General features: G+C 57.3%; 53 protein-coding genes and 1 other RNA gene (1 of these 54 cut by a window edge). 20 read left to right on the top strand and 34 right to left on the bottom strand.

Going from position 1 to position 57,472, the window contains the following annotated elements; genetic code table 11:
• On the bottom strand, positions 1 to 232 hold the beginning of the coding sequence (locus ASE07_RS04700) for a YaeQ family protein (protein WP_057289656.1). It extends 314 nt beyond the left edge of the window; only the first 232 of its 546 coding nucleotides appear in the window; its start codon is at positions 230 to 232; its stop codon lies off the left edge, out of view.
• Between the two features lie 146 nt (positions 233 to 378).
• On the opposite strand from ASE07_RS04700, the gene ASE07_RS04695 reads away from it, so the two are divergent.
• Positions 379 to 978: a DUF1415 domain-containing protein gene (locus ASE07_RS04695; protein ID WP_057289655.1), complete on the top strand. Its 600-nt coding sequence runs from the start codon at positions 379 to 381 to the stop codon at positions 976 to 978.
• 465 nt (positions 979 to 1,443) lie between these two features.
• On the top strand, positions 1,444 to 1,776 hold the full coding sequence (locus ASE07_RS04690; protein WP_057289654.1) for a hypothetical protein: 333 nt from the start codon (positions 1,444 to 1,446) through the stop codon (positions 1,774 to 1,776).
• 30 nt (positions 1,777 to 1,806) lie between these two features.
• Here the strand turns inward: ASE07_RS04690 and cysM are convergent, their stop codons facing one another.
• From cysM to gyrA, 15 genes are all read right to left on the bottom strand, one after another.
• Positions 1,807 to 2,709, bottom strand: coding sequence for a cysteine synthase CysM (gene cysM / locus ASE07_RS04685; RefSeq protein ID WP_057289653.1), 903 nt, complete (start codon positions 2,707 to 2,709; stop codon positions 1,807 to 1,809).
• A gap of 159 nt (positions 2,710 to 2,868) precedes the next feature.
• Positions 2,869 to 3,228: a ComEA family DNA-binding protein gene (locus ASE07_RS04680; RefSeq protein WP_057289652.1), complete on the bottom strand. Its 360-nt coding sequence runs from the start codon at positions 3,226 to 3,228 to the stop codon at positions 2,869 to 2,871.
• 147 nt (positions 3,229 to 3,375) lie between these two features.
• The gene (rfaE1, locus tag ASE07_RS04675) at positions 3,376 to 4,308 is read right to left on the bottom strand and encodes a D-glycero-beta-D-manno-heptose-7-phosphate kinase (protein WP_057289651.1); all 933 of its coding nucleotides are present in this window, start codon (positions 4,306 to 4,308) and stop codon (positions 3,376 to 3,378) included.
• Positions 4,305 to 5,732, bottom strand: coding sequence for a UDP-glucose dehydrogenase family protein (locus ASE07_RS04670; RefSeq protein WP_082583958.1), 1,428 nt, complete (start codon positions 5,730 to 5,732; stop codon positions 4,305 to 4,307). Before ASE07_RS04670 ends, rfaE1 begins: the two co-directional genes overlap by 4 nt.
• Positions 5,733 to 5,768: 36 nt before the next feature.
• The gene (gene lapB, locus ASE07_RS04665; protein WP_057289650.1) at positions 5,769 to 6,944 is read right to left on the bottom strand and encodes a lipopolysaccharide assembly protein LapB; all 1,176 of its coding nucleotides are present in this window, start codon (positions 6,942 to 6,944) and stop codon (positions 5,769 to 5,771) included.
• Positions 6,934 to 7,281: a LapA family protein gene (locus ASE07_RS04660; RefSeq protein ID WP_057289649.1), complete on the bottom strand. Its 348-nt coding sequence runs from the start codon at positions 7,279 to 7,281 to the stop codon at positions 6,934 to 6,936. The genes lapB and ASE07_RS04660 overlap by 11 nt, the downstream gene beginning before the upstream one ends.
• A 317-nt stretch (positions 7,282 to 7,598) precedes the next feature.
• Positions 7,599 to 7,904, bottom strand: coding sequence for an integration host factor subunit beta (locus tag ASE07_RS04655; RefSeq protein WP_057289648.1), 306 nt, complete (start codon positions 7,902 to 7,904; stop codon positions 7,599 to 7,601).
• A gap of 16 nt (positions 7,905 to 7,920) precedes the next feature.
• Positions 7,921 to 9,627: a 30S ribosomal protein S1 gene (gene rpsA, locus ASE07_RS04650; RefSeq protein WP_268793404.1), complete on the bottom strand. Its 1,707-nt coding sequence runs from the start codon at positions 9,625 to 9,627 to the stop codon at positions 7,921 to 7,923.
• Positions 9,628 to 9,756: 129 nt separating this feature from the next.
• Positions 9,757 to 10,431, bottom strand: a complete 675-nt coding sequence (gene cmk / locus ASE07_RS04645) for a (d)CMP kinase (protein WP_057289646.1) — start codon at positions 10,429 to 10,431, stop codon at positions 9,757 to 9,759.
• A gap of 46 nt (positions 10,432 to 10,477) precedes the next feature.
• Positions 10,478 to 11,803 (bottom strand): 3-phosphoshikimate 1-carboxyvinyltransferase, encoded by a 1,326-nt coding sequence (gene aroA, locus ASE07_RS04640; protein WP_057289645.1) that lies wholly within the window; start codon positions 11,801 to 11,803, stop codon positions 10,478 to 10,480.
• A complete protein-coding gene (locus ASE07_RS04635) occupies positions 11,803 to 12,702 on the bottom strand; it encodes a prephenate dehydrogenase (RefSeq protein WP_057289644.1) in 900 nt (299 codons plus the stop codon). Before ASE07_RS04635 ends, aroA begins: the two co-directional genes overlap by 1 nt.
• A gap of 27 nt (positions 12,703 to 12,729) precedes the next feature.
• Complete coding sequence (gene hisC, locus ASE07_RS04630; RefSeq protein ID WP_057289643.1) at positions 12,730 to 13,836, bottom strand: histidinol-phosphate transaminase; 1,107 nt, start codon at positions 13,834 to 13,836, stop codon at positions 12,730 to 12,732.
• A gap of 69 nt (positions 13,837 to 13,905) precedes the next feature.
• Positions 13,906 to 14,982 (bottom strand): prephenate dehydratase, encoded by a 1,077-nt coding sequence (pheA, locus tag ASE07_RS04625; protein ID WP_057289642.1) that lies wholly within the window; start codon positions 14,980 to 14,982, stop codon positions 13,906 to 13,908.
• A 111-nt stretch (positions 14,983 to 15,093) separates the two neighbouring features.
• On the bottom strand, positions 15,094 to 16,197 hold the full coding sequence (gene serC, locus ASE07_RS04620; RefSeq protein ID WP_057289641.1) for a 3-phosphoserine/phosphohydroxythreonine transaminase: 1,104 nt from the start codon (positions 16,195 to 16,197) through the stop codon (positions 15,094 to 15,096).
• Entirely contained in the window at positions 16,194 to 18,809 is a 2,616-nt protein-coding gene (gene gyrA, locus ASE07_RS04615) for a DNA gyrase subunit A (RefSeq protein ID WP_057289640.1), read from the bottom strand. The genes serC and gyrA overlap by 4 nt, the downstream gene beginning before the upstream one ends.
• Positions 18,810 to 19,037: 228 nt before the next feature.
• On the opposite strand from gyrA, the gene ASE07_RS04610 reads away from it, so the two are divergent.
• The 5 genes from ASE07_RS04610 (at position 19,038) to ssrA (ending at position 22,648) form a co-directional block, all read left to right on the top strand.
• Positions 19,038 to 19,712 (top strand): OmpA family protein, encoded by a 675-nt coding sequence (locus tag ASE07_RS04610; protein WP_057289714.1) that lies wholly within the window; start codon positions 19,038 to 19,040, stop codon positions 19,710 to 19,712.
• 301 nt (positions 19,713 to 20,013) lie between these two features.
• Positions 20,014 to 20,652 (top strand): outer membrane protein OmpA, encoded by a 639-nt coding sequence (gene ompA, locus ASE07_RS04605; RefSeq protein ID WP_057289639.1) that lies wholly within the window; start codon positions 20,014 to 20,016, stop codon positions 20,650 to 20,652.
• A 122-nt stretch (positions 20,653 to 20,774) separates the two neighbouring features.
• Positions 20,775 to 21,470, top strand: a complete 696-nt coding sequence (gene ubiG / locus ASE07_RS04600; RefSeq protein WP_057289638.1) for a bifunctional 2-polyprenyl-6-hydroxyphenol methylase/3-demethylubiquinol 3-O-methyltransferase UbiG — start codon at positions 20,775 to 20,777, stop codon at positions 21,468 to 21,470.
• Positions 21,471 to 21,555: 85 nt separating this feature from the next.
• Positions 21,556 to 22,221, top strand: a complete 666-nt coding sequence (locus ASE07_RS04595; protein WP_057289637.1) for an HAD family hydrolase — start codon at positions 21,556 to 21,558, stop codon at positions 22,219 to 22,221.
• 50 nt (positions 22,222 to 22,271) lie between these two features.
• Positions 22,272 to 22,648: a transfer-messenger RNA gene (ssrA, locus tag ASE07_RS27930) on the top strand.
• A gap of 555 nt (positions 22,649 to 23,203) precedes the next feature.
• Here the strand turns inward: ssrA and ASE07_RS04590 are convergent.
• Both ASE07_RS04590 and ASE07_RS04585 read right to left on the bottom strand, forming a co-directional pair.
• Positions 23,204 to 23,446 (bottom strand): hypothetical protein, encoded by a 243-nt coding sequence (locus ASE07_RS04590; RefSeq protein WP_156396389.1) that lies wholly within the window; start codon positions 23,444 to 23,446, stop codon positions 23,204 to 23,206.
• A 132-nt stretch (positions 23,447 to 23,578) separates the two neighbouring features.
• Positions 23,579 to 23,905, bottom strand: a complete 327-nt coding sequence (locus ASE07_RS04585) for a GGDEF domain-containing protein (RefSeq protein WP_057289635.1) — start codon at positions 23,903 to 23,905, stop codon at positions 23,579 to 23,581.
• 121 nt (positions 23,906 to 24,026) lie between these two features.
• Between ASE07_RS04585 and ASE07_RS04580 the strand changes: the two genes are divergently transcribed.
• Positions 24,027 to 24,476 (top strand): hypothetical protein, encoded by a 450-nt coding sequence (locus ASE07_RS04580; protein ID WP_156396387.1) that lies wholly within the window; start codon positions 24,027 to 24,029, stop codon positions 24,474 to 24,476.
• Between the two features lie 64 nt (positions 24,477 to 24,540).
• Here the strand turns inward: ASE07_RS04580 and ASE07_RS04575 are convergent, their stop codons facing one another.
• Positions 24,541 to 25,293, bottom strand: coding sequence for a metallophosphoesterase family protein (locus ASE07_RS04575; RefSeq protein WP_057289633.1), 753 nt, complete (start codon positions 25,291 to 25,293; stop codon positions 24,541 to 24,543).
• A 260-nt stretch (positions 25,294 to 25,553) separates the two neighbouring features.
• Between ASE07_RS04575 and ASE07_RS04570 the strand changes: the two genes are divergently transcribed.
• Positions 25,554 to 26,372 (top strand): nucleotidyltransferase, encoded by an 819-nt coding sequence (locus ASE07_RS04570; RefSeq protein ID WP_057289632.1) that lies wholly within the window; start codon positions 25,554 to 25,556, stop codon positions 26,370 to 26,372.
• Positions 26,373 to 26,473: 101 nt separating this feature from the next.
• Here the strand turns inward: ASE07_RS04570 and ASE07_RS04565 are convergent, their stop codons facing one another.
• Positions 26,474 to 26,920, bottom strand: coding sequence for a hypothetical protein (locus ASE07_RS04565; RefSeq protein WP_057289631.1), 447 nt, complete (start codon positions 26,918 to 26,920; stop codon positions 26,474 to 26,476).
• Positions 26,921 to 27,034: 114 nt separating this feature from the next.
• On the opposite strand from ASE07_RS04565, the gene ASE07_RS04560 reads away from it, so the two are divergent.
• Positions 27,035 to 27,307 carry a hypothetical protein gene (locus tag ASE07_RS04560; protein WP_057289630.1) on the top strand — a complete coding sequence of 91 codons (273 nt, stop codon included), beginning with the start codon at positions 27,035 to 27,037 and terminating at the stop codon, positions 27,305 to 27,307.
• A 668-nt stretch (positions 27,308 to 27,975) separates the two neighbouring features.
• On the opposite strand, the gene ASE07_RS04555 is transcribed toward ASE07_RS04560, so the two are convergent.
• On the bottom strand, positions 27,976 to 28,224 hold the full coding sequence (locus ASE07_RS04555) for a hypothetical protein (protein WP_057289629.1): 249 nt from the start codon (positions 28,222 to 28,224) through the stop codon (positions 27,976 to 27,978).
• 367 nt (positions 28,225 to 28,591) lie between these two features.
• On the opposite strand from ASE07_RS04555, the gene ASE07_RS04550 reads away from it, so the two are divergent.
• The 3 genes from ASE07_RS04550 to thpR all read left to right on the top strand — a co-directional run bounded on the left by ASE07_RS04550 (position 28,592) and on the right by thpR (position 32,861).
• Positions 28,592 to 28,927 (top strand): hypothetical protein, encoded by a 336-nt coding sequence (locus tag ASE07_RS04550; protein WP_235548350.1) that lies wholly within the window; start codon positions 28,592 to 28,594, stop codon positions 28,925 to 28,927.
• A gap of 253 nt (positions 28,928 to 29,180) precedes the next feature.
• Positions 29,181 to 31,943, top strand: a complete 2,763-nt coding sequence (locus ASE07_RS04545; RefSeq protein ID WP_082583957.1) for a bifunctional diguanylate cyclase/phosphodiesterase — start codon at positions 29,181 to 29,183, stop codon at positions 31,941 to 31,943.
• 333 nt (positions 31,944 to 32,276) lie between these two features.
• A complete protein-coding gene (gene thpR, locus ASE07_RS04535) occupies positions 32,277 to 32,861 on the top strand; it encodes an RNA 2',3'-cyclic phosphodiesterase (RefSeq protein ID WP_057289626.1) in 585 nt (194 codons plus the stop codon).
• A 7-nt stretch (positions 32,862 to 32,868) separates the two neighbouring features.
• Here thpR and tcdA read toward each other — a convergent pair whose 3' ends face one another.
• Positions 32,869 to 33,738, bottom strand: coding sequence for a tRNA cyclic N6-threonylcarbamoyladenosine(37) synthase TcdA (tcdA, locus tag ASE07_RS04530; protein WP_057289625.1), 870 nt, complete (start codon positions 33,736 to 33,738; stop codon positions 32,869 to 32,871).
• A gap of 157 nt (positions 33,739 to 33,895) precedes the next feature.
• Between tcdA and ASE07_RS04525 the strand changes: the two genes are divergently transcribed.
• The 3 genes from ASE07_RS04525 to ASE07_RS04515 all read left to right on the top strand — a co-directional run bounded on the left by ASE07_RS04525 (position 33,896) and on the right by ASE07_RS04515 (position 37,121).
• Positions 33,896 to 35,017 (top strand): MFS transporter, encoded by a 1,122-nt coding sequence (locus ASE07_RS04525; protein WP_162256861.1) that lies wholly within the window; start codon positions 33,896 to 33,898, stop codon positions 35,015 to 35,017.
• Positions 35,018 to 35,209: 192 nt separating this feature from the next.
• Entirely contained in the window at positions 35,210 to 35,845 is a 636-nt protein-coding gene (pdxH, locus tag ASE07_RS04520; protein ID WP_057289623.1) for a pyridoxamine 5'-phosphate oxidase, read from the top strand.
• Between the two features lie 70 nt (positions 35,846 to 35,915).
• Positions 35,916 to 37,121: an SAM-dependent methyltransferase gene (locus tag ASE07_RS04515; RefSeq protein WP_057289622.1), complete on the top strand. Its 1,206-nt coding sequence runs from the start codon at positions 35,916 to 35,918 to the stop codon at positions 37,119 to 37,121.
• Positions 37,122 to 37,207: 86 nt separating this feature from the next.
• Here ASE07_RS04515 and msrA read toward each other — a convergent pair whose 3' ends face one another.
• Entirely contained in the window at positions 37,208 to 37,744 is a 537-nt protein-coding gene (gene msrA, locus ASE07_RS04510) for a peptide-methionine (S)-S-oxide reductase MsrA (RefSeq protein WP_057289621.1), read from the bottom strand.
• A gap of 175 nt (positions 37,745 to 37,919) precedes the next feature.
• Here msrA and ASE07_RS04505 point away from each other — a divergent pair, with 175 nt between their 5' ends.
• Together ASE07_RS04505 and ASE07_RS04500 are read left to right on the top strand one after the other, a co-directional pair.
• Complete coding sequence (locus tag ASE07_RS04505; RefSeq protein WP_057289712.1) at positions 37,920 to 38,696, top strand: helix-turn-helix domain-containing protein; 777 nt, start codon at positions 37,920 to 37,922, stop codon at positions 38,694 to 38,696.
• Between the two features lie 61 nt (positions 38,697 to 38,757).
• Positions 38,758 to 39,267, top strand: a complete 510-nt coding sequence (locus ASE07_RS04500; RefSeq protein ID WP_057289620.1) for a flavin reductase family protein — start codon at positions 38,758 to 38,760, stop codon at positions 39,265 to 39,267.
• A 201-nt stretch (positions 39,268 to 39,468) separates the two neighbouring features.
• Here the strand turns inward: ASE07_RS04500 and pbpC are convergent, their stop codons facing one another.
• The 11 genes from pbpC to ASE07_RS04445 form a co-directional block, all read right to left on the bottom strand.
• On the bottom strand, positions 39,469 to 41,826 hold the full coding sequence (gene pbpC / locus ASE07_RS04495) for a penicillin-binding protein 1C (protein ID WP_057289619.1): 2,358 nt from the start codon (positions 41,824 to 41,826) through the stop codon (positions 39,469 to 39,471).
• Positions 41,827 to 41,838: 12 nt separating this feature from the next.
• The gene (locus ASE07_RS04490) at positions 41,839 to 46,953 is read right to left on the bottom strand and encodes an alpha-2-macroglobulin family protein (RefSeq protein ID WP_057289711.1); all 5,115 of its coding nucleotides are present in this window, start codon (positions 46,951 to 46,953) and stop codon (positions 41,839 to 41,841) included.
• Positions 46,954 to 47,100: 147 nt separating this feature from the next.
• Positions 47,101 to 48,162, bottom strand: a complete 1,062-nt coding sequence (locus ASE07_RS04485) for an L-threonylcarbamoyladenylate synthase (RefSeq protein ID WP_057289710.1) — start codon at positions 48,160 to 48,162, stop codon at positions 47,101 to 47,103.
• A gap of 16 nt (positions 48,163 to 48,178) precedes the next feature.
• Positions 48,179 to 49,390, bottom strand: coding sequence for a 5-(carboxyamino)imidazole ribonucleotide synthase (locus ASE07_RS04480; RefSeq protein WP_057289618.1), 1,212 nt, complete (start codon positions 49,388 to 49,390; stop codon positions 48,179 to 48,181).
• Positions 49,387 to 49,887: a 5-(carboxyamino)imidazole ribonucleotide mutase gene (gene purE, locus ASE07_RS04475; RefSeq protein WP_057289617.1), complete on the bottom strand. Its 501-nt coding sequence runs from the start codon at positions 49,885 to 49,887 to the stop codon at positions 49,387 to 49,389. The genes ASE07_RS04480 and purE overlap by 4 nt, the downstream gene beginning before the upstream one ends.
• A gap of 1 nt (position 49,888) precedes the next feature.
• Complete coding sequence (locus ASE07_RS04470) at positions 49,889 to 50,785, bottom strand: phosphoribosylaminoimidazolesuccinocarboxamide synthase (RefSeq protein WP_057289616.1); 897 nt, start codon at positions 50,783 to 50,785, stop codon at positions 49,889 to 49,891.
• 238 nt (positions 50,786 to 51,023) lie between these two features.
• The gene (gene fba / locus ASE07_RS04465) at positions 51,024 to 52,088 is read right to left on the bottom strand and encodes a class II fructose-bisphosphate aldolase (RefSeq protein ID WP_057289615.1); all 1,065 of its coding nucleotides are present in this window, start codon (positions 52,086 to 52,088) and stop codon (positions 51,024 to 51,026) included.
• A 53-nt stretch (positions 52,089 to 52,141) separates the two neighbouring features.
• Positions 52,142 to 53,575, bottom strand: coding sequence for a pyruvate kinase (pyk, locus tag ASE07_RS04460; RefSeq protein WP_057289614.1), 1,434 nt, complete (start codon positions 53,573 to 53,575; stop codon positions 52,142 to 52,144).
• Positions 53,576 to 53,684: 109 nt separating this feature from the next.
• Complete coding sequence (locus ASE07_RS04455) at positions 53,685 to 54,875, bottom strand: phosphoglycerate kinase (protein WP_057289613.1); 1,191 nt, start codon at positions 54,873 to 54,875, stop codon at positions 53,685 to 53,687.
• Positions 54,876 to 54,953: 78 nt separating this feature from the next.
• Entirely contained in the window at positions 54,954 to 55,277 is a 324-nt protein-coding gene (locus ASE07_RS04450) for an AzlD domain-containing protein (protein WP_057289612.1), read from the bottom strand.
• A complete protein-coding gene (locus ASE07_RS04445) occupies positions 55,270 to 56,025 on the bottom strand; it encodes an AzlC family ABC transporter permease (RefSeq protein WP_057289611.1) in 756 nt (251 codons plus the stop codon). The genes ASE07_RS04450 and ASE07_RS04445 overlap by 8 nt, the downstream gene beginning before the upstream one ends.
• Positions 56,026 to 56,222: 197 nt before the next feature.
• Here ASE07_RS04445 and ASE07_RS04440 point away from each other — a divergent pair, with 197 nt between their 5' ends.
• Both ASE07_RS04440 and ASE07_RS04435 read left to right on the top strand, forming a co-directional pair.
• On the top strand, positions 56,223 to 57,143 hold the full coding sequence (locus tag ASE07_RS04440) for a branched-chain amino acid transaminase (protein ID WP_057289610.1): 921 nt from the start codon (positions 56,223 to 56,225) through the stop codon (positions 57,141 to 57,143).
• A gap of 22 nt (positions 57,144 to 57,165) precedes the next feature.
• Positions 57,166 to 57,372: a zinc-finger domain-containing protein gene (locus tag ASE07_RS04435; RefSeq protein WP_057289609.1), complete on the top strand. Its 207-nt coding sequence runs from the start codon at positions 57,166 to 57,168 to the stop codon at positions 57,370 to 57,372.
• Positions 57,373 to 57,472: the final 100 nt, after the last annotated feature.

Genomic DNA, 57,472 nt, shown 5'->3' with positions numbered 1-57,472 from the left:
TGGCGCCGGTCAGGTCCTTTTGCCACAAGTCCGGCTCATCATCCGTGCTCAAGCCCTTGCCAAATGCGAGTAATTCATGCGCATGCAAGGCAAACGCGAGAATACGCACCATCATGCGCTCATCGGTTTCGGATGGGTGACGGGCGATCGTTAACGCATGCGTACCGTAATAATTGCGGTCCATGTCCGAGATCTGAAGATCTGCTTTGAAGATGGTTGCTTTCAGGGCCATGTTGTTACGCTGTAGTGCGCTGTTCTAGGTTGTGGAGGGGCAAATGTACAGTAAAGCGCCTGCCTGCGCCACGCGGATACGCGATAATGCTTTTCTGCGCACTTCGCCTGATCCTTTACTCCCGTTGTATTCATCCTGCAGCCACCATGACGATCCTGATTCCCAACGACGATAGGCATTCCGCCGAAGCGCCCTCAACAAAAGAAGTGATCGCCGCGACACGGGATTGGCTGGAAAAAGCCGTCATCGGCCTCAACCTGTGTCCATTTGCCAAGTCGGTACACGTAAAGAAACAGATTCGCTACGCGGTGAGCGATGCGAGCGACCGGGAAGAGTTGTTAAACGATCTCATCTCCGAACTTGAGCATTTGCGCGACACCTCGCCCGAGAAAATTGACACGACGATGCTGGTGCATCCTTGGATACTCAGGGATTTTTTGGATTACAACGACTTTCTGAACGTCGCGGACTCTGCCCTGGAAGCGCTAGGACTGGTCGGACACATTCAGATCGCCAGTTTTCATCCTGACTACCAGTTTGCCGATGCCGAACCCGATTCAATCGACAACTTCACCAACCGTTCTCCTTATCCAATACTCCATTTGTTGCGGGAAGAGAGCATCGACCGCGCTGTGAAAGCATTCCCCGATGCCAGCGATATCTTTGAACGAAATATCGAGACGATGCAGCGCTTGGGACATGATGGCTGGCTGGCATTAGGTATTGGCAAGACCTTACCAGAATAGAAATTCGGCAAACTGTCTACTATGGTAGACAAATTTACATGTAAGCATCTTATAATCCTGTCTATTGTGAAATACGGCAACGACCCTATGTGCAAAGGGACGGTATGCCAAGGCGAAATTGCGCAGTATCAAAGTGACAAAAAGTCGCTTCGATAGAATGCAGTTGAATTAGTGCAATACCGATTGAAAACACTTGATAGAAGATAGAGTGAAGTAAAGTAAAAGCACAATGTCTTAAAAATCTTCAATTAAGCTTAAAACAAAATTGCCGTTTTGGAATTTTGTTACTATATTGCATAAATGCAATTAGTATCTTTCGAGCTTGGGTTTCCCCGATCCGATATTGCGGTTTGGACAAGAAATATGTTTCAAAACTGAAACATGTCTAAACATGAAATGTTTTATTGTGTACAATAAACTTGCGATACGGGAATTATTGATTTGACTACTTAGTTAGGCAAGATTATGGACGATAACGAGAACGGTAAGCGTGGTACACGACTGGCGGATCAGGTAGCGTATGACCCCAACAATTTGTTGGATGCGCTGATCGAGAAGCTGAATTTGAAGAATGACGCTGCACTGTCGCGCGCCCTCGAAGTGGCGCCGCCTGTGATCAGCAAGATTCGTCACCGCCGCCTTCCGGTCGGCGCATCGTTGTTGATCCGCATGCATGAAGTGAGCGACCTGAGCATCAAGGACCTGCGTATCCTGATGGGCGACCGTCGCGATAAATTCCGTATCAGCGACAAGCAATTCAAACCGAAGGACGCGCCAGCAGGCGGCGACGCAGAATAAAAAAGCCAGGTCGACCCTGGCCTTTTCCGCTCAGGCGGGGAAGACGCCGGTCGACAGGTAGCGGTCGCCGCGGTCGCAGACAATAAAGACGATCGTCGCGTTTTCGACGGTTTGCGAAATACGTAATGCGACCTCGCAGGCACCGGCGGCAGAGATGCCGCAAAATATTCCTTCCTCTATAGCCATCCGGCGTGCCATCTGTTCCGCGGCCGCCTGGCTGACGTTTTCCACCTGATCCACAGCCGTTTTGTCGAAAATCTTCGGCATGTACGCTTCCGGCCATTTACGGATTCCAGGAATCTGTGAGCCTTCTTCCGGCTGCGCACCGATGATGCGCACTTCAGAATTTTTCTCTTTCAAAAAACGCGATACGCCCATGATCGTGCCAGTCGTACCCATGGCGCTGACAAAGTGGGTTATGCGTCCTTCGGTGTCACGCCAGATCTCGGGACCTGTTCCCTCATAATGCGCAAGTGGATTGTCTGGATTGGCGAACTGGTCGAGAATGGTGCCCTTGCCTTCCTTCTGCATCTGCTCGGCGAGGTCCCGTGCATACTCCATGCCGCCGGTCTTCGGTGTCAGTATGATCTTGGCTCCATAGGCAGCCATGCTCTGGCGACGTTCTTCACTCAGGTTTTCAGGCATCAACAACACCATTTTGTACCCACGCATGGAAGCCGCCATAGCCAGCGCAATGCCGGTATTGCCGCTGGTCGCTTCAATCAGCGTGTCGCCCGGCTTGATGTCGCCGCGCGCTTCGGCATGCTTGATCATGGAGAGCGCAGGACGATCCTTGACCGAGCCAGCCGGATTGTTGCCCTCCAGCTTGCCTAGAATGACATTGTTGCGACGGGCTGCGTCCTCGCCGGGAAGTCGTTTTAACTGCACAAGCGGCGTGTTGCCAATCGTGTCTTCAATGGTCAGGTAGGGCATGGCTAATTTGAATGCTTCAATAAAAATATCATTCTAATCGGAGACGCTATTTGACGTACGAGACAACATCCCCATGGGTCCCAATAAAAAACCCCGAAAGCCGTCGCTTCCAGGGTTTTTGATGTGTTCTGCCTAGGGTTGTTTACTGCTGTTTACTGCTCATTTCTTGGCTTCTTCTTTATTCGGCATGTCGTTCTTCATTTCCTTGCCGCCCTTGCCTGGCTTGTCGGCCTTCGCAGCTGCAGCACCCGGGCGCGCTTGGCCATTCACCGTCAGTCCTGCATTGGACAAGCGCACCGCGCTCTTATCGCCGACTCCCTTGACCCGGGACTCAAGGTCGCTCCAATCCTTGAACTCGCCGGCCTTCTTGCGCTCGTCGAGGATGGCCTTCGAGAGCTTCGGACCGACACCACGAATGCCCTCTAGCGTGGCTTGATCGGCCTTGTTGATTTCCACCTGCGCAAAGGCGCTTGCGAAGCTGACCAACAGTGCAACGCCAAGCAATAATTTTTTAAACATCTTTTCTCCAAACGATAAGTAAAACGCTACAACAACGTAGCAATGAAAACCGGGCAGTAACGCCCGGAAAGTTAGCGATCATACAACGGAATAGTTGATGAAATACTAACTTCTCATAAATTTTTACTTACGCCTCTCTGGATTTCTTCAGATGCCGAACAACTCTTCTTTGGTGACTGTTGCCGTGCCCAGCTTGCCAACGACAATGCCACCTGCCCGGTTGGCAATGGCGACCGCTTCCGACAGCGGCTTTCCTGCACCGAGCATGGTGGCCAAGGCGGCGATCACTGTGTCGCCTGCACCGGACACGTCGTACACCTCACGTGCAACGGTGGGAATGTGTAGCGTCGTTTCGGGGGTAAACAGCGTCATGCCCTCTTCCGAGCGCGTCAGCAGCAACGCTTCCAGCTCGAGCGACTGGCGCAACTGCTGCGCCTTGGCGGTCAGGTCTTCTTCATTTTTCCAGGCACCGACGACCTGTCGCATTTCCGATTTGTTGGGCGTCAGGATGGAGGCGCCTTTGTAACGACTGAAATCATCCCCCTTTGGATCGACCATGATGCATTTACCGAGCCGTCGGCCCGCTGCAATCATGTCGGCAACGTTGACGAGGCTTCCTTTTGCATAATCGGACAGGACGATGACGTCATACTCCGGCAGCAAGGTGTTAAAGCGGGTGAGTTTGTCACGCAAGACCGTCTCGGTCGGCGAATTTTCGAAGTCGATGCGAAGCAGCTGCTGCTGTCGGCCAATCACGCGGAGCTTGATGATGGTAGAAATCGACGTGTCACGGTTCAGGTAACCGTTGATCTCCAGATTCTTCAGCATCTGCTGGATGGCATCGCCGGCCTCGTCCTGTCCGACCACGCCGAGCAACCCAGTATGCGCGCCGAGTGCGACCGCATTACGTGCCACATTGGCCGCACCGCCAAGCCGGTCTTCACGCCGCTCGACACGCACGACAGGAACTGGCGCTTCCGGCGAGATACGACTTACATCGCCGAACCAGTAGCGGTCGAGCATGACGTCGCCGACAACCAGTACGCGCGGCATTTTGATGGATAGAGAAGTATCACTCATGAGTCATTGATGGCATTAGTTGCATTAGTCCCACTATGCGTTGTAGTGGCGTTATCAGTGTTTCTAGCCGAACGGCCGATGCCATGATATTCGATGCCGGCATTAGCCATCGTCCATGGTTCGAATAAGTTACGGCCGTCGAACACGATCGGATTTTTAAGCAGACTCCTGATTTGTCCAAAATCCGGGCTACGGAAGGTTTTCCATTCGGTCACGATAATCAGCGCGTCGGCGCCGGTCAGCGCCTCCACCTGGTTGTCGCAAAACCGAACTTGCCGGTAACCGTCGGGCATATCACTGAGATCCACTTCAAGTACGCGACGCGCCTCCCTGAGCGCCACCGGATCATACACCGCGACGGTAGCACCCCGCCCGACCAGTTCACGGATGAGGACACGGGAAGGCGCCTCGCGCATATCATCGGTGTTGGGTTTGAACGCCAATCCCCACACGGCGAAATGATGCCCCCGCAGATCGTCGCCAAAGCGGCTGACGACCTTGTTGCCAAGGACATGTTTCTGTTGCTCGTTAACTTGTTCCACCGCTTTCAGGATCAGCAGGTCCTGTCCGTATTCATTGGCGGTACGTTCGAGCGCAAGCACATCTTTCGGGAAGCAGGAGCCGCCGTAACCGCAGCCCGCATACAAAAAGCTGTACCCGATGCGCGGGTCCGCACCTATACCGTGCCGGACTGCTTCAATGTCCACGCCGACCTTGTCGGCGAGATTGGCGAGTTCGTTCATGAAAGATATACGTGTCGCCAGCATGGCGTTGGCGGCATATTTCGTAAATTCGGCGGAGTGCACATCCATCCAGAAGGTGCGTTCACGATTGCGGTTGAACGGCATATACAGCTGCTTCATCATCGCCCTTGCCTGCTCGCCCTTGGGCGAGTCGTCGCATCCGATAACGATGCGATCCGGCCGCATGAAATCCTCAATGGCTGCGCCTTCTTTTAAGAACTCCGGATTGGAGACGACGGAGAATGAGGCATCGGTGTCGCGCATCGCAAGTTCCCCGACAAGGACGGCGCGTACACGGTCCGCGGTGCCGACGGGGACCGTCGACTTGTTGACGACTACTTTGAAACCGGTCATGTAGCGGCCGATGTTGCGTGCCGCAGACAACACGAATTGCAGATCGGCGGATCCATCGTCATCAGGAGGAGTGCCGACAGCAATGAATTGAATATCGCCGTGGACGACGCTGGCGACGACGTCGGTAGAAAACCGCAGCCTTCCCGCCGCACAATTGCGTTTCACCAGTTCTTCCAGTCCGGCTTCGTGGATGGGGATGATGCCGCGGTTCAAGAGGTCTACTTTGTGCTGGTCGAGGTCGAGACAAAAGACTTCATTGCCGACCTCGGCCAGGCAGGCGCCGGTAACGAGGCCGACGTAGCCTGTGCCGATGATGGTAATTTTCATGTTGTCCGATCAAAAGGCGTGAAAGGAAACGGTTTTTTAATTCATTACATTCAATTCTTCCGTACGACGTGGCGGATACGATTCCCACTGACTACAACCGGGGCACTGCCAATAAAACTGGCGCGCCTTGAAACCGCAATAATTGCACTGGTAGCGGGCCAGCTTTTGGGTATAGCCATGCACCAGGTTTTTTACCAAAGACAGGTCAGGGCGCACTTCGGGAGGCGCCTCCATCAATCTGGCTTCGAGGAATTTGTCGAGTCCGAGCAGCGTCGGCGTGCGCCGCAACTCGTCGCTCACTAACTGATTGGCAGCATCGACGCCATCAAGTTCCAGCACCGCCTTGAACACGACTTCGAGTAGATCAATGGAAGACGCTTGCGCGAGGTAATTTTTAAGAAGGTTAACCCCTTCCTGAGGCCGGCCAACTGTGCGGTATCCATCCATCAATCGCTGGGCTACCAGGGCGACGTGCGGGACGCTTTGCTGTTCGACACGCCGCCATGCCATCAGCGCGGCCTCAATGTCACCCTTGGCAAGATAGGCATCGCCTATCAGCATTGCTGCACGTACGTTGCTACGGTCATTGGCCAATGCCTTCTCAAGCATGGCGAGTGCTGAATCAGGGTGCGTATGGACTAGTTCGTCTTGCGCCAGTTCGCAATAAAACTGCGCGATCTCTTTCTGTCGGCCACCGGCACCCGATTCCTGTAGCGCGCGTGCGGCGTCTATGGCGCGCATCCATTCCTTTTCACGCTGGTAAATTTCCAGCAAGGCTCGTCGGGCTTGTGCGCTGTACTGCGTATCCACCAAGCTATTGAAGGTTTCCTCTGCACGATCTAACAAGCCGGCTTTCAGGTAATCCTGACCAAGTTCGTAGAGCGAATGTACTTTGGATTCCTGTGGCAGGTCTGGCCGTGCAAGCAAGTTCTGGTGTACGCGGATTGCGCGTTCAATTTCCCCACGGCGTCGAAACAAGTTGCCTAAGGCAAAATGCAGGTCGACCGTTTCGGGGTCCAGCTTGACGATTTCAATGAAGGCATCAATGGCCTTGTCGGGTTGCTCATTCAGAAGGAAATTGAGACCCTTAAAATACCCTCGCGGAAGGCTGCGGGATTCGGAGACAAGTTGATTGATGTCGACACGTGCGGCAATCCATCCTAGTCCAAAAAAGATCGGTATGCCAAGCAGCCACCAGGTTTCAAATTCCATGCGGTTTCTTGTTGTCTGTAATGATTTGTTGACCTACGCTATCCGGTTGCGGAGGTTGCGCTCGTGCATGTTCTTGCGCAACGTTTTCCTGCTCCATGGTCACAATGGTTTTTTTGTGACGATTGAGTTCGCGGCGGTGGCGAAAAACCGTAGGCAGCATGGCGAGAATTCCAAGCGCAGCGCCGCCCGTAAAAAACGCCAGCAGCAGCATGACCAACGGTCCGCGCAATTCGTAATCGAAGAAAAAGCGTAATGCGACTTCCTGCGTATTCTTCAGTGCAAAGCCAAAGAAAACGATAAAGAGGATAACCGCGACAATACGAAAAAGGATTTTCATGCCGCAATGCCCAGTTTGGTTTGGAGAACACGCAATGTAGTCATGGAGGTAAAAACTTGCCGAAACTTGTAGAAGAAATTGAAATTGTACGTGAAAAAAAACGGCACCCTAGGATGCCGTTTTGATTTACTGCGAATTTGCATGACGACCGATGTTTCTCGTTTCGGGCGCGGTCTTGATGCCGACAAATCCTGTTCAAAATACCACTGAAACTTGTGCTTGGCAGAAGTACAGCGCAGACATTTTGGGATATATCGTCACCGGAGGTGCGTCATTGTCGTTGGCAAGTGCAGGCGACAATGACGCAAGATCGCGATTCAGTCTTCCTTGATCGGCTGTCCGACCATGGCGTCGACCCGCTCCCGCAATTCCTTACCCGGCTTGAAGTGCGGAACCCGCTTTTCCGGGACCATCACCTTGTCGCCTGACTTGGGATTACGGCCAATCCGCGGCGGCCTGCTATTTAAGGCAAAGCTGCCAAATCCGCGAATTTCAATGCGCTGGCCGTTCGACAAAGCGTCGGCCATTGCATCTAGTATGGTTTTGACCGCGTAATCCGCATCCTTTGCAACCAGTTGCGGATAACGCTCGGCCAGACGGGCAATCAGCTCCGACTTCGTCATGTATTACTCTCGATGCTTACTGCTTGTTGTCGAGTTTTGCCTTCAGCAGTGCACCCAGGCTGGTTGTGCCGGAAGCCGCGTTGGAGTCAGCAGACATCTTCTGCATGGCTTCTTGCGTTTCGACATTGTCCTTCGCCTTGATGGACAGCTGGATGCTGCGTGCCTTGCGGTCGATGTTGATGACCAGAGCTTCGACCTTGTCGCCGACCTTCAGGTGCGTACCGGCATCTTCCACGCGATCGCGGGAGATTTCGGAAGCGCGCAGATAGCCTTCAACTTCGTCGGACAACTGGATCACAGCGCCCTTCGGCTCAACCGACTTGACGGTACCGGTCACAATCGCGCCCTTGTCGTTCATGGCGGCGTAGTTGTTGAACGGGTCACCTTCGAGTTGCTTGACGCCCAGAGAAACGCGCTCACGCTCGACATCGATTGCCAGCACGACGGCTTCGAGTTCATCACCCTTCTTGAACTTGCGGACGGCTTCTTCGCCGGCTTCAGTCCAGGACAGGTCGGACAGGTGCACCAGACCATCGATGTTGCCCGGCAGGCCGATAAACACGCCAAAGTCGGTGATCGACTTGATCGCGCCGCGAACCTTGTCGCCCTTCTTGTGCGACATCGCGAAATCATCCCAAGGATTCGGCTTGCACTGCTTCATGCCGAGGGAGATACGGCGACGCTCTTCGTCGATTTCCAGAACCATAACTTCGACTTCGTCGCCCAACTGGACAACTTTGTTCGGAGCAACGTTCTTGTTGGTCCAGTCCATTTCGGAGACGTGGACCAGGCCTTCGATACCCTGCTCGACTTCGACGAATGCGCCGTAGTCTGTCAGGTTGGTGACCTTACCGAACAGGCGTGTGCCTTGCGGGTAACGACGGGACAGACCTGTCCACGGATCGTCGCCCAACTGCTTGACGCCCAGCGAAACGCGGTTCTTTTCCTGATCGTACTTGAGAACCTTGGCAGTGATTTCCTGGCCAACGGACAGGACTTCGGACGGGTGACGCACACGACGCCATGCGAGGTCGGTGATGTGCAGCAGGCCGTCGATGCCGCCGAGGTCAACGAACGCACCGTAGTCGGTGATGTTCTTGACGATACCGGTGACGACAGTACCTTCCTTCAGGGTTTCCATCAGCTTGGCGCGCTCTTCGCCCATCGATGCTTCGATGACGGCGCGGCGGGACAGCACAACGTTGTTGCGCTTGCGGTCCAGCTTGATGACCTTGAACTCCATGGTCTTGCCTTCGTACGGCGTCGTGTCCTTGACCGGACGGGTATCGACCAGCGAACCCGGGAGGAAGGCACGGATGCCGTTGGTCAGAACGGTCAGACCGCCCTTGACCTTGCCGTTGACGGTGCCGGTAACGATCTCGCCAGACTCCATCGCTTTTTCGAGCGAGAGCCACGATGCCAGACGTTTGGCTTTGTCACGCGACAGGATAGTGTCGCCAAAACCGTTTTCCAGCGATTCGATCGCAACGGAAATGAAGTCGCCAACCTGGACTTCGAGTTCGCCGTTGTCGTTCTTGAATTCTTCGATGGGGATGAAAGCTTCGGATTTCAGGCCGGCGTTAACGATCACAAAGTTGTGGTCGAGACGAACGACTTCAGCAGAAATCACTTCACCGGAACGCATGTCCTGACGGGAGAGCGACTCCTCGAACAGGGCTGCAAAGCTTTCCATACCGGTTGATTCTTGTTGCGCAGTAGACATAAATTAGAAAAGAGGGGTTAGCCAGTCATAATCGGTTCTAGTCGATTACATACTGGGTTAAGTTCATCAACACTCGCCAAGGCCTTGCGCCAGAACGGGCACCAATCGCACTACAAAAGCAGCGTACGGTTACGCGTGTTTCTTTACCGCTGCGTACCACTGGAGCACTTGATCGACCGCTTGATCTGCAGTCATATCCGACGTATCCAATATGTGCGCCCCTTCCGCCGGTTTCAATGGTGCGATGGCACGACTTGAATCACGCGTGTCCCGCTCCCTCAAATCTTTGAGAAGGTCTTCCATATTAGCAGGAAAACCCTTGTCAATCAATTGCTTATATCGTCGATATGCACGCGCTTCCACACTTGCTGTCAGGAAGATTTTGAGAGTGGCATGGGGAAAGATAACGGTGCCCATATCGCGTCCGTCGGCCACCAGTCCGGGCGGCGCCCGAAAGCCCAGTTGCAGGCCAACCAAGGCATGGCGCACTGTCGGCAAAACTGCAATTTTTGATGCAGTATTACCAACTTCTTCTGCCCGGATAGCGGAAGTGACATTTTCATTGGCGAGCCAGACCTGATCGCCAATGAACTTGCATGGCAGCTTTTCCGCGGTCTTGGCCAGTGCATGCTCGTCGTTCAGGGCAACGTTGTGACGCAGCGCGCTCAACGCGGTGAGGCGGTAGAGCGCCCCTGAATCGAGATAGTGAAAACCGAGCTGCTGCGCGGCGCGATGCGCAACAGTGCCTTTGCCGGACGCGGTTGGCCCGTCAATCGTGATGACGGGAATCGGGTGGGTTTGCATCGTATGTTGTTCCGATGGCGCGGTTGGCGCTCAGCTCAGTTAGAGGTCAGATGAGTTCGCCGCGGGTGATTGCGGCAAACGCATCAAAGTAGTCTGGAAACGTCTTGGCAACACATTTCGGGTCATTGATCCGGATTGCCGCGCCCTTCCGCGCAGCGCCGTCCAGTGAAGCGAGTGAAAAGCACATCGCCATCCGATGGTCGTCGTAGGTATCAATGGCCGCCCCGAGAATCCGGTCCGGCGGCGTAACCCGCAGGTAGTCCGCGCCCTCCTCCACAATGGCCCCGACCTTGCGCAATTCTGTTGCCATTGCGGCAATCCGGTCGGTTTCCTTTACGCGCCAGCTGCCGATATTGCGAAGGATGCTGGGGCCGTCGGCATACAGGGCGGCAACGGCGATCGTCATCGCGGCATCCGGTATGTGGTTGAAGTCGGCATCGATCGCCTTCAGGACACCGTTTGATGCGGCTTCGATCCAGTTGTCGCCCATGGTGATGGTGGCGCCCATCTGCTCCAGCGCTTCGACAAAACGGACATCGCCCTGAATGCTGTCGCGGCCGACGCCTTCCACGCGCACCGGACCACCGGCAATCGCCCCGGCGGCAAGGAAGTATGACGCGGACGATGCATCGCCTTCGACATGGATACTCCCCGGACTGGCGTAGCGCTGGCCGGCGGCAATGGTGAATGACTGCCAGCCATGACGCTGTACCTCGACACCAAATCGGCGCATGAGGTTGAGTGTGATTTCAATGTAGGGTTTGGAGATCAGTTCACCGATGACGTCGATCACGACCGGCTCCTCGCGCGCAATCAACGGCGAGGCCATCAGCAGCGCAGTCAGGAACTGGCTGGAGACATTACCCCTGACCTGCATGCGGCGCGAATGAATCTGGCCGCGGCGGATATGCAGCGGCGGATATCCCGGCTGGCCGGTGTATTCGATGCGCATGCCAACTGCGTTGAGGGCGTCAACCAGATCGCCGATGGGCCGCTCATGCATGCGCGTAACGCCATGCAGGGTATAGTCGCCGCCAATAGCGGCAAGAGCGGCTGTCAGCGGTCGGATGGCGGTACCGGCATTGCCCATGAACAGATCCGCCTGATGCACCGGCAACACGCCGTCAACGCCGTGCACAACATATTCCTGCGACTCGCCAACCTGCTCCCAGCGCACACCAAGTTTTTGCAGCGCCATCAGCATGACATGCGTATCATCCGAGGCCAGCAAGTCATGGATTCGGGTTGTCCCCTGCGCCAGTGCGGCCAGCAGCAAGGTGCGGTTGGAAATGCTTTTCGAGCCTGGCAGACGAACCGTGCCTTGGGCGCGAATTGCTGGTTGCAAGTCTAGATGATGCGGATGATTCTTCATTAGTCGCCGCCCTGTTTGTTCTGTTGTTCGGCTGCCTCGATTGTCTTGATCCAGTTATGGCGTGCACGCTGCGCATTTGCATAGACCGATTCAATCGATTTACCATCACGCTCCGCGAGTAGAGCGCGCAGGCTTGCCAGTTGTTCCATGTAAGCGTCCAGCTCTCCCAGCAAGGCGGCTTGGTTCGCCAGAGAAATATCGCGCCACATTTCGGGTGACGAACCGGCGATCCGGGTGAAGTCACGAAATCCGCTCGCGGCATACTGGAACAGCAAGTCCGCATGCGGTTTGCGCGCGATGTCGTCGACCAGCGCATAGGCCAGCAGGTGGGGCAAGTGACTGACGGCGGCAAAGACGCGGTCGTGTTCTTCGGCGGTCAGCCGATGAATGATGGCACCGCAACGTTTCCAGGCGCCTGCCACACGCTCGACGTCTTCCGCGCTGTTTTCGGGAAGCGGCGCAAGCACCGTCTTTTTGCCGACGTACAAGTCTACAATCGCCGCGTCGGGGCCATTCTGCTCCCTGCCCGCGATGGGATGGCCAGGCACGAACTGGCCGATTTTGTCGCCGAGCATCTTGCGAGCAGCGACCACGACGTCGGACTTGGTACTGCCGGCGTCAGTGACGACCGTTCCAGGCTGCAGGTGCGGCGCAATTGACGCCAGGATCGCTTCCGTTTGCGCCACCGGGGCGGCAATCAGGATCAGGTCGGCCCCGATTACGGCATCCGCGACGACATCGCAGGCGGTGTCAATGATGCCAAGTTCTTTGGCACGCGCCAAGGTTTCCATGCGGCGGCCGACACCGACGACTTCCTGAACGGCCGCAGCCTTTTTCAACGCAAGCGCAAACGAACCGCCGATCAGTCCGACGCCAAAGACAGAAATTTTCTTGAACACAATGATCCGCCGGGCAAAAAAGTCGTGTCAGGACAGAATGCTTTTCAGGGCATCGATGAATCCGGCATTTTCTTCCGGCAAGCCGATCGAAATGCGCAGCCATTGCGGCAGACCGTAGTTGCCTACCGGGCGCACGATGACGCCTTTCTTCAGCAACTCGAGATTAATACGCGCACCTGCGCCATCGTCGTTGCCGACGCGCACCAGCACGAAGTTGCCGTAAGACCGGACGTACTCGAGATTCATTGCATCAAACGCCTCTGTCAGCTGTTTGTATCCTTCCGCATTCAGTCGCGCGCTCTTTTGCAGGAAGGCGCTGTCATTGAGTGCGGCAATTGCTGCGGCCTGGGCTGCGGAATTGACATTGAACGGCTGGCGGATACGGTTCAGCAAGTCAGTGATCGCCGGCTGGGCAATGCCGAAACCGATACGCAGTCCGGCCAGACCGTACGCTTTCGACAGCGTGCGCGATACCAGCAGGTTGGGATACTGGCGCACCCAGGCGATCGATTCGTATTGCAGCTCAGGGGCGAGGTATTCGTTGTAGGCTTCGTCGAGGACGACGACGACGTTCTGCGGCACCTTGGCGAGGAAGGCCGCAATATCGGCCGCCGGAATGAAAGTTCCGGTCGGATTGTTGGGATTGGCAATGAAAACCAGTCGCGTATCGGTCGTGATTGCCTTGGCCATTGCATCCAAGTCATGTCCGTAATCCTTGGCGGCGACCATGATCGCGCGCGCACCTACAGCCTGCGTGGCAAGTGCGTAGACCGCGAAGGAGAATTCCGCATACACCACGGATTGACCGGGCTGGACGAACGCGTGCGCAGCCAGTTCAAGAATGTCATTGCTGCCATTGCCGAGGGTGATCCATTCGGCGGGTACATCGTACTTTCCGGTGATCGCCTGTTTCAGCTCGAATCCGTTGGCGTCCGGATAACGACCGAGGTCGGCCATGGCGCCCAGCATCGCCTGCTTTGCCGACTCCGGCATACCGAGCGGATTTTCATTGGAGGCGAGCTTGATGATCTTTGCTTCGTCCAGGCCGAACTCACGCGCCACTTCCGCGATGGGTTTGCCTCCCTGGTAAGGGGCAATGGCACGAACGTAATCGGGACCGAATTGAATAGACATGATGGCTTCCAAAAAAGGCGCCTCGCCGCTGCTACGGAGAATTGTGTTCCTCGTGCAGCGAGCGGGCAATCAATAAAGACTGAATGGATAGGAGCCGAGCACCTTGAAGAACGCGGCGTTATGCTTGAGTTCGGCGAGCGCGTCAGCGACTTTTTGCTCCTGCGCATGGCCTTCCACGTCAACGTAGAAGTAATATTCCCAGGTGCCGATCCGGGCCGGGCGCGATTCGAAGCGGGTCATCGACACGCCATGCTTTGCCAGCGGCGCCAGCAGGTTGTACACGGCACCCGCCTTGTTCGGTACTGCCAGCACCAGTGAGGTCTGGTCCTTGCCGCTGGGCGCAGGTTGAAGACGGCCGACAACCGCAAAACGCGTACGGTTGTGCGGATCATCCTGGACATGGGCTTTCACCACGCCGAGGTTGTAACGCTGACCGGCAATTTCGCCTGCGATGGCAGCCATCGTTGGATCTTCGCTGGCCAGCCTTGCCGCTTCACCATTCGAGGCGACAGCCTGCCGTTCAATCTGGGGATAGTTCTGGTTAAGCCATGTCTGGCACTGCGCCAGGGCCTGCGAATGCGCACAGATACGGGTAATGCCTGTCATGCTGCCGGTCTTGGTCATCAGGCTGTGATGGACCGGGATTGACAGCTCGCCACTGATCGTCAGTGTGGTTTGCAGCAACAGATCAAGCGTACGATTAATCGCACCTTCCGAGGAATTCTCAACCGGGACAACGCCGAAGTCAGCCGTGCCGGCTTCCGCTGCGCGGAAGACTTCATCAATCGAGGTACACGGCACGCCTTCGACGGCGTGGCCGAACTGCTGATACACGGCTTGTTCGCTGAAGGTGCCTGCCGGCCCGAGGTAGGCAACGTTCACTCGTCGTTCCAGCGCGCGGCAGGAGGACATGATTTCGCGGAAAATGGTTTGCACATCGCCGCTGTCCAGCGGCCCGGGATTGCGGGTCGCCACTTTCTGCAGGACCTGAGCTTCGCGCTCCGGGCGGAATACCGGGGCGTTGGTTTCCGCCTTGACGTGCCCCACCTCTTGCGCAATAAGCGCACGACGATTGAGGAGGTCGAGCAATTGTGCGTCGATCGCATCGATCTGTTCACGCAGGGGTTTGAGTTTGTCGTCCGTCATAGTATCTGTTATCGAGGCGCCGGTCGGTCGCCGGCGGGGTCGCAGGAAGCGTCCGCCTGAGCGCGGACGCCTGGCTACTGCAACGTCATTCCTGGAGTCGCCGCAACGGGTTCAACCGTGCTTCTTCTCGAACTCTTTCAGGTATTCGACCAGTGCCTGCACACCCTCAACTGGCATCGCGTTGTATATCGATGCGCGCATGCCGCCGACAGACTTGTGGCCTTTCAGCTGCAGCAGGTTGCGTTCCTTCGCACCGGCGAGGAATGCGTCGTTCAGGGACTCGTCCCTCAGAAGGAAAGGCACGTTCATGCGTGAACGGCATTCCTTCGCAATCTTGTTGCTGTAAAAATCGGTTGCGTCGAGGTAGTCGTACAGCAATGCCGCCTTTGCAATATTGCGCTGCTCCATGGCCACAACGCCGCCCTGCTTTTTCAGCCACTGGAATACCAGCCCGGCGATGTAAATTGAATAGGTCGGCGGCGTGTTGTACATCGAATTGTTGTCGGCAACCAGTTTCCAGTCGAATGCCGACGGACAGATCGGCAACGCGTGTCCGATGAGGTCTTCGCGCACCACCACCAGAGTCAAGCCTGCCGGGCCGATGTTCTTTTGCGCACCACCAAAAATCACGCCGTACTTCGACACGTCGATAGTTCGCGACAGGATGTGCGAGGACATATCGGCAACCAGCGGTGCATCGTTAGTCTCGGCGCTGACGTCGGGCGTGTACTGAAATTCGACGCCGTCGATGGTTTCATTGGTGCAGATGTGCACGTAGGCCGCGTCCTTCGACAGCTTCCAGCTATCGCGCGGCGGAATCGTCGTGAACTTCTGTGCCTCTGACGACGCCGCCACATTGACGGTGCAGTATTTCTTCGCTTCCTTGATCGACTTGGACGACCACGATCCGGTGTTCACGAAGTCAACTACGGCGGGTTGCGATTTGCGGCCGATGAGGTTCATCGGCACGATCGCGTTTTCGCCTATGCCGCCACCCTGCAGAAACAGGATCTTGTAATTGGCGGGCACGCCGAGCAGTTCGCGGAAATCGCGCTCCGCGGCTTCATAGATGGAAATGAATTCCTTGCCGCGATGGCTCATTTCCATCACGGACATGCCGCTGCCATGCCAGTCGAGCATTTCTTTGGCCGCCTGCTGCAGCACTTCCTGCGGCAGCACCGCAGGACCCGCCGAGAAGTTATAGACCCGCGTCATTCTTCCTCCGTGCCGCCACCGTTTTCTTCTTCCACGTCCGTCTCGAGAATACGCTGCAAGCCGCTCAGCTTGGTACCGTCTTCGACGGCGATCAGTGTAACGCCCTGGGTCGCGCGACCCATTTCGCGTATCTCGGAGACGCGGGTGCGAATCAGCACACCGCCGGTGGTGATGAGCATGATTTCGTCGTTCGGTTCGACCAGGGTCGCGGCAACCACCTTGCCGTTGCGCTCACTGGTCGAGATCGCGATCATGCCCTTGGTGCCGCGGCCATGACGGGTGTACTCGGTGATCGGCGTACGCTTGCCGAAACCGTTTTCCGTCGCGGTGAGCACCGACTGCTGCTCATTCTCCGCCACCAGCAGGGCGATCACCTGCTGCCCTTCTTCCAGGCTCATGCCACGCACGCCGCGGGCATTGCGGCCCATCGGGCGCACATCGTTCTCATCAAAGCGGACTGCCTTGCCTGAATCCGAGAACAGCATCACATCATGCTTGCCGTCGGTCAGCGCTGCGCCGATCAGGAAGTCGCCTTCATCGAGATCAACTGCAATGATGCCGGCCTTGCGCGGATTGCTGAACTCGGTCAGCGGCGTCTTCTTGACTGTGCCGAGGCTGGTCGACATGAACACATAGCGATCTTCCGGGAAGGTCCGGTTTTCGCCCGACAACGGCAGTACCACGGTAATCTTCTCGCCGTCCTGCAGCGGGAACATGTTGACGATCGGCTTGCCGCGCGAATTGCGCGAACCCTGCGGCACTTCCCAGACCTTCAGCCAGTACAGACGGCCACGGTTGGAGAAGCACAGGATGTAATCATGTGTATTCGCAATGAAGAGTTGATCGATCCAATCGTCTTCTTTCGTCGCCATCGCTTGCTTGCCGCGCCCGCCGCGCTTCTGGGCGCGGTATTCGGATACCGGCTGCGATTTCATGTAACCGGTATGCGACAGGGTAACCACCATGTCCTGCGGCGTAATGAGGTCTTCCGTGCCGAGGTCGGTGGCATTGAGTTCGATCTGCGAACGGCGCACATCCTTGCTGCCTGCGCCATATTCGTTCATGGCAGCGTTCAGTTCGTCGGTGATGATGGCCGTGACACGCTCCGGCTTGGACAAAATGTCCAGCAGGTCGGCGATCTGCGCCATGACTTCCTTGTACTCGTTGACGATCTTGTCCTGCTCGAGGCCAGTCAGGCGCTGCAAGCGCATCTGCAGGATTTCCTGCGCCTGTTCATCGGACAGTTTGTACAGCCCGTCCGGCTGGATACCGTAGTGTCTGGGCAGGTTCTCGGGACGGAATGCCTCGATGCCGCCGGCGTTTTCCGCGCCGGTACGCGCCAGCATTTCACGCACTAGAGAAGAATCCCAGGCGCGCGCCATCAATTCGGACTTCGCAATCGGTGGCGTCGGCGCGGCCTTGATGATGGCAATGAAGTCATCGATATTGGCTAGTGCAACCGCCAGACCTTCCAGCACATGGCCGCGCTCGCGTGCCTTGCGCAGTTCGAATACGGTCCGGCGCGTGACAACTTCGCGGCGATGCGACAGGAAGCATTCCAGCATCTGCTTCAGGTTCAGCAGCTTCGGCTGGCCGTCGACCAGCGCGACCATGTTCATGCCAAAGGTATCCTGCAACTGGGTCTGCTTGTACAGATTGTTGAGAACCACTTCCGGCACTTCGCCGCGCTTGAGTTCGATTACAACCCGCATGCCCGACTTGTCGGACTCGTCGCGAATGTCGGAGATACCTTCCAGTTTCTTGTCACGGACCAGTTCGGCAATGCGTTCCAGCAGCGACTTCTTGTTAACCTGGTAGGGCAATTCGTCAACGATGATCGCGGTGCGACTATCCTTGCCGAACTCTTCGAAATGCGTCTTTGCGCGCATGACGACGCGACCACGACCGGTGCGATAGCCATCGCGCACGCCGGACACGCCATAGATGATGCCGGCGGTCGGAAAATCCGGTGCCGGAATAATTTCGATCAGTTCATCTACCGTACACTCGGGAGTGCGCAAGACGTGCAGCGCGCCGTTGATCACTTCGGTGATGTTGTGCGGTGGGATGTTGGTCGCCATGCCGACCGCGATACCGGACGAACCGTTGATCAGCAGGTTGGGAATACGTGTCGGCAGGACCGACGGTTCCTTTTCCTTGCCGTCGTAATTAGGGACGAAATCGACCGTCTCCTTTTCGATGTCGGCCAGCAGTTCACTGGAAATTTTGTCCAGGCGGCACTCGGTATAACGCATCGCCGCGGCATTGTCGCCATCGACCGAACCGAAGTTCCCCTGCCCGTCCACCAGCGTGTAGCGCAGCGAAAAATCCTGTGCCATACGGACCAGCGTGTCGTAAATCGCCTGGTCGCCGTGCGGATGGTATTTACCCATGACTTCGCCGACCACACGGGCGCACTTGACGTACGGGCGGTTCCAGACGTTGTTGGTCTCGTGCATGGCGAACAGCACGCGGCGGTGCACCGGCTTCAAGCCGTCGCGCACATCCGGAAGCGCACGACCCACGATCACGCTCATTGCGTAATCGAGGTAGCTCTTGCGCATCTCTTCTTCAAGGGAAATCGGGATAGTCTCTTTGGCGAATTGATCCATTGGCGAGTTGGCTTTTCTGTGCTGTCGTTGGCTGGGTGTCTCGGAATGGCGTCGCATGAAAACCACGGCGCCAAACATTGGATTTTAGCATGGAGGAGGCCTTCCTCTCGCGCGAGACCAGCTATTTGCAGGCCATTTGCGCTAATACAGGACGTTTTGGCAAAAATGTGTTTAAATTAAATGTTGCAGCAAGTTAATTACATTCGAATACACGGCTTTTTGTACCTCATGCGTAAAAATACGGCTTTTGCCATCCTACTCAGCGTCTGCGCAGGCAGCGTCTTTGCGCAAACCTTCTCGGATATCCAGGCAAAGCAGGAGAACAACGCTTATCTGCAGGACAGCCGTGGCGTGATCGCCCGCAGCCCGTTTGGTTTGTGCTGGCGCACGGGCACCTGGACTCCCGCCGACGCGGTACCCGGTTGCGATGGCGACCTGGTTCCGCCGCTCGCCAACCCTATTGCACCGCCAATTGCCAGCACAGCGCCTGCTGCACCTACCCCCATACCGACACCAAAGCCATGCGATTTTTCTGTCACGCTTGGTAGTGATGAGAGCTTTGCGTTTAACAAATCCGTATTGAGCAGCGCTGCCAAAAAACGCATTGATGGCGAAGTGATGAGCAAACTGGCCAATTGCGCCAAGGTCGACATGATTGTCGTGACCGGGCATGCTGACCGCCTCGGTTCGCAGCAGTACAACCAGAAGTTGTCGGAAAAGCGTGCGGATGCGGTAGCCGCTTATCTAAAGAGCAAAGGAATCCGCGCCGAAGTGAATACGTCTGGCGTCGGTAAGACGCAGCCTCTTAAGGCCTGCGATGAAAAATTGACACGCAAGCAACTGATTGACTGCCTTGCACCCAACCGCCGCGTGGCCATCGAGGCCCGAGGTGTCGCCCAATAACTAAAATAACAGGACCTAATCCTGAGCAAAGGCATCAAATTCACACAAAAATGCTACGAATTTTTGATCATCCGTTGCAAAAACCCAACGGGTGGCTAAAATCGCCATACCATTGATTTGGCAACAATCGATGTATAGCGCGCCTATGGCAAAATGTAGTTAACTAAAGATCATTGCAGGTGAACAACCTTGCAAAAAGATGATCTAATAGCATCCGGAAGTTTGGTTTTTCTATTAGTTCTAAAAAAAGTGGTACTTGTTGCGCAGTTAATCTGCGGATATCTCAACCAAGAGGAAAAATATGAATAAATTAGCACTCGTCTTTGCTGCGTCCGCAGTTGTCTCGTTCTCTGCTTCGGCTCAGCAAGACATCCAGGCCAAGACTCCGAACAGCGCCTACCTGCAAGACAGCCGCGGTGTCGTCGCTCGCGACCCGTTTGGTCTGTGCTGGCGCACAGGCACCTGGACACCGGCAGATGCCGTTCCAGGTTGCGATGGCGAGATTGCAAAGCCGGCTGTTGCGCCTGCTCCGGCACCAGCACCGGCACCTGCTCCGGCACCTGCTCCGGCACCGGCCCCGACTTCCGAGAAGGTCACTTTTGCTGCTGACACCTTCTTCGATTTCGACAAGGCTGTTCTGAAGCCGGACGGCAAAGCCAAGCTGGACGACCTGTCGTCGAAGCTGCAAGGCATGAACCTCGAAGTTGTGATCGCTGTCGGCCACACTGACTCCGTCGGTTCCGACTCCTACAACCAAAAGCTGTCGGTCCGCCGTGCTGAAGCTGTCAAGGCATACCTGGTTTCCAAGGGCGTCGAAGCTAACCGCGTCTACACCGAAGGCAAGGGCGAGAAGCAACCAGTTGCTGACAACAAGACAGCCGCTGGTCGCGCCAAGAACCGCCGCGTTGAAATCGAAGTTGTCGGTACACGTAACCGCTAATCGATTGACTGCTGGCAAAGCCCCGCTCCGGCGGGGTTTTTTTATGCCTTTTCGCCAAGCAAATCCTCCGAAAACTCGCGGTTTAAAAGCAAGCGCCCTCCAATCCCGCTATCATTCTGTGTATGAATGCCGACCCTCTAGAACTACAGAAATTCAGCGATCTTGCCCACCGTTGGTGGGATCCGACGTCCGAATTCCGCCCGCTACACGAAATCAATCCTTTACGTCTTGAATGGATTAACGCCCGGGCTCCCCTGGCCGGCAAGACGGTCGTGGATATCGGTTGTGGCGGCGGCATCCTAGCCGAGTCAATGGCACGCAAAGGCGCCAAGGTTACCGGTATCGACCTCTCGGAAAAAGCCCTCAAGGTCGCCGACCTGCATAGCCTCGAATCCGGAGTACAGGTACGCTATGAACTGATTTCCGCCGAAGACCTCGCGGCACGCGAAGCTGGCGCTTATGACATCGTCACCTGCATGGAGATGCTGGAACATGTACCGGACCCTGCCGCTGTGGTGAAAGCTTGCGCAACACTCGTCAAACCGGGCGGCCACGTGTTCTTCTCGACCATCAACCGCAACCCCAAGGCTTATCTGTTCGCAGTGATCGGTGCCGAGTACGTGCTTCGCCTACTGCCAAAGGGAACGCATGACTACGCGAAGTTCATTACGCCGGCCGAGCTGAGCCAATTTGCGCGCAATGCCGGACTGGTGGTCGACAAGCTCAAAGGCATGGGCTACAACCCGTTGACAAAGATTTATTCGCTGAACCAGGATACGGACGTTAATTACCTGGTTGCCTGCACCCGCCCGGCGTGATCCTTATGCGGCGACTGTGCAACATCCGCACAGCCGCCCTGCCCTCCTGCCGGCCCCATCCTCCGACCGAAATTCACGATTAGCCATGCCCCTTACCTCACCTCGCGCCATTCTGTTCGACCTCGACGGGACGCTTGCTGACACTGCTCCGGACCTGGCCGGCGCCATGAACCGTGTGCGAGCCGCACGCGGGCTGGCACCTACTCCCTACGAATTGCTGCGTCCTGTCGCCTCGGCCGGAGCGCGCGGATTGATCGGGGCGTCCTTTGGCCTCAAACCCGAAGACGATGGCTTTGCCGAACTGCGAACCCTCTTTCTGAACACGTATGAAAGCGCGATCGCCATCGATACACGTTTGTTTGACGGCATTGAACGACTGCTCGATGAAATGCAGATCAGGAATATTGGCTGGGGAATCGTCACCAACAAGGCTGCCCGCTTTACCGATCTGCTGGTGCCGAAAATCGGCCTTGGTCATGCCGGCTGCGTCGTTTCGGGCGACACTACACCGCATTCAAAACCGCATCCCGCCCCGCTTCTCGAAGCAGCGCGTCGGCTTGGCTTGCCGCCGGAGCAATGCTGGTATGTGGGTGACGACTTGCGCGACATTCAGGCCGGTCGTGCCGCAGGAATGGCGACCGTGGCTGCTTCCTGGGGTTATTGTGGCCATGTAGAGCCTGAAACATGGGAAGCCGATGCGATTGCGGCCTCTCCTCTTGAGGTATGCGAATTAATTCGCGCAGCCTCTTGAAATCGCAAAGTGACGCCTCATCTGGTGAGGTACAATAGCAGTACTGTTTTGGGGACGACCTGGTTTCGACAGGGGTTGCAAAGCAGCGCAGGGCATACCGAGGACTGGCTACCTCGTAAATCCAACCGGAAATGCTTAAATGCAAACGATGAATCTTACGCTCTCGCAGCGTAAACCACTAGAAACCTAAGAACTTTCTAGCTCTACACCATCTCTTCCCTGGGGTGGGCTGGCAACAGCAGTAGAGTCATTTACAGGGAATCGCGTTGCGTCGGGTCACTTGGCGTAACGTTAAATTTAGGTGACTCGCCTAGACGAAGCGTGTGCGTCCGCGTCGGCTGGGTTAAAACCAATTGGCAGCACTAAGTATGTAGAACTGTCTGTAGAGTGCTTCTGGACGCGGGTTCGATTCCCGCCGTCTCCACCAAATTTCAAGATGGTCTGGGCCCCTCTAGACCATATGTAGGCCAGTATTTACGAGCGCTTACGTTTGTTTTCCGATCCGGCACCGATAGTCTACGGTAGCCTGTTCTGGTCTCGGTATCGTCACAAATTTGTCACAGCCGCGTCATAGGTGGAGTTCACCTATGATCGACTGGGTTATCGCTACACTTCCCTTCTCTTCTGTGAAATGGTCAAAAAAACGCGTCGCCTGAAAGGGCTGAACGTGGCATGAATGATGTGGCAAAGCGGTAGCGCATAGCTCACACGTTCCGTACGGCATTAGCCGGAGCCGCCATGGCTGAAGTCATCAGCTAACAAGGTTTATTGCAGATGTCGCCATCAACGAGACGGAACCGGCAGTCCACCACCTGAACCAAAGGAACCCAGAGGAGCGTCCTACCTTCGCAGGCTGGACATGAATACATGAAGTAGAGGTAGCGACGCCGAGTGGATCAGTCGCAAAGATAATTGCCGCCGGCCTGCTTTGTTCGCAAGTCGGCCCCTTGTCCAATATGCAGGTTCTTATTCCTGCAGCCAATTAATTAATCCGGTGATTTCCCCGCCATTGAGGCTCGTCCGTTCGCTCTTCCACACTGTGTCCTGATCCACCGGGGCCATGGCAAATGTAAGCACCGATAATCAATAACTGTCGCAATTCATCCGGCGTCAGTCTCTCGGCGGCAGAGGACAACACCTCTGCATACATCATGGCAACCGTTTCAGGTTCCACATTCTTTGTTTCGAGCCGCATCAGCAGGGACATTATTTGGTACTGGTCCATAGCCGTCTCCACAAGGACATGCGTCCTTAAGGATTGTCGGATCATGATTAATCTGTATGGTTCATTACATACCAGCTTGCAATAATCGGACTTACGCAAAAAATTTACTCATTTCAAAATTTACTGCATGGCTCAGTTCACCTTCAGTTCCACACCCGATACCACTACGCGATTCCTTCCGCCATCCTTCTCGCTATAGAATGCTTTGTCCGCGCGTGACAAGGTATGTTCAATGGCTTCCCAGTTCCGGTATTCGGCAACGCCGACGGAGATCGTGACACTTCGGCCGTCTGCCATTTCGGGAAAGCGCATCTCTTCGATACGCTGCCGGATGCGCTCGACGAAGAACTGGGCGTCGCTGGCATTGGCGCCAACCAGCAGCAGAAACTCTTCTCCACCGTAGTGTCCGAAGCAATCGGTCTTGCGGATATCGCCCTGAATCTTCAACGCAACGCGCATCTTATTGGGCCCAGGTAACAAAAAACCAAAATTGTTGATACCAGAACTTGAAGCAAGCGAATATTTCAAGAAATGTAACGCTGGCCGATTTTACCGACGTCCTATGTACGATAGAGTACAGATGGAAATGTTAACGGAAGGTAAAGTAAGCCGCAAAGGAGGCTACTTGCTCGACTATTCAACTTCGGACAAAACACAACGTGATCGTTTCTTATCGGTCTTGGTGACTTCAGCAGACGCCCAGATGGCAGACATGATTGCGGCAATGCTCACTGCATGTGGACACGCGACGTCACAAATTGCAGGGCACGTAGAAGGCCTGCGAGTCATGGATAGTTTTGTGTTTGACGTCCTTGTGATCGCGGTAGATCAGGATGGGTCCACCAGCCTTGCGTTTGCCATTGCTGCGAAAGCCAAGTTGCCGGCCATCCGAATAGTCTGGATCAGCCAGGAGGTCGGTACGCCGCCTGTGCTGGCAAAATCGGTTATCGACGCATTTCTCGGTATTCCATTTACCCTCGATCAATTACAAGACTGTGTGCAAGAGCGTTTACCGGCGCCACGTTCGTAACAACTTTGTGCGTACGTGGCGATAAGACATTACCCGGCCATTATCCTGACATTACCTGTCGAGCTTACAAATCTACATGCTCGGCCTTGGGAATTTCTACAATTCTAAAGCCGGGTTGTTCCGGATACGAGCGTTGCAACAAGGGTTTGGCGACGTTATAGACAGGGATGTTATTGACGGTTTTTCCCTCCAGGGTGCCGCGGTGGGCATGTCCATGGAATACCGCTGTTACCGGATAGCGGAGCAAGGGCTCTTCCAGACGGCTCGTGCCAAGGAAGGCATATATTTCAATCGGCTCACCTTGTACCGTGGCTTCGATCGGTGAGTAATGAAGGATTGCGATGCGTTGACTGGTACGAAGCTTGGCAAGTGCATGCTCCAGCTTCAATACTTCACGGATTGCCTCGTCAACGAACTGCTTGATGATGCTTTCGCCCCAAGGTCCCAGCGCACGGCGCCCGAATCCGCCAGCAAAGCCTTTTACGCCTGCAAAGCCGACACCATGGATTTCACAGGCGTCACCATCGAGTACGCGTACTCCGGCTTCTGACAGGATCCGCTTAACGTCATCCTGCTGTCCCGATTCGAAATCATGATTACCCAGAACGGCAATCTTGGGAATACGAACAACATCCAGTTCCTGCGCCAGCACGTGTGCTTCGGCAGGCGTGCCGTAATCCGTCAGATCGCCGCACAGCAACAGGATATCGGCGCTTTCATTTGCCTGCGCAAACAGGGGTCGCAACTGACCGCCCGAGGTTTCGGTGCAATGCAGATCACCTACTGCCGCCAGTCGCACTTTATCCTGTGATATCACATTGAACTCCTTCTCTCACTTTAAAGGGAACGGTAACCTGATGTCGGTATTCGCTTGGTTAAATTTCACTTCACTTGTCGGGAGCAAGAGCCGTACCGGATGCAAAGATTTCTGCTGCTTATCTACCTTTACTGCTGCTGGGCATAGGTTTTGCTGCTATTCATGACAGACATGTTCACTAGTCCAGTGCATGCCTGCAACGTGGAAGCGCCGGTCGTAGCGATGCGGCCCCACATCGATAAAATTTCGTGGAGCACGCCATGCCCGCAGCCTCATTGAGCTCACCGGTAGATGGAATTAATTGCGATCCGACACTTCACTTTTATCGCCATGTCATGCAAACCTTGCGCGATGCGGATATTCCCTTCCTTGTAGGTGGCGCTTATGCATTAAGTTACTACACAGGCATGGTCCGTCCGACGAAAGACCTTGATCTGTTCATCTGCCGTCAGCACTATGACCGCGTCAGCGAAGCACTCCAGCAAACCGGTTATACGACCGAACTGCCCTTTCCGCACTGGCTGGGAAAGGTGCGTACCAATGGCGACCTGGTTGATCTCATCTTTAGTTCCGGCAACGGCGTCGCAGAAGTCGATGATGCCTGGCTGGAACACGCCCCCACAACGGAAGTGCTCGGCGTACCAGTAAAAATTTGTCCGGTCGAGGAAACCATCTGGTCCAAGGCCTTCATCATGGAGCGGGAACGTTACGACGGCGCAGACATTGTTCATCTGATTCGCGCCTGTAGCGAAACCATGGACTGGCATCGCTTGCTACGGCGTTTTTCCTTCCATTGGCGGGTATTGCTCAGTCACCTGACACTGTTTGGCTTCGTGTACCCTGCGGACCGGGACATGATCCCGTCCTGGATCATGATGGAATTGACTGAACGACTGCAGCAGGAAGTCCTCGGCAAGCCATCCATGCAGCCGGTATGTGCAGGAACCTTGTTATCACGCGAACAGTATCTCGTCGACGTGGAGGAACAGGGTTATCAGGACGCACGGTTGCATCCGTTCGGCAACATGACGCCGGGGGAAACGTCAATTTGGACAGAAGCGATCAAGAACAAGTCTTGATGCAGACGCGAGCAGGCCTGTATAGAAGCTAGAAGCCTGCATGCTCAACGGAAGATTCTGCGCCGGCTTAGGCAGGCAATTCCGCTACAAGTCTTCAATGCTTATTTCGAGCGCTGGCGTTTCTGTGCTTCTGCATTGATGCGCAAGATCAGCAGATCGTATTCGACACTGGCCTGATATTCTTGCCGCGCCTTCTGATACGACGCTGCAGCAATTTCGATCAGGCTGGCTAACTCGCCGGCTGTCAGACGATCAGAGACGGCTGACAGGGACTTCGCGTGCTCTCTTACCATCGTGGTCCACGATGCATCAACGCTGGCTTCGTAACCCTTGATGACCTTCATTATCTCGGCCGGGGACATGATTTCCTCTTTACGGTTGGGAGTCATGCCATTAAGCCGCTTTCCATGAACAAGTAGCTTGTCTCGCCTCAAATTGGCATCTATTGGCACTTGAGAATAATCGCGCTTGAGACGCATGCTGTCGTGCGCATGGAATTCGATGAACCATGGAAATTTATTTTCCCCGCGGAAGGTTTCAAGCTGCAAGCAGGTTTCAATTTAAATATGACCGGGTAATGTTGAAACTTTCGGCGAACCCAATCATCGCAGGTGAACGGGTCGATGAATCGCGTTGCCCTGGAATTTAAACGGAGAAATACCATGTCGAATCTTAAGAGAACTCGTGAAGAAGACGAAAAGAGAGCGCCCAAAGAGCGCTCATCGCACGGCGATAACTCGGCTTCGGAAACCCCGAAGGACGTCGCCCCACAAGATGCGGCATCCCGCGATGTGACCGAAAGGCGGCTGAGGTCGGATGATCCGGAAGAGAAGGAGCAGGAGCTTCTGGATGATGCGGTCGAGATGACCTTCCCGGCGAGCGACCCGCTTGCCGTAACGGGTGGCGTAACGCGCATCGAAGTACCGAAACCTTGATGTGCCGGGCGTATGTCCGCTTCAGGTCGCATCGCTGCGGACATCACTGCATAGTGCACTACGCATAGCGGCGTGCACAGGCGCATGCCGCATTATTGTCAGCACCGGGCAGGGGTATTTCCCAGATCCCTGCATTATTTACCGCTTATCCAAACTACCACCACGATCCTATTTCACTCAGCTCTGAAACACGCCGATGACAGCAATCCCGTGAGACAAAAGCATTGAGAACACGCTTGCATTATTGAACGAAGCGTACACCTTCATTCCAAGCCGTTGCGAACGACTGCAGCCCGATGTTTTTGAAACCCGGCTCATGCTGCAGAAGGTCATTTGCGCAATGGGTGAAGATGCCGCGGCAATGTTTTATCAATTGGATCGTTTTACCCGGAATGCCGGCAGAAGCTGATATCCGGCGACAAGAGCTACTTCGAGGGCTTCGTACAGGAAGTGCGTCGCTTCTATCCTTTCTTTCCGGCCGTAGGCGGACGGGCGCTGGTCGATTTTGAATGGCGTGGCATGCGCATCGAAAAAGGCACCTGGGTTTTGCTCGCAGTGAGAGAAGCCTCGACAGACCTGGGGATGTGGCGGTCACTGCGGCACAGGCACCGTCGCATTACCAGACACCGGCGTTGCGCAACTAACGCCGGCATTGCACACAGCGGTGTTCACGGCCATGGCATCGGCGTGACGTCGCGATATTGTGTCCGACCAGATTCCTCGGACGCCGGTTTCTCCTCCCCTTCACTAAGTTTGGGTCCCAGAATCTCACTCAACTCACGATGTGATGCCTCAAAGTCGGATTCCATCAGCGGGAAATCCTTGTTTGGCCAGTTTGCGATTGCCCACTTCGTATATTCTTCAAATCGCTGTAACAGCATCGCCGCATACTTGTCGCATTCCGCCTTGCTTGCCATCTGCATTCTCCTGTGTCATAGGGTTTAAGCCGTACACCGCAATATCATCATCGGCAAACCGTGATGTCGCGTCGACCGGTGACTGATTGCCGTTACTCAAGTGACGTAGACCGGCGTGGTTGGTGCGGTGCGTGCATTTCCTGCAAATTAGACGAAGCCTTTATGTGATGGTTCGACGTTGCCTGTGGTTACCGTTAACGAACCAGTCGTTACGCACGGTGACGCGGGTCGGAACACGGTTGTCCGTCGCGGTGCGTGTTAAGCAGAACTATCCTTTTCTGCCGCCATCATACAAAAAGATTCTTGCCGGCGCCGCTTCTGACGTACGCCAATCTTAGAGGCAAGGAATATAAACAAGGAGGATTACATGGCACCAGAAACCAAGCATTTGCTGGATGAAGCAGACGTCGGCAGTGGTGAAAAGACTCCCGGTCAACGTGACGTCGAACGCGACGAAGAAATGCGCCTGAGCGACGAGCAGCCGACACCAGGGCGGATGCTGCAAAGCGGCACGCACCTGGCGCGCATCCTCGCCGTCAAGCAACCGGACGATACCTATGAAGCACAGGTTTATGTGCGTCTGACACGCGAACCGGAGGTCGCCGAAACCTATATCCCCGCCGGCATTTTCGGGACGGAAGCCGAGGCATGGAAAGCCGCCGAAGAACGCGCCAATCGCGCATTCACCGAAAATGAGTTCTGACTTACCACGTCCTTAGCCCGTTCCTGCTGCGGGCTTCCCGGTTTTCTCGCTTCGCAGGTACTTTCAGGCCGTGAAAGTACCTCTGTCAGAAAACGCACTTCCTGCGCCCCTTGCCCCACTCCTTCCCGACTTCGGGGATAGTGTGGTATTGTCAATTGCAAAAATATAAACAGCACCTGTCGAATGGATCGGACAGGCTTTAGTGATCGGGGATACATCGCCCGGTCATGACTATCGCGTTTGCAGAGACCGCATGAACCGTTGCATCCACCAGGCAGAGTCGACTAACCATGCTGACACAACAGCGACCAGGGGCAAACTTCTTTCTCTTCCAGAGGCCAGACGCGGCATGCTGCCGGTCATACTGTGGCCGGCAATCTCCCTGTTACTAGCCACACTCTTATGGGTCACGACAGCAATCACGCTGAGCGATGAACGGCGCGAGGCCGAGATCAGCGCGCTGGCTGAAGCACAGACACTGTCACAAACTTATTCCGATTATATTGCCCGCACAGTCGAGCAGGTTGACCAGCTGACGCTGCTGATCAGATATCAGTGGGAGCGTTCCCGCCAGTCCTTACGCCTGGAAGACCTCGGCAGCCAGGGTGCTTTCCCGATGGCGCACTATGCGCTGGCGACAGTCATCAACGCGGAAGGCCGGCCCGTTACCGCAAACCGGCCTATAGGATCGGCCTTGATGCGGTTCAATGACCGTGACTACTTTGTCTACCATCGCGACAATCCTTCCCGTGCCTTGCGTATCGGGACACCGATTGTCGGCCGGGCCTCGCAGGTTCCGGTCATCCAGTTCACCCGACGACTGGAACGTGAAGACGGCAGTTTTGACGGCGTCGTCCTGGTCTCGGTCACGCCCGGGTATCTCACCGCATTCTTTGACGGTTCACGCCTTGGAAGGCTTGGCATGCTGGCCGTGGTTGGCGCGGATAGCATAATGCTGGCATACAAGATCGGACCATCCGTATCCGAGGATGAATCCTATACCTCCAGGAACGCCCTGCGCGGCATACCGCCCCTCAGTGCGTCTCAACAGAATGGCAGCCTGATCGGACCAGAATGGTTTCCCGATAAGCGTCCGCGCTATGTGGCGACAATACCGGTTGCGGCTTACCCGCTGATTGGCATGGCAGGAATCGCCCAGGAAGAATATCTGCTCTCTTACGCACAGGCTCGCCGCAACATTTTGCAGGCGGCGATTGCCGCCAGCGTGATACTGCTGCTGTTCAGTGTACTTGGAAGCGCATGGTCCCTGCGGCGCGCACGCCACAAGCAACAACAGCTTGAAGTTCAAGAAACGTACCGGCTCGCCACGGAAGGGGGCAACGAAGGGTTTTACATGCTGCGTGCCGTGCGTGACCGCGTCGGCAACGTCGTCGATTTTGAAGTGGTCGATTGCAACGAGCGGGGCGCATGGTTTTATGGGGCGGGCCGCGACCAGTTTGTCGGTGCACGCTCGTCCCAGTTGAATGCACCGGCCTACTTCCCGGTAGTCATGGAGCTTTACCGGAACGCGTTGCAGTCCGGCTTCTATGAAGACGAAACCAAGATCCCGCCGGGCAGTCCCATCGTCGTCGAGTGGGTACACCGGCGGCTGGTGCGCTCGGGTGCGGGACTGGCCATTACCTTCAGGGATATTTCGCACATCAAGGCGCATGAGCGTGAACTATCGCGCATGGCCAATGAAGACGCCCTCACCTTCCTTCCCAATCGGAACTGGCTCAAGCATCATCTTCCCGGCATGCTTGACGTTGCGCGGCAATCGGGCAGCGCGCTCGCACTCATGTTTGTCGACCTCGACAACTTCAAGAACGTCAACGATTCGCATGGGCATTCGGCTGGGGACGAACTGCTGCGCTCCGCTGCCGAGCGACTCAGATCGCTGGTACGCCCGGGCGACCATGTCGTGCGCCTGGGCGGAGATGAATTCACCGTGATCCTGCATCCTGTCGAACACCAGGATGAAATAGCCATCGCCGCGACGCGGATTGCGCAGGCCTTTCATCATCCTTTTGACCTGGTGCACGGCAAACATGCGATCAGCGCGTCGGTCGGCATCAGTATTTTTCCGCGCGACGGTCATGACACGGAAGCGTTGCTGAAGAATGCAGACATTGCGATGTACCAGGCGAAGTCCGACGGCAAGGGCCATTTCCGCTATTACGAGCAAAGCCTGGCCGATCGCTTGAAAGCACGCCTCGACATGGAGCGTGCCCTGCAGCTGGCGCTAAGCCAGAATCAATTCGTTCTGCATTATCAGCCGCGGGTCGATACGCTGACCGGTGAGCTGCGTTCACTCGAAGCACTGGTACGCTGGAAGCATCCTGATCTGGGGCTGGTGCCGCCGCTGGAATTTATCCCGCTGGCGGAAGAAACCGGCATGATCCTGCGACTTGGCGAACTGGTTCTGGAAGAAGCCTGCGCACAGATCTCCCGCTGGAAAGCCATGCCCCTGAAGCTGGTTCCGGTGTCGATCAATGTCTCGCCTTACCAGTTCAATCACGGCGACATTCATCATACGGTGACCGCCTGCCTGCAAAGGCATCGACTCGAACCGGATCTGGTTGAAATCGAGATCACCGAATCATCGATGATGGGTGAACATGCCGAGGTTTCCGCCGAAATGACCGCCCTGCGTGCAATGGGGGTGAAGCTGCTGGTCGATGATTTTGGCACAGGTTTTTCATCGCTGTCCCAATTGCAGCGACTGGAGATGGATGGGCTGAAGGTGGATCGTGCTTTTACTGCCGAACTCGTCAAGAAACCGGAAGGGGAAGTCTTTTTCCGCGCCATCATGTCCATGGCCCATGCACTAGGGATGAGTGTGGTCGCCGAAGGGGTTGAAACCAAGGAGCAGTTGCAGGCACTGCGCGCCATGGCGTGTGACGAAGCCCAGGGATATTTCATTTCCCATCCGGTTCCGGCTTCCGACGTGCGGGCCTTGCTGCAACGGCGTTTCCTGCTGCCGTCGCATGATGAGGCAGCGACTACGGCACCATAAATACTCGCCTCCGGTTTGGTCCATTTTCTGATTTGATCCGTTTTTTCCTTCCGTGAAACGTGCATGAGTGATGGCCTTGACGGCTTCGCGTCCAGCGATATTGCAGAATGCAAAAACTTTCGGCCGGACATTGCAATCGTCCGACGCGGAACTTGTACTCGCTTCGCACGATCACGACTATGAGCGCTTTGGTATGTTGTTGCTGCAGCGAAAAAGACAGCTTCAGCGATCGCGGTGCGGTGCGGCGCTTTGCCATTAGGAAATGGCGCCTGGAGTGGCAACGCATGCCGGCGTATCGCATTACCGGAACAAATCAGAACGAAGAGAGCCGACATGAGCAAACACACGACAGAATCGATGCGCCTGTTTTTTGCGCTGTGGCCGGATGATGCAACCCGGACCTCGCTGATGCAATTGCAAGTCCCCATGCAGGGTCGCAAGGTACATTACAACAATCTTCATCTCACGCTGGCCTTTCTCGGACAGCAGCCGATCGCTGTATTGCCTCCATTGAAGGACATGCTTGCCCACCTGCCGCAGCCGGATTTGGTGCTGACCCTGGATAAGGTCGGCTATTTTCCGCGTAACCGGATTGCCTGGGTGGGGCCGCATCAAACGCCGGATGACCTGATGTCGCTTTACCAGACCCTGTGCGCGGCACTGGCGAAAAGCGGGATCGTATTTACGCCACCTTCATCGTTCAAAGCGCATGTGACGCTGGCTCGGGATGCATCGCTGCCGGCGGATATGGTATTCGATCCGATTACCTGGCACGCGGATGAGGTAGCGCTGGTGCAGTCGATTACCGGACCGGGCGGATCCGAGTATCGGGTGCTGGCGTCACGTACTTTGGGCGAAGCAGTGAGGGTTCCGGGAGAAGTGATTGGGGAACAAATGAGCGGTGCGCCTTCGCGCTAAACCAGGTTCACGCGGCCTGCGCGTCCCGCGCACCCGCAGCAGCGTCGGCTGCCAGTTTCTTCAATACCTGTGCTGCAGCCACCAGGCCGAAACTCGCCGTCACCACCATCGCTGATCCGAAGCCTGCGCAATTCAATCCGGTGATACCGGCCCGGTCATCGCCATCCTCCACGGCGTCGATCTCGCAGGCCTCGCCTGTTTCTGGAAACCGCAACGGTTCCGTGGAAAACACGGCATCGATGCCAAACTTGTTCTTGGTTCCGCGCGGAAACCCATACTCTTGACGCAGACGCTTGCGCACCTTTGCCAGCAACGGTTCCTGCTCGGTCCGGCAGAGATCACGAATCTCGATGCGCGTCGGGTCGATCTGTCCGCCGGCGCCGCCGATGGTGACCAGCGGAATCTTCTTTGCACGGCAATATGCGATTAATGCGGTCTTTGCCTTGACGCTGTCGATCGCGTCAATAACGTAGTCATAGCCGCCCGCACCGATCATCTGGTCGAGGTTGTCGGGATCGATAAACTCTTCGATCTCGGTGACTTGGCAATACGGGTTGATCTGCGCAATACGCGCAGCCAGTGCGCTCACCTTGGCCATGCCAAGGGTATCGGTCAGCGCATGGATCTGGCGGTTGACGTTGGATTCGGCGACATTGTCCAGATCGATCATGGTGATGTGCCCGATGGCGCTTCTTGCCAGTGCTTCAACAATCCACGAGCCGACGCCACCGACGCCTACCACGCACACATGCGCATCGCGAAAACGGGCTAGCGCCGCATCACCATACAGGCGCGCAATGCCGCCGAACCGACGATCGAAGTCGATGTCGTTATCAATATGTCCAGACGGCTGAGGGAAAGAAATAATTGCGTTCATCTCGTTATTTTAACGCGAGGCAACCGCGGAAATTTTCCTCTAGAATGATTTTTCCTGCCTTCAGCATCACCCCAATATCACTTCAACACGACTTCAGCCTCGTTTCCTTACCTCTTTGTCAGTGCTTCCCTCACTTTCCCTTGTCAAACTGATTCTGGTGTCGCTGACAGCCCACATTGCGTTGGCCGGCGCGCGCATCACCACGTCACTGTATGCATTGTCATTGCACGCATCGGCGCTGACGGTAGGCATCCTGATTGCCTTGTTTTCATTATTTCCGATGCTGTTCGCGGTGCCGATGGGACGCCTCATCGACAGGATCGGCATCGTCAGGCCAGTGGTACTGGGCGCGGGGGCGATGACGCTGGGCTGCATGCTGCCGGGCCTGATCAGTGGACTTCCGGTTTTATATCTCGCGACGCTGTTAATCGGTACCGGCTTCATGGTGATCCAGGTCGCGGCCCAGCATACGGTAGGAGCCATGAGCAGCAATGAAACGCGCTCCACCAATTTCAGCTGGCTGGCGCTGGGCTTTTCGATTTCCGGATTCTGCGGACCCGTGGTAGCCGGTCTTGTCATCGACCACGCGAGCTTCTGGATCAGCTTTATGGTCTTCTGCCTGTTTGCCCTTGGGGCATTCGGTATCGGTCTGTTCGGCAGGCTTGGGAGGATTCATACACCAATTCCTGTCACCACGGACGATCGACACGTCGGCGGCATGCTGGACCTGCTGCGCCAACCCGAGATGCGGCGCATCTATCTGATCGGCACCCTGCTCTCATCGGCGTGGGACCTGTTCACCTTCGTGCTGCCTATTCATGGGACGCATTCCGGCTTTTCCGCATCGACCATCGGACTCATCCTCGGATGCTTTTCCGTAGCGACCTTTCTGGTTCGCCTTGCGATGCCATGGATTGCACGGCATCGCAGCGAGTGGCAGGTGCTGACCTTCGCGCTGGCCCTGGCGGCGGTCTGCTATGCCTTGTTCCCCTTTATGCACCAGCCGCTGTCGATGATGATCGTCGCTGCCATTCTTGGCCTGGCAGTGGGCGCCAGCCAGCCGAATATGCTGGCGCTGCTGCATCATGCCTCACCACCCGGGCGCGCCGCGGAAGCAGTCGGGATCAGGGTCATGATCGGCAATGCGTGTCAGGTTGCGTTGCCACTGGCGTTTGGCGGTGCCGGCGCAGCACTGGGACTGACCGTGGTGTTCTGGAGCATGAGCGCAATGATCAGTGCCGGCCTGCCGCTGGCGTGGCGCAAATGCCAAAGCGGTTAAGGTTTCAGGAGAACATTGATTTAGAACAATGAAACTTCGGGCCGCGGCGTTATCGTCGATAGTGGTGATCACTGCGCGTACGACCATGCAACCGGGAAGAATCCCTGGATCGGCGATAATAAATAGACCATATCGGCGCCGCTCCTCAGCACCCTGGCTGCGCCGCAGTGTCATACCCTTACAGGAAACATGATGTCGATAGCAGATCTGCGTATAGATTACAGCCGTGCCAGCCTGACCGAACAGGATGTGCATCCGGATCCGATACAACAATTTTCAACGTGGTTTGGCGAAGCCATTGCCGCCCAGGTACGGGAAGCGAATGCGATGTCGGTCTCGACGGTAGGCGCGAATGGACGACCGTCGTCGCGCATCCTGCTGATCAAGGACATCGATGCACGCGGATTCACGTTCTTTACCAACTACGATAGCCGCAAGGGAAATGAACTAGAGCAAAACAAGTACGCCGCACTGTTGTTTTACTGGATAGAACTGGAGCGACAGGTTCGCATTGAAGGCCGCGTCGAGCGCATCTCTGCCACCGAAAGCGATGCCTACTTCCAGAGCCGTCCGTTAAAGAGCCGGCTCGGCGCAATCGCTTCGTCGCAGAGCCAGCCGATCGACAGCCGCGAAGCGATGGAACAGCGCTTCACGCAGGTCGAGCAAGCGTATGGGGAGCAGCCTGTCCGTCCTGCGCACTGGGGCGGCTACAGGCTGGTGCCGGACTACATCGAATTCTGGCAGGGTCGTCCGTCGCGGTTCCACGACCGGATCGCGTATCGCTTGCAAGCCGACGGTACCTGGCAACGGCAAAGGCTGCAGCCGTAGCAGTCCGTACAAGCAGCTACCACGTCGACATCGCATCACCGATTAATCCGTTTGGCACGGAGGACATATCGTGTTTTGGGAAAAGAAACTGGGAAGTTGGGCAGACACCATCCGCAGTCAGGCAGCCGTGCCCTTGAGGCTGGAATTATGGAACGGTCAACGGCTTGACCTTGGCGCGCCGACGCCGCAAGTCACGGTCAGGGTGCCGCATGTATCGGCGCTGAGCTATCTGTTGACTCCCTCGCTCTTTAATCTCGGCACCGCTTACGTCGAAGGCAAGATCGAGGTTGAAGGCCGGGCCAATGAAATCATTTCAGTCGCCAATTTGCTGGCGCGTCACACGCTGCAACCCGAAGGAAAATTTGCACGCATCGCGCGGTCCTTTCACCATACGAAGAAACGTGACGAGGAAGCGATCCGCTATCACTACGATGTTTCCAATGAGTTCTACAGTACCTGGCTCGACGAAAACATGGTGTACTCCTGTGCCTACTTTGAAAACGGTACGGAAGACCTGGCAACCGCCCAGCTCAAGAAAATCGATCACATCCTGACCAAGCTTCAGGTGCGGCCCGGCGACACACTGCTCGACATTGGTTGTGGCTGGGGAGCCCTGGTCAAGCGTGCCGCAGAAAAATTCGGCGCGCGCTGCGTTGGTGTCACGCTCTCGCAAAACCAGTACGACCTGGCGAAGGAAAGAATCGCCCGTGCGGGCTTGTCCAATCGCGTCGAAATCCGCATGCAGGATTATCGCGACATCAGCGGTCGCTTTGACCGCATCACCAGCGTCGGCATGTTTGAGCATGTCGGCGCGCGACACCTCGCGGAGTACTTCGCGAAAGTAAACGCACTACTTGCAGACGGCGGCCTGGCGATGAATCACGGGATTACCACCACTGACCCCAAGGATGGCGAAACCGCTTATGGCGGCGGCGAGTTTATCGAGCAGTACGTTTTTCCGCATGGCGAACTGGTGCACATAGGCACCGTGCTCAAAGCCATGCAGGAAGGTGGGCTCGAGGCTTACGACGTGGAGAATCTGCGCAGGCATTACGCAAAAACCTGCGGTATTTGGGCAGAAAATTTCGAGAACCACACAGAGCGTCTGAAGACCATGGTGGACGACCGGCGCTTCCGCATCTGGCGTGTGTATCTTGCGGGCTGCGCCTATGCGTTCGCAAATGACTGGGTTTCGCTCTACCAGGTCATCTGCGCGAAAGCGGGAAGCGATGGGTCGGTGCTACCTTGGTCGCGCCGGTACATTTATCAGCACTGACTGGATGTGGCATCAGATGCAGCGCCTGCGGCACGACGTCTTGATCGGCGCTGCCTCGGAGAATGCCTGTGGCGCGGCTATTACTGCTAGGCCGGCGTATTCAGCCTGTCGGTGAACATTTTCCGGAACTTTGCCACCTTGGGTGCGACTACAAACGCGCAGTAGCCCTGCAGCGGATGCTGGCGGAAATAATTCTGGTGATAGTCTTCCGCCTTGTAATACGTTTCGGCGGGACTCAGTTCGGTGACGATAGGCGCATCCCATACGCTGGCCATGCAGGCAATGACCTGCTTGGCGATGTCGTGCTGTTCAGGGGTATGGTAGTAGATGACCGAACGATACTGCGTACCAACATCATTACCCTGACGATTCAGCGTGGTCGGATCGTGGATGGTGAAAAATATTTCGAGGATCTCGCGGTAGCTTACCTGGGCCGGATCGAATTCCAGCCGTACGACTTCGGCGTGACCGGTGTCGCCGTCGCATACCTGTTCATAGCTTGGATTGGCTACATGGCCGCCGGTGTAACCCGACTCCACATGCAGTATCCCTCTCAATTCCTGATAGACCGCTTCCAGACACCAGAAGCATCCCCCGCCCAGTGTTGCTGTTTCCGTCGTCATGATGTGCTCCATGTGTATTTCACGACTTTAACGCAAACGGACGGGAATGCCTATGAGGGCAAGTTGACTTGCATCAATTTTTGCACACGGTGGTGTGACGGCGTTTTGCCAGGCAGAATGCAATCTGAAGCCGGTGCTGGTGTATGATTTTTCTTTCCGGTTTCCCGATACCATCATGCTCCAGGCCACTTCCCTCGTCGATGCCCTCAAACGCGAGCTCAAGGCACGCGGAATTACCTATGCCGACCTGGCGGCACGTATCGGCATGTCGGAAGCGAGCGTCAAGCGGATGTTCTCGCACAAGAACTTTACCTTGCAGCGCCTGGATGAAATCCTGCAGGCAACCGGCATCGATTTCCGTGACATCACGATGGGCGCGAACGATGAATCGCGCCTGATATCCGAACTCACGCATGAGCAGGAAAGGGAAATCATCGGCAACACGCGGCTGTTCGTGGTGGCGGTGTCGGTCCTCAACCAGCTTACCGTGGAGCAGATCCTTGAGACTTACCAGCTGACCGAGGCGGAAGTGGTCAAGCATCTGGTCCGCCTTGACCGCCTCGGGTTTCTTGAACTGCTGCCGAATAACCGGGTCAAGCTTTTAGTGTCGCGGACGTTTCGCTGGATTCCGAACGGTCCCATCCAGACGCACTTCAGGGAACAAGCCTATGGCGATTTCCTTGCGTCGCGTTTTGACCATGAAAACGAAATGCTTCGCCTGGTCAATGTGATGCTGTCGAAGCAGTCGATCGCAGCGCTGCTGGAGCGCATGAAGCAAGTGGCGCGTGAATTTTCGCAGCGGCACCAGGAGGACGCACGACTACCGTTCGAAGAACGGTTCTCCATCAGTTTTCTTCTGGCCGCAAGGCCATGGATGCCGGAAACCTTCCAAACCCTGCTGCAGCCGACCCCTTCGCCCACGCCTTCCACGCGTACAGTGCGCAGCAAGTAGGGGAGCGGTCGCCATGCCCAGGTATTTTTAGGCATAATGGGCAATATTTAGTGGATTTTCGATGTCTAAACAACCTTCAAGCGCGGGGCCGCCGGAGTTCGATTCGCGCCATTTCCGTCTGGCTTTGTCGCAGTTTGCCACCGGTGTCACGGTGATCACCACCCGGCTGGCGGACGGTACTTTTCTCGGCCTGACTGCCAGTTCCTTCAATTCCGTTTCTCTTGATCCGCCGCTGGTATTGTGGAGCCTTGCACAGGGCGCCAGCAGCATGCCGGTTTTCACAGGCAACTCCCATTATGTGATCAACATCCTGGCTGGCAATCAGGCGGCGCTGGCCGAGCGCTTTGCGATGCGCATCGACAACCGTTTTGACGGCGTGGACTTCGAGTTGTCCTACACGGGTCTGCCGATTCTCAAAGGCGTATCGGCATGGTTTGAATGCCACAACCGCAGCCGCTATCCGGAGGGCGACCATGTGATCTTCGTCGGTGAAGTCGAGCGTTGCGATGTGACACCGAAGCCGGCACTGGTTTTCCATGGCGGAAAGTTCGTATCGACGGCATCCCGTTAAGCGCTGCTTAATGAGATCGATGGATTTTTTTGACTGGCAAGGCGCAGGAGGAGTCAATAGCGAGCTATTGACGACGAGTGCAACGCAGGCAGGCGGCTCGGCGCCCCTGAAAAAAGACGCGATCTCATGGTGCGTTATGGGTTGGGATTGGTATTAGGTATGTTCGTGCTTTCTTCGGAGCGTGCAGTGTGTAGCGAGCGCTTATTCGCTCGCCGGCATCACACTCACGCTGATCCTGTCGTAATGACCGAAATCGTCCAGCACCGTGATGTCGTAGCGCCCCGCTTCCGGAAACGCAATGGTTTGCACTGCGGTGCCGGACAGGCGCCCCAGCAGACGGCCGTTCAGCATCCACATCAATTCACCGCGCGCGCCGCGAATTTCCAGCCTGGCTTTTGGATCGGTCTTGCCGGGCACGCGCCGGATGATTTCCCCATCGCTAAGGCCAACGATCCTGATGCCGCCATCAGGGCGATAGGCGTCCCGGCATTCAGGCGCCCATTCGGGCGGCAGCACACGTTGTCGCAGGGCCGGCTCCAGCCAGGGCTCCAGCGAAGCAGGCCAACGCGCCGTCTGACGCTGCTCGGCCGGTCCGTGCGAGCAGTCCGGCATGACACGCAACCCGCTTTGCAAATCAACATGGTAGGTCAGTACAGGTGCTGCATTGCGCATCCGATCCGGAAAGCTGGGTGGCGTGGTGCCGCTTAATATCCACGCCGTCCGTTGCACCGCACAGAGCTGTGGATTGACGGCATCGAATCGCATGCCCAGCGGCCAGCAGATTTTTTCCTGGCTGACGCCAGGCGGTGCAGGATTAGGACTAAGAGTACGCCCGTCGGGCAGCGCGCTGAAGATATCGACCAGCAAAGGCGCTGCAACATTTGCACCGAAGAATCCGGGATTCGGCGTGCCGTCCGGACGACCTACCCAGACACCAATGGTGTAACGGTTGCTGACGCCGATCGCCCATGCATCGCGAAATCCGAAGCTGGTGCCAGTTTTCCAGGCAATGCCGCGGTACGCACCCAAGCCCTCCACCGCCCTGCCGACCGGACCGCCGGTTTCCAAAATGTCGCGCACGATGAAAGCCGCCCCTTCGCTCATCATGCGTTGCTCGACGCGTGGTGCGTCAGGCGTAAAGCGCGGCGTGCCGGCGAGGCCTTTGCGGGCCAACGCCGCATAAGCGCCAACCATGTCTTCCAGGCGTGCGGCGCCGCCGCCGAGGATGACGCTGAGGTTAGGCTCCGCGCCACGGGGAAATTCCAGCTTCAGCCCGCCGCGCCTGAGCATGGCGACAAAGCGTGCGGGACCAAGCTGCTCCAGCACTTCCACCGCCGGGACATTGAGCGACTTGACCAGGGATTCGGAAACACTGACCGGCCCATTGAATGACTGCTGGAAATTACCCGGCTGGTAACCGGAAAAGGATTGCGGCGTATCCGATAGCAGGGATTCCGAATGGATCATTCCCTCGTCGAGGGCGAACGCATACAGGAAGGGTTTCAGCGTCGATCCCGGGGAACGCGGCGCGCGTACCATGTCGACATGGCTAAAGCGTTCCTTGTCGCTGAAGTCGGCCGAGCCCGCATAGGCCAGCACCTCGAATGTCGCGTTGTCCATCACCATCGCGGCAAGGGACACGCGCGGCGGCAGCATGCGAACGCGATCGCCTAGCAAGCCTTCCACGGTCGCCTGGGCATTGACGTCGATGGTGGTGTCGATACGGTTGCGGTTGCTATTGCTATTACGATCGCCGCGATCACCAGCGCTGCGCTTGAGCCGTTGGGCCAGCAACGGTGCCAGCAGCGGCTCCCTGACGATCTGCGCAATCACGGGTTCCGTGAGTGCATCCGCTACGGCTTCTGCGCTCCAGCGCCCCTGCAGCCTGTGCAATACCTTGTCGCGTGCCGCCTGCGCTTTCTGCGGATAACGGTCGGGCCGCAATACGGACGGCATCTGCGGCAAGACCGTCAGCAACGCCGCTTCCGCATGGGTAAGCCGGTTTGACGGTTTGCCGAGATAGGCGCGGCTGGCGGCTTCGACTCCTTCAAGCACGCCACCCATCGGCGCGTAATTGACGTAGAGCGTGAGAATCTCGGACTTCGAATAATGGCATTCGATCTGCAGCGCACGCAGAATCTGCTTCAGCTTGCCGCGCACCGAGCGAGGCGTCGGCTCAAGTATGCGTGCCACCTGCATCGTGATCGTCGATCCGCCGGAAATCACGCGTCCATGCGCCAACCATTGCCAACCGGCGCGTACCAGCGCAAACGGATTGACGCCCGGATGCCACCAAAAGGTCCGGTCCTCGTAGGTAATCAATGCCTGCAGGTACAGCGGCGATACTTCATTGAGTGCTACCGGATGGCGCCAGACATGATCCTTGTCCGGAAATGCGCGTAGCGGCGTACCGTCACGTGCAACCACGACCAAGGCATACGGAGAATCCCTGCCAGGTACAGGCAAGGGAAACATCCGGTCAAGGATGAGGAACACGCCGGCAAGACACACCAACGCTACCAACCACCGGCGACATGTGCGACAGCCACGCAAGCGCATTTTCATTGACGCTTACTTGCCGCCCGTCCCGGGACTATCGGCGGGTTTGGCATTGGCATCCACCACCGTCAAGGTATCGCTGCCGCCAGTCAAGCCATACAGCGCGGGGCGATACATGTCTTCCGCATAGAGTGCGGGCACAATGAACTTGCCCGGCGTGACGACACGTGCGCGATAGAAAAGGTTGAGCACGTTCCTGTCCAGCCTGGCCGCGGCGATAAAACGGTCATCGCGGAATTCCACATGCTTGATGCGCGGATCCGCCATGGCCTGTGCCGGATTCACACTGGCGATCATGACCGCACCCATTTGTTCACCCTGCACAATGTTCAGGTTCTCGATCTCAAGGCCGGCAGGAATACGGTCGACCACCATGCCGTTGCCGATCGTCGTTTTCGATTTCACGGTGAGGTGAACCAACACGCTTTCTCCGACCCTCAGCGCCCGGCCGGCAATCACACTGCCATCCGGCGCATGCAGCGTACGTGTGAGTTCGATCGGATCCGACTTCGCGGCTGGTTGCCTGACAGGATTGCCGCTCAGCGAGAGTTCGACGAACAGGCGATCCTTGTACGTATTGGCAACACTGATGCCGTTTGCCAGTTCCATCGGGGCCAGTTCGCGGAAATGGCTGCTCCTGCTGTTGACCTCCTCCGCCCTGCCGCCTGCGCTCAGGCTTGCTGTCCATGGACCTGCGTCATTGCCATAGGTGCGCCCTACCAGGAACAATGCAAGCTTGTCCTGCGTACTGTAGTAGCGATGCTTTTCCATTTCACCGGAGACAACGGCGATCAGGTTCTCGCGTCCATCGACCGCAACCTGGTGCTTTTCCAGCAAGGCGTAGGACATCGCCGCGTCACGCAGCGCACTGCCGTAGTCCCACCACCAGTAACCGTTGTCGCGGTTCTTGCGCACTCCTTCGGCAATGGCGACATGGCTCTTTTCCTGATCGCCCATCAGTTTGAGCGCCAATCCCAGCTGCACCAGCGGCAACCCGGAATGTGCCTGCGCACGTAACTCGTGCAGCTGGCGTACGGTGGACAACGGCGCCTTCTTGTCGCGGGCGAGCACGTAGGCGCCGTAGGCAAGTACGCCATAGCGGCCGTTGTCGCGCTGCCGGTCTTCCTGCCACAAGCCGCTATTTGCTGCCGCCGATGTGCTTGCGGGCATATTGGCCGGCAACCGCGACACACCTTCCTGCAGACCGCGCAAGAGGAAGTCCATTGCCTTGTTAATCATGGCATCCGGCACGCCAAAGCCTTGTTCTCGCGCGTCTTGCAGGAAGCTGGTGACATAGGCGGATAACCAGTATTCGTACTCCGACATGTTGCCCCACAGTGCGAAACCGCCGTTCGGCGCCTGCATGGCGCCGAGTCGGGCAATCGCCTGGTCCAGCATCTCGGCACGCTTTTCGCGGGTAGTGGGTTTCAGGCCGAAACGGCGGGCGGCGTCTTCATCGATGAAGACATGCGGATAAGCGGTACTGGTGGTCTGCTCCGCGCAACCGTAGGGATAGGTCAGCAAGCCCTGGATGGCGGAACGGATATCGATCGGCGCCTTGTTCGACACGACGACATGCGCGAGCAAGGAGCCGCGATGCAACCCGGACAGTTCGGCTTCCTTGATGTCGAGCGTTTCGCCCGGCTTGATGCTGTAGCGCTGAATGAACTGCTGCTGCGGCGTGGTCGGCTGTACCATCAGCGGGAAGCTGCGCTCCAGCTTGAGCTGTTCGCCGACGACCTTGACGGTAACCGTGTGCAGCCCGGGTACCGCGCGCGCCTCGACCGGGAAACGCAAGGTGCGCTTTTCCTGGTCTTTCAGGGTCAAGGTACGATCGGCTTCCTGCACGCCGATACCCTCGCCGCCGCTGACTGCAAGCTTCAATTGCTGCTGCGCGCCGGACAGATTGTGCAGGTCGAGCGCGATCACGGCGGTGTCGCCAAAGGACAAAAAGCGCGGTGTCGCCAGCTCGGCAACGAGCGGTGCAGCCACCGTCATTTCCGCATCCTTGCTACCGAAACGCTCAGGTGCAGCGACAACCGCCATCAGCCGTAGCGTGCCATTGAAGTCGGGCAACGCCAGTGGAATCTCGGCCTCACCCTGATCGTTCAGCAGTACCGGTCCGCTGAACAAGTCGACCAGCCTGACCTTCTTCGGCAGACTGCGCGTCGTCTTCGGTGTATTGTCGCCGCCGAACTTGAGCTTGCCTTTCTGGCCCTGCATTTTTTCAATCAGGCGACCGTAGATATCGTGCTGGTCTGCACCGTAACGCAGCTTGCCAAAGAAGTAGCCGTGCGGATCGGGCGACGCGAACCTGGTGATGTTGAGAATACCGACATCGACTGCCGACAGTGTCACGAACGCCTTCTGTCCCTTGGCATCAGGCGCTTTCACCTTGACCTTGACGGTGGTTTCCGGTCGAACTTTCTGTGGCGCCTCGAGCGAGACATCCATCTTGCGGTCCGCGCGTTCAAGCGGCAAATGAAGCATGCCCAGTGCGCGCGCAGGCGTGACACGATCACCCTGGTTGCCCGGCCTGAGTACCATGACGGAAACGTAGAGATCATGACGTTTCCAGTCGCGATTGAGCGGGATATCCACCGTCGCGCTATTGCCGGATACCGCAATACGCTTGAACCACAAGGTACGATCGCCTTCGACGGATACCAGCGCATCGCCCGAGTGCGGGGGCGTGATGGTAAGGGTTGCCGTATCGCCATCGCGATAGGCAGCCTTGTCCAGCTTGAGGGCGACGCGATCAGGACGCACGCCCTGGGTTTCGTCGGTCCGCGCGCTCCATCCCGCATAAAAACGGTAGACGTTCAGCAGCCCGGTTTCCGGGTCCGAAATCTCCACGCGATACCGGCCATAGCGCACCGGAACGCGCAACTTGCCACGGCCGCCGGCAGGCACGCTGACCGACGCGGTTTCGACCAGCTCATCGGTTTCGGTGAAGCCGGAATTCCAGCCGCGCTGGTCATCGAAACGCCAGTAGTAATCGCGGTTTTCGCGGAACAGGCGGACTGGCATCGCGGCTGCCGGCACGATCTTGCCGTCGCGATCCGCACGCACCACTTCGAATTCCACCGGGCTGTTTTCGGCGGCGTAGTCGCCTGTGAACAAGGGGCGCACACCAACCAGCGCCGCACCCGGCCAGACGACGCGATCGATACTGCGCACCACCGGGCGGCCACCGGTTTCCAGCAAGCTCATGGTTGCGCGTACCGTGAACGGTGAACGGCGTTTCCCGATCGGCGACAGGTCGATGCTGGTTTCGGCGATGCCCTTGTCGTCAAGCGACTGCTCCTCGATTTCCTTGCGCGTCTTCGCGTCGTCGTCGCCAACATCGCCGAACTCGAATCCGGGGAATTGTTTAGCCAGGGGATTCTTGTTGCGCTCGAACTGTGCAACGCCAAGCAGGCGATTACCCGCCGCTGGTGCGCCATACAGGTAGCTGCCCTGCACGGCAACGACCATCGGCTGGTCCGGTGTCAGCGTGGCTTGTGTTGTGCTCAGATCGAGCTTCATGCGCTCGGGCAGGAATTCCTCGACACCGAAACGAAATACGGTTCCCGGCACCTTGTCGGCCGGGTCGCTGCGCAGTTCCAGCGTCCAGAACCCGGTCGGCGCATCGGCCGGCAGATCGAGGCGCTTGACGTAATAGCCGGCAAACCGGCTGTCGGGCCGCCAGGTCGCGGTGAACTGGCTCTTGCCATCGGGTCGTTTCAGCACGGCCTGGATCGGCTGTGCCGGCACCGGGCGTCCATCGGCATCCCGCGCAAGCACAGAGAGGTCAAAACTTTCACCGGGCCGGTACAGGTTGCGACCGGAGTAGGCAAACAGTCTTGTCGGCTTGAATGGCGCGCCGGTGACATCGTATTCCGACAGGTCAAGCGCGGGTTCCTTCAAGGCCAGCAGAGACACCTGGTTATCGCTGCGCGCCATGACCACCCGTGCGTTCTTCGGCCGCTCGGCAAATCCGGCATGGCCATCGCCGTCGGTCTCGGCGCGCGCCAAAACCTTGCCTTGTTCGTCGATCCAGGTGATTTCGACCGCCTTGACCGGCTTGCCTGTCGTGAGCGAACTGACGAAGGCGTCGCCGCCCTTGTCGAACATGCGTAAATGAAGGCCGAGATCACTGACGTAAAAGTACGTAGTCTGATATTCATAACGGAACCTGCCCGGCTGGCTCATCACGGCGACGTACACGCCCGGCTCCTTGAGCTCCTTGATGTCTTCCACGGACAGGTAGGTGACGCTGCGGCGGTTGGGTTTCTGCTCGGTCAGGAAGCGGCCCATGTAGACGCTTTCCGTCATGTTGCGCAAATCATCCAGCTGGTAGTTCTGGACCGCGCCGCGCAGCGAACTGCGGCGCCAGTCGTCTTCATTCTGCTCGCCGTCTTCTTCATTCGCTTCGACGACTTCCTTCTTTTTCGGCGCGCCGCTGATGACGCGGTCGAGAAAGCGCGGAAGCTGGTCGCTTTTCACGCGCAGGAACTGAACATCGACTTCGGGCACATTGACCGTCACCACCGGCACGCCGCCATTCTGCTTCGCCGGCAGGACCATGCCATTGCTGGCGAAGTAATACGCGGGGGAGACCGGCGCGGAAACGATGGAGTAGCGGGATTCGGCTGCCAGCTTCTTGCCGTTGCGGGCCGGCAGGTCGACCAATACCTGTACGACATAGCGTGTCTGCGGTTTGATATGCGGAAAGTACAGCAGGCGAGGGTTTTCGCCGACGATCCAGGCGCCGGACACGACTTTTCCGTCCCGGGTATCGGTATCGGCCGGTGCAGTGCTTACCACCGAAGTCTTGGCCCTGGAGCCGCGGCCGTCTTCTTCCTCGTCGTCGGTATGTTGCGTGGGCGCACCCTCGACTTTCCCTGGCATTTCGAATAGTCGCAGGTACTTGTCGTAGGTCTTTCCACTATCGAGTGGAAGACTGAAGGTCAGTGCGATTGCCGGCGCGCCGTCAAAGCTGCGATCTGCGGCGTCGACAAGAACAAAGGCGGCATTGGGATCGATGGCCGACTCGCCGTCCGCCTGTCGATGCGCGACATACCAATAGACGGCCGCGAAAAATGCAATCAGAACAATGGCGATGCCGGCGATTTTCGCGCGCATGAGCAAATCCTGTGTGGTGAAGTCATGTAAAGCGGAATAAATTTCCGCCAAACATTATGTCACAGGGAAATGCTTTTATTGCCTGAATTGCAATTGAATTTTTGCGGCGGAGTACTGGAGCGAATTGCCGGGCGTTCTACTCTATATTCAGTTCGTTCGGTCCGTGGTGTTCAATAGGCGCGACAGGATGCCGGAAGAGTCGTATGCAGCACGGCGCAAACGGTCATTGACGCCTTGCCATGCGGGTTCAACCGGTGGCGCCTCGACCAGGATGATGTCGGCGTGTACCGCGTCGGCGGAACGCAATGCCGCATACAGGTCATACGCATAGCCATCGGGCGTCGCGGGCAGGCGCAATACAGCCTTGGGATGTGCCGCCTGAAATGCACCGCCTGCACTGTGACAGATGATGGAAACTGATTTTCCGTGTGCGGAGAGACTGACTACCGTATCGGCAAGATCCTTCGACAGAACCAGGGCGACCGGCGTACTCGGCGCGTAGTGCGCTTCCAGCGTGCCGGAAGCGCGCGGCGCTGCGGCATCGGGTTGCTTGGGCTCGATGCCGATGACACGCGCAATGTCCGAAGCGCTGATGTGACCAGGCCGCAGCAGCACAGGTCCATGCGTGGCCATGCGGGTCAGGTCGACGATGGTCGACTCGATGCCGACATCGCTCTGACCACCATCCAGTACGCAGGCCAGTGGACCAGCCTTATCCTGATCGGCATCGCTAGCGAATTCGTCACGCACATGCTGAGCGGTCGTTGGACTGACGTGACCGAACTTGTTCGCCGAAGGCGCAGCGACACCGCCTTTGCCGCCCTTGAATGCGCGCAACAATGCCTGTGCGACGGGATGCGAAGGACAGCGTACCCCTACCGAATCCTGACCGCCGGAGACGGCATCGGGAATGTGAGCGGCGCGTTTGAGAATCAAGGTCAACGGTCCGGGCCAGAAGGCGTCGATGAGCTGGCGCGCCTGTTCCGGAACCTCGGTCGTCCAGTAGCCGATATCGGCACCGGGCGCCAGGTGCACGATCACCGGATGGTTGGACGGACGCCCCTTGGCGGCATAGATCTTCGCTACCGCCGCGGGGTTTTCCGCGTCGGCTCCGAGGCCGTAGACAGTCTCTGTTGGAAAAGCGACCAGCTCGCCGGCTTCCAGCTGGCGAGCGGCGTAACCAATAGCGGACAGATCGAGTTCGGACATGTGGCAGTCAGCTTCTTCAGAGCGCGATGCCAAGGATTCCGCAGGCGGCGCGCAGGCTTTCCTGTGCCGCTGCGAGCGTCGGGGCGACAAACGTCACGTGCCCCATCTTGCGGCCACGGCGCGGGTCATCCTTGCCGTAGAGATGCAGGTTGGCGCCGGGTAGTGCCAGCACCTTGTCCCACGCCGGTTCACGCGGCGCATCGCTGCTGCCTTCAAACCAGACATCGCCGAGGATGTTCAGCATGACCGCCGGCGAGTGCTGACGCACATCGCCCAGCGGCAAACGCGCCATTGCCCTCACCTGCTGCGCGAACTGGCTGGTGACACAGGCGTCGATCGTGTAGTGACCGCTATTGTGCGGGCGCGGCGCCATTTCATTGACCACCAGCGAACCGTCCTGCAGCACGAAGAATTCTATGCACAGCACACCGACATAACCGAGTTGCGCAACGATAGACAGTGCCGCCTGTTGCGCCTTGTCGGCAGATTGGGCGGAAACGTTCGGCCCCGGTACCGTGGTGGTGAACAGGATGCCGTCGCGATGGACGTTTTCCGCAATCGGGTACACCACCGATCTGCCGTCGGCGCCGCGCGCGGTAAGAACGGAAATCTCGTACGCCAGCGGCAGCATCTTTTCCAGCACGCAGCTGACGCCTTTCAATGCGGCGAATGCCTGGCGCACGTCATCGTGCGACTTGACGCGAACCTGCCCCTTGCCGTCATAGCCCATGCGGACCGTTTTCAGGATGCCGGGGAAAAGTATGTCGGGAATCGCGGCGATATCCTGTTCGGATTCGACCACGTGATATGGCGCGGGCAACACACCCGAGCTGGGCGCGCACTGCGTGAAGAACTGTTTTTCCGCGATGCGATCCTGCGCAATCGACACGCACGACGCACCCGGTGCGACGAAGCTGCGATCAGCCAGAAAAGACAGGCTGCGCGCAGGAACGTTTTCAAATTCGGTAGTAATGGCGGCGCATTGCAAAGCCATTTCAGCCAGCGCCGCCTCGTCGCCGTAGTCGGCGGACAGCAGGTGGTCTGCCGCATGCCCGGCCGGACATTCCTTGGCTGGTTCCAGTACTGCCACCTTGAAGCCCATCATTTGCGCCGCGTGGACGAACATGCGTCCCAGCTGACCTCCGCCCATCACGCCTAACCAGGCAGGTGGTGTGGCGGTGGGCAGCATGGGCAATAAGGGTTGCAGAGATTGAAGCGGATCACTCATGCGGGCAAGGTCATGTCGAGTGCCGCCTGGGTCTGCTTTGCACGGAATTCCTGCAGGCGTGCGGCAAGTTGATCATCCGTCGCGGCGAGAATCGCAATCGCGGTCAGCGCGGCATTCGCGGCGCCGGCTTCACCGATGGCGAAGGTCGACACCGGAATGCCTTTCGGCATCTGCACGATGGACAGCAGCGAATCTTCGCCGCGCAGGTATTTGGAGGGGACAGGCACGCCCAGCACCGGCACGATGGTCTTTGCGGCCACCATGCCCGGCAAATGCGCGGCACCGCCGGCGCCGGCGATGATGGCACGCAGGCCGCGTCCGCGCGCTGCCTCGGCATACGCGAACATCTGATCCGGCATCCGGTGCGCGGAAATCACTTTGGCTTCATGCGGAATGCCGAAATCCTTGAGCATGGCAACCGCATGCTGCATCACCTCCCAGTCGGAAGACGATCCCATGATGACGCCGACCAGCGGCGCGGCAGACGGTGTACTCATGTCAGTCCTTCAGCGTGGTGCCGGTCAGGCGCTCGAGCGCCTCGCGGTACTTGGCACCGGTCTTTTCGATCACGTCGGCCGGCAAAGCTGGTGCGGGAGCGGTCTTGTTCCAGTCCTTCAGCGTCTCAAGGTAGTCGCGCACGAACTGCTTGTCGAACGAGGGTGGCGACATGCCGGGCGCATACGAGTCGGCGGGCCAGAAACGTGAGGAATCGGCGGTCAGCACTTCATCCATCAGGTGCAGGGTACCGTTGTCATCGAGGCCGAATTCAAACTTGGTGTCGGCGATGATGATGCCGCGCGTGGCCGCATAGTCGGCGGCGGTCTGGTACAGCTTGATGCTGACGTCACGCATCTTGGCGGCAAGTTCCTTGCCGATGCGCTTTTCCATTTCTTCGAAGCTGATGTTTTCGTCGTGCTCGCCGAGATCGGCCTTGGCCGCCGGCGTGAAGATCGGCGATGCCAGCTTGTCGGCCTGGCGCAGTCCGCTCGGCAGCGCGATGCCGCAAACGGTGCCGGTCGCCTGGTAATCCTTCCAGCCGGAGCCGATGATGTAGCCACGCACGACGGCTTCCACCAGGATGGGCTTGAGGCGCTTGGCGACCACTGCGCGTCCGCGCACCTGGTCGGCTTCGTCTTCCCGCACCACCGATTCCGGCGCGATGCCCGTCAGGTGATTCGGCACGATGCCGCCGAGCTTTTCGAACCAGAAGTCGGACATCTGGTTCAGCACCCTGCCCTTGCCGGGGATAGGCTCGTTCATCACGACGTCGAAGGCCGACAGGCGGTCACTGGTGACGATCAGGATCTTGTCATCGCCGACCGCATAGTTGTCGCGCACTTTGCCGCGGCCGAGGAGTGGCAGCGACGAGATGGTGGATTGGTAAAGACTGTTCATGAGGTTCTCAAAAAGCGAGAGCGGATTTCATCGTGGTGTACGGAGAAATCGGGTCGACCTGGCGTGCAGGACAAGGCGCGCGAAGCGCCGTGTGGCGGGCCACACAAGCGACAAGCAACGCCGACCTGCGCGGCAAGGCGGCCCGAGGCGACAGTACACACTACACACGATGAAATCCGCTCTACACCGGCGGGTGCTCGCTGCACGCCGCCGGTTGGTTTATTGCGAAAGTCGAATTTTACTGCACGATCTGCGACAACTCGCCTTTTTTGTACATTTCTGCAATTTTTTCGAGCGGCAGCGGCTTGATCTTGGCAGCCTGGCCTTCGCAGCCAAAGGCGATCATGCGCGACTTGACGACCTTTTTGGCGGCTTCGCGGGCCGGCTTCAGGTACTCGCGCGGGTCGAACTTGGACGGGTTTTCAATGAAGAAACGACGGATCGCGCCGGTCATTGCCAGGCGGATGTCGGTATCGATGTTGATCTTGCGCACACCGTGCTTGATGCCTTCCTGAATTTCTTCGACCGGCACACCGTAGGTTTCCTTCATGTCGCCGCCGAACTGGCGGATTTCTGCCAGCAATTCCTGCGGTACCGACGAGGAACCGTGCATCACCAGATGGGTGTTGGGGATGCGCGCATGGATTTCCTTGATGCGCTCGATGGCAAGGATGTCGCCGGTCGGCTTGCGGGAAAACTTGTAGGCGCCGTGCGACGTGCCGATGGCAATCGCGAGCGCGTCGCACTGGGTCAGCTTGACGAAGTCGGCTGCCTGGCTGACGTCGGTCAGCAGCTGTTCGCGGGTCATCGTGCCTTCCGCGCCGTGGCCGTCTTCCTTGTCGCCCTTCATGGTTTCGAGCGAACCGAGCACGCCGAGTTCTGCTTCAACAGTAACGCCGATGGAGTGCGAAAACTCGACGACCTTGCGCGACACTTCGACGTTGTATTCATAGCTGGCAACCGACTTGCCGTCTTCCATCAGCGAGCCGTCCATCATTACCGAGGTGAAACCGGACTTGATTGCGGCCATGCAGACTGCCGGCGACTGGCCGTGGTCCTGGTGCATGACGACGGGGATATGCGGATACGCTTCGACCGCGGCTTCGATCAGGTGGCGCAGGAAGGCTTCTCCGGCGTACTTGCGCGCGCCTGCGGAAGCTTGCATGATCACCGGCGCGCCGACTTCATTGGCGGCTTCCATGATCGCAGTCACCTGCTCCAGGTTGTTGACGTTGAATGCGGGCAGACCGTAGCCGTTTTCAGCAGCGTGGTCGAGCAATTGACGCATGGATACGAGAGGCATGATGTTCTCCAAACAATAAAATTAGTTTCGCAGATCTTTTCGATCTTTTACCTTTAGTATTCGCCTATCTTCATGATCTTCAGGGCGTTGGTACCACCGACCTGGCCCATCGGTTCTCCCCAAGTAAGGACAATCATGTCACCTTTGTGAACAACCCCTTTGGCGAGAAGCAAATCCTGCGCGCCTTTCAGTACCGCTTCGCGGTCGGTTGAGTGCGCCAGTTCAAAGGTGGTCACGTTGCGGTACAGCGCGGCCTTGCGCTGCGTGGCGAGGATGGGCGTGATCGCGTAGATCGGAATGTCGATGTTGTGGCGGCTCATCCATAGCGCGGTCGAACCGGATTCGGTGAGCGCGGCAATCGCCTTCACCCGCAGGTGATAGGCGGTGAACAAGGCACCATAAGCAATCGACTGGTCGATGCGGGTAAATGTTGCATTCAGGAAGTCCGCGTCGAGTTTGACCACATCGGATTTCTCGGCTTCCTGGCAGACGGCGGCCATGATCTCGACGGTTTCCACCGGGTATTTGCCGGACGCGGTTTCTGCGGAAGTCATCACGGCATCGGTGCCATCCAGCACTGCGTTTGCGACGTCGGACACTTCGGCGCGGGTCGGCACCGCATTGACAATCATCGACTCCATCATCTGGGTTGCCGTGATTGCCAGCTTGTTGGATGCGCGCGCCATCTTGATCATGCGCTTTTGCAGCGCCGGGACCGCAGCATTGCCGACTTCCACTGCGAGATCGCCGCGCGCTACCATGATGCCGTCGGATGCGTCGAGGATTTCCTGCAGCGCGGGAATCGCTTCGGCGCGCTCGATCTTGGCGATCATCTGCGGCTTGTGACGGCTGCTCTCGCCGGCGATGTTGGCCAGTTGGCGCGCCATGACCATGTCGGTCGCGCTCTTCGGAAAGGACACGGCGATATAGTCGGCCTGGAAGCTCATCGCAGTCTTGATGTCTTCCATGTCCTTGGCGGTCAGCGCAGGCGCCGACAAGCCGCCGCCGAGGCGGTTGATGCCCTTGTTGTTGGACAGTTCGCCACCGATCCTGACGGTGGTATGGATTGCGCTGCCGATAATCTTGTCGACGACGAGCACGATCAGGCCGTCATTGAGCAACAGCACATCGGCCGGTTTGAGATCGCGCGGCAATTCCTTGTAATCGAGCCCTGCGCGTGCCTGATCGCCCATTTCGCAGTCGGCATCGAGAATGAACTTGCTGCCGTTTTCCAGGAAGATCTTGCCGTTCTCGAACTTGCCGACACGGATTTTCGGCCCCTGCAGGTCGGCCATGATCGCGATTTCGCGTCCGCATTCGGCAGCCACCTTGCGCACCAGGCTGGCGCGGTCGATATGGTCCTGTGCCTTGCCGTGCGAGAAATTGAGCCGCACGACGTTGACACCGGCCCTGATCATCCGGAGCAGCGTATCCGGATCGCTCGAAGCGGGTCCGATGGTGGCGACGATTTTGGTAGCTCTGATCATGGTGAAACCTTCTGTAACTTACAGTGGGCGATGTTGTACATGACACTAACGTAAAGCAACGGTGACGGCGCGCGGTTTGCACGCGTTTTGCGCGCCGTGACTGTCCGGCTTACTTCGCCCGTTGCAACAGGATGTCGACCGCTGGCAGGGTCTTCCCTTCCAGGAATTCGAGGAAGGCGCCGCCGCCGGTCGAGATATAGCCAACCTTGTCGGCGATGTTGTACTTCGCAATGGCTGCCAGCGTATCGCCGCCGCCTGCGATGGAAAAGCCCTTCGATTCCGCGATGGCCATCGCCAGCGTCTTCGTACCTTCGGCGAACTGGTCGAACTCGAACACACCGACCGGACCGTTCCAGACAATGGTGCCCGCCTTGGCGATCTGTTCCGCCAGCTGCTTCGCTGTCTTCGGACCAATGTCGAGAATCATGTCGTCGTCAGTCACGTCCTTGACGTCCTTGACCGTGGCCGCGGCCGTCGGCGAAAACTCCTTTGCGCAGACGACATCGACCGGAATCGGCACCGAGGCGCCGCGTGCTGCCAGCATATCGATAATGGCTTTCGCCTCGCTGACCAGATCTGCTTCGGCCAGCGACTTGCCGATCTTGAGACCGGAAGCCAGCATGAAGGTATTGGCGATGCCGCCGCCGACGATCAGGTTATCGACCTTGTCGGCCAGGGACTTGAGAATGGTGAGCTTGGTGGAGACTTTGGAGCCGGCAACGATGGCGACCAGCGGGCGTGCCGGCTGGCCGAGCGCCTTGCCGAGCGCATCAAGTTCGGCGGCCAGCAGCGGGCCTGCGCAGGCGATCGGTGCAAATTTGGCAATGCCGTGTGTGGTCGCTTCGGCGCGATGCGCGGTGCCGAATGCATCGTTGACATAGACGTCGCACAGCTTCGCCATCTTCTGTGCAAGTTCGTCATTGTTTTTCTTTTCGCCTTTGTTGACGCGGCAATTTTCGAGCAGGACCACCTGGCCCGGCGCGACATCGACGCCGTCGACCCAGTTCTGCTTCAGTTCGACCGGCTTGCCGAGCAATTCGGACAGGCGCTTTGCGATCGGCGCGAGCGAGTCTTCCGGCTTGAATTCGCCTTCGGTCGGACGGCCAAGATGGGAGGTCACCATCACGGCGGCGCCCGCCTGGAGGGCCTGCTGGATGGCGGGAACCGAGGCGCGGATGCGGGTATCTTCAGTAATGTTGCCGGCATCGTCCTGCGGGACGTTGAGATCGGCACGGATGAAAACGCGTTTGCCCTGGAGTTGATTGCTTGCGGTGAGATCGCTCAAACGGTTGAATTGCATGGCAGGCAGACAATTATTGAAAGAATGGAAAAACGCGTATTTTACTCCACCGCACCCTGCCAAAGAACCGTTTTCGGCTTATAAGATGACGCGGAGCAAACTGTAAGCCGCCATCCCGACGATGATGGTCCCGAGCATGTGGCGCTTGTACAGGAAGAACAACGTGGCGGCAATCCCGGCCATCAGTTTCGGATTCATCCAGCTGACTTGCACCGCGCCATTCACCAATACCAGGTCGGGTACGACAATCGCAGCCAGCGCTGCCGCAGGAGCGTAGCGCAGGGCGTGCTGCACCTTGGCCGGCATCTTGACCGCGTGTCCCAGCAGGAAAAAAGAGCCGCGCGTGATCAATGTGGCAAGCGTCAGCAGCCCGATGGCGAGCCATGTATCGAAGTCACTCATCACCCGCCTCCTTGTTCCGATCAAGCACGGTATCGACCGCCATCGCCGCCATCATGCCGACGATTACCGCAACCAGCAGGCCGAGGCGATACGGCAGCCCGGCTGCCGCCACCGCGACCGCGCCGGCCACGGCGACGCCAGCCAGGGCTGCCATATTGATGGTGAGCGGAATGGCAACCGCCAAGAGTGCCAGGGTGCCGGCAAAACCGATGCCCCAGCTTTGCGGGATCTGGCTGGCCAGCAGGATGCCGGTCACCGAACCGGCCTGCCAGGTACACCAGTTAGGATAGCCAATGCCATTAAAGAAACCGACCTTGCCCGCGGTATGCGGCGCGGTCTCCGCCGGAAAGCGCTGCGGGAACAAGCCCATGGTCACATCGGCACTGAAATACCCATGCCAGAGCCGCTTGTACCAGGGCAGGTGGGCGAAATGCGGCGCCAGGGCCGCAGCGAAAATGACGAAGCGAAGATTGACAACCAGTGCTGTCAGGAACACCACGCCCAGTGGCACATTGGCCGTCATCAAGGGCAGCGATGCCAACTGCGCCGAACCGGCAAACACCAGAAAGGTCATGCCCAGGGACTGGGCGATGGACAGGTCGCTTTTGACCATGGCCATTCCAGCCACCATGCCCCAGGCGAAAATACCGGGAATAGTCGGCGCGCATGCCTTGAAGCCCTCGCGAAACGCGCGTTTTTCGACGTCGGCGGATGAGGACTCCGCCGTGCCTGCTTGTGTATTGCTCATAGTGTTGAATCTGCGGAGGAGAGCCGTTCGTCACGTTCCCCGCCAAACCGGCGTCACCCCCCTGATCGCGATGGCAAAACACGGGTCGGCGCGGCAATTGAATCCGGAAAAAATCAAAGCGTCATTCTACAGACGAATTTTCTCCTCCGTTGGGATGGGCTAAAATCGAGGTTTTGCCATATCCCTGGAGACCCATTATGTCCATGTCCGACCGCGACGGAAAAATCTGGAAAGACGGCGAACTCATTGACTGGCGCGACGCGACGGTACACCTGCTGACCCATACGCTGCACTATGGCATGGGCGTTTTCGAAGGCGTGCGTGCCTACAAGACCGACAAGGGCACGGCGATTTTCCGCCTGAAGGAACATACGCAGCGACTGTTCAACTCCGCCAAGATTTTCCAGATGACGATTCCGTTTGACATGGAAACCATCATGGAAGCGCAGCGCCAGGTCGTGCGCGAGAACCAGCTCGAATCCTGCTACCTGCGCCCACTGGTCTGGATCGGTTCCGAAAAGCTCGGCATCTCGGCTAAGGGAAATACCATCCACGTCGCCGTCGCTGCATGGCCGTGGGGTGCCTATCTTGGCGAAGATGGACTGGCGAAGGGTATTCGCGTCAAGACTTCTTCCTTCACACGCCATCATGTGAATGTTTCGCTGGTGCGCGCAAAGGCCTGCGGTTATTACATCAACTCCATCCTGGCCAATCAGGAAGCACTGACCGACGGTTACGACGAAGCGCTGCTGCTCGACACCGAGGGCTACGTCTCCGAAGGCTCGGGCGAGAACGTCTTCATCGTCAAGAACGGCAAGATCTATACACCTGATCTTGCCTCCTGCCTCGACGGCATTACGCGTGATGCGGTATTGACGATGGCACGCGACCTCGGCATTGAAGTCATTGAAAAACGCATTACACGCGATGAGATGTACTGCTGCGATGAAGCCTTCTTTACCGGCACCGCGGCGGAAATCACGCCCATTCGCGAACTCGACAACCGCCAGATCGGCGAAGGCAAGCGCGGCCCGATCACCGAAAAACTGCAATCGCTGTTCTTCGATGTCGTCGCCGGCAAAGCACCGCAATACCAGCACTGGCTGACCCTGGTGTAACTAACCACTTAGAGCAAAATCCATGACCCAAGCACAGCAACAACACAACATGAGTTACGTCGAACTCGACGGCGACGACCTGCCGGCTTATTGCCCGAATCCGGCAATGCCGATCTGGTCTTCGCATCCGCGTATCTTCATTCCGCTCGACCATAACAACGAAGGCAAATGCTCGTATTGCGGGACCGTCTACCGCCTCAAGCCGGGCGCAGTCGCCAAGGGCCACTAATACCAATCCCAAGCTATAACGTGACATATATGGACTCCCTCCAAAGTACAAGAGACTGACCGACGGGAATGACATTAGGGAGAAGCCTGCAGTCGTATAT

Source organism: Noviherbaspirillum sp. Root189, assembly GCF_001428545.1.
GTDB lineage: Bacteria > Pseudomonadota > Gammaproteobacteria > Burkholderiales > Burkholderiaceae_D > Noviherbaspirillum.
This window is presented reverse-complemented; position numbering and strand designations above follow the sequence as displayed.

Bases quoted from the DNA above. Each gene is read 5' to 3' on its own strand.
- ASE07_RS04695 (WP_057289655.1), top strand. From the start codon at position 379: ATGACGATCCTGATTCCCAACGACGATAGGCATTCCGCCGAAGCGCCC.
- ASE07_RS04690 (WP_057289654.1), top strand. From the start codon at position 1,444: ATGGACGATAACGAGAACGGTAAGCGTGGTACACGACTGGCGGATCAG.
- cysM (WP_057289653.1), bottom strand. From the start codon at position 2,709: ATGCCCTACCTGACCATTGAAGACACGATTGGCAACACGCCGCTTGTG.
- ASE07_RS04680 (WP_057289652.1), bottom strand. From the start codon at position 3,228: ATGTTTAAAAAATTATTGCTTGGCGTTGCACTGTTGGTCAGCTTCGCA.
- rfaE1 (WP_057289651.1), bottom strand. From the start codon at position 4,308: ATGAGTGATACTTCTCTATCCATCAAAATGCCGCGCGTACTGGTTGTC.
- ASE07_RS04670 (WP_082583958.1), bottom strand. From the start codon at position 5,732: ATGAAAATTACCATCATCGGCACAGGCTACGTCGGCCTCGTTACCGGC.
- lapB (WP_057289650.1), bottom strand. From the start codon at position 6,944: ATGGAATTTGAAACCTGGTGGCTGCTTGGCATACCGATCTTTTTTGGA.
- ASE07_RS04660 (WP_057289649.1), bottom strand. From the start codon at position 7,281: ATGAAAATCCTTTTTCGTATTGTCGCGGTTATCCTCTTTATCGTTTTC.
- ASE07_RS04655 (WP_057289648.1), bottom strand. From the start codon at position 7,904: ATGACGAAGTCGGAGCTGATTGCCCGTCTGGCCGAGCGTTATCCGCAA.
- rpsA (WP_268793404.1), bottom strand. From the start codon at position 9,627: ATGTCTACTGCGCAACAAGAATCAACCGGTATGGAAAGCTTTGCAGCC.
- cmk (WP_057289646.1), bottom strand. From the start codon at position 10,431: ATGCAAACCCACCCGATTCCCGTCATCACGATTGACGGGCCAACCGCG.
- aroA (WP_057289645.1), bottom strand. From the start codon at position 11,803: ATGAAGAATCATCCGCATCATCTAGACTTGCAACCAGCAATTCGCGCC.
- hisC (WP_057289643.1), bottom strand. From the start codon at position 13,836: ATGTCTATTCAATTCGGTCCCGATTACGTTCGTGCCATTGCCCCTTAC.
- pheA (WP_057289642.1), bottom strand. From the start codon at position 14,982: ATGACGGACGACAAACTCAAACCCCTGCGTGAACAGATCGATGCGATC.
- serC (WP_057289641.1), bottom strand. From the start codon at position 16,197: ATGACGCGGGTCTATAACTTCTCGGCGGGTCCTGCGGTGCTGCCGCAG.
- gyrA (WP_057289640.1), bottom strand. From the start codon at position 18,809: ATGGATCAATTCGCCAAAGAGACTATCCCGATTTCCCTTGAAGAAGAG.
- ASE07_RS04610 (WP_057289714.1), top strand. From the start codon at position 19,038: ATGCGTAAAAATACGGCTTTTGCCATCCTACTCAGCGTCTGCGCAGGC.
- ompA (WP_057289639.1), top strand. From the start codon at position 20,014: ATGAATAAATTAGCACTCGTCTTTGCTGCGTCCGCAGTTGTCTCGTTC.
- ubiG (WP_057289638.1), top strand. From the start codon at position 20,775: ATGAATGCCGACCCTCTAGAACTACAGAAATTCAGCGATCTTGCCCAC.
- ASE07_RS04595 (WP_057289637.1), top strand. From the start codon at position 21,556: ATGCCCCTTACCTCACCTCGCGCCATTCTGTTCGACCTCGACGGGACG.
- ASE07_RS04590 (WP_156396389.1), bottom strand. From the start codon at position 23,446: ATGGACCAGTACCAAATAATGTCCCTGCTGATGCGGCTCGAAACAAAG.
- ASE07_RS04585 (WP_057289635.1), bottom strand. From the start codon at position 23,905: ATGCGCGTTGCGTTGAAGATTCAGGGCGATATCCGCAAGACCGATTGC.
- ASE07_RS04580 (WP_156396387.1), top strand. From the start codon at position 24,027: ATGGAAATGTTAACGGAAGGTAAAGTAAGCCGCAAAGGAGGCTACTTG.
- ASE07_RS04570 (WP_057289632.1), top strand. From the start codon at position 25,554: ATGCCCGCAGCCTCATTGAGCTCACCGGTAGATGGAATTAATTGCGAT.
- ASE07_RS04560 (WP_057289630.1), top strand. From the start codon at position 27,035: ATGTCGAATCTTAAGAGAACTCGTGAAGAAGACGAAAAGAGAGCGCCC.
- ASE07_RS04555 (WP_057289629.1), bottom strand. From the start codon at position 28,224: ATGGCAAGCAAGGCGGAATGCGACAAGTATGCGGCGATGCTGTTACAG.
- ASE07_RS04550 (WP_235548350.1), top strand. From the start codon at position 28,592: ATGGCACCAGAAACCAAGCATTTGCTGGATGAAGCAGACGTCGGCAGT.
- ASE07_RS04545 (WP_082583957.1), top strand. From the start codon at position 29,181: ATGAACCGTTGCATCCACCAGGCAGAGTCGACTAACCATGCTGACACA.
- thpR (WP_057289626.1), top strand. From the start codon at position 32,277: ATGAGCAAACACACGACAGAATCGATGCGCCTGTTTTTTGCGCTGTGG.
- tcdA (WP_057289625.1), bottom strand. From the start codon at position 33,738: ATGAACGCAATTATTTCTTTCCCTCAGCCGTCTGGACATATTGATAAC.
- pdxH (WP_057289623.1), top strand. From the start codon at position 35,210: ATGTCGATAGCAGATCTGCGTATAGATTACAGCCGTGCCAGCCTGACC.
- msrA (WP_057289621.1), bottom strand. From the start codon at position 37,744: ATGACGACGGAAACAGCAACACTGGGCGGGGGATGCTTCTGGTGTCTG.
- ASE07_RS04505 (WP_057289712.1), top strand. From the start codon at position 37,920: ATGCTCCAGGCCACTTCCCTCGTCGATGCCCTCAAACGCGAGCTCAAG.
- ASE07_RS04500 (WP_057289620.1), top strand. From the start codon at position 38,758: ATGTCTAAACAACCTTCAAGCGCGGGGCCGCCGGAGTTCGATTCGCGC.
- pbpC (WP_057289619.1), bottom strand. From the start codon at position 41,826: ATGCGCTTGCGTGGCTGTCGCACATGTCGCCGGTGGTTGGTAGCGTTG.
- ASE07_RS04490 (WP_057289711.1), bottom strand. From the start codon at position 46,953: ATGCGCGCGAAAATCGCCGGCATCGCCATTGTTCTGATTGCATTTTTC.
- ASE07_RS04485 (WP_057289710.1), bottom strand. From the start codon at position 48,162: ATGTCCGAACTCGATCTGTCCGCTATTGGTTACGCCGCTCGCCAGCTG.
- ASE07_RS04480 (WP_057289618.1), bottom strand. From the start codon at position 49,390: ATGAGTGATCCGCTTCAATCTCTGCAACCCTTATTGCCCATGCTGCCC.
- purE (WP_057289617.1), bottom strand. From the start codon at position 49,887: ATGAGTACACCGTCTGCCGCGCCGCTGGTCGGCGTCATCATGGGATCG.
- ASE07_RS04470 (WP_057289616.1), bottom strand. From the start codon at position 50,785: ATGAACAGTCTTTACCAATCCACCATCTCGTCGCTGCCACTCCTCGGC.
- fba (WP_057289615.1), bottom strand. From the start codon at position 52,088: ATGCCTCTCGTATCCATGCGTCAATTGCTCGACCACGCTGCTGAAAAC.
- pyk (WP_057289614.1), bottom strand. From the start codon at position 53,575: ATGATCAGAGCTACCAAAATCGTCGCCACCATCGGACCCGCTTCGAGC.
- ASE07_RS04455 (WP_057289613.1), bottom strand. From the start codon at position 54,875: ATGCAATTCAACCGTTTGAGCGATCTCACCGCAAGCAATCAACTCCAG.
- ASE07_RS04450 (WP_057289612.1), bottom strand. From the start codon at position 55,277: ATGAGTGACTTCGATACATGGCTCGCCATCGGGCTGCTGACGCTTGCC.
- ASE07_RS04445 (WP_057289611.1), bottom strand. From the start codon at position 56,025: ATGAGCAATACACAAGCAGGCACGGCGGAGTCCTCATCCGCCGACGTC.
- ASE07_RS04440 (WP_057289610.1), top strand. From the start codon at position 56,223: ATGTCCATGTCCGACCGCGACGGAAAAATCTGGAAAGACGGCGAACTC.
- ASE07_RS04435 (WP_057289609.1), top strand. From the start codon at position 57,166: ATGACCCAAGCACAGCAACAACACAACATGAGTTACGTCGAACTCGAC.